Below are 57,184 nucleotides of genomic sequence, written 5' to 3' on the forward strand. Positions count from 1 at the left end.
CGGCGTTCTGCTGTGTCACCTGATCCATCTGGTTCACGGCGGTGTTGACTTCCGCAAGGCCGACAGACTGCTCACGTGCAGATGTGGCAATCGCATCAAGCTGCGTGTTGATGGTAATGACCTGCTGCTCGATGACCTTCAGAGCTTCACCGGTATCCTGCACCAACTTCACACCCGTGCTCACCTCATCCCCCGAGTTGCGGATCAAATCCTTGATCTCCTTGGCTGCCTGAGCGGAACGCTGGGCAAGTTCACGCACTTCCTGCGCCACGACTGCAAAGCCCTTTCCGGCTTCACCGGCACGCGCTGCCTCGACGCCCGCATTCAGCGCCAAGAGGTTGGTCTGGAAGGCGATTTCGTCAATCACCCCGATGATGCTGGAGATCTGGCTTGAGGACTGTTCGATACGCTGCATGGCGCTGACGGCGCTGGACACGACTTCCGCCGAGCGTCTTGCAGACTGGTTTGCCTGGATAGCAACGTGGCGAGCCTCTTCCGTGCGCTTGGCAGCATTGGAAACATTGGTGGTGATTTCGTCGAGAGCGGCTGCCGTCTCTTCCAGTGAAGCGGCCTGCTGCTCCGTCCGCTTGGACAAATCCTCTGCCCCCTGGCTGATTTCACGGGCACCATTGTCGATGGAGCCACTGGCATCCATCACGGAACGAAGAGTATCCGCCAGCTGGACGACTGCCGAGTTGAAGTCAGAACGAAGAGCTTCGAAATCTGCCGCGAAAGGCTGATCGAGACGGAAGGTCAGATCGCCGTGCGAGAGCTTCTTCAGGCCTTGCGCCAAACCGGATGTTGCCTGTTCCATTTCGGCAGCGCGAATACGATCCTGTTCCGCAGCGCGCGCACGTTCAGCTTCGGTGGCTGAGCGAGCACCTTCGGCCTCACGTTCCAGTTCACGGGCCTTCAAACCGTTATCCTTGAACACCTGTACGGCGCGCGCCATGCCGCCCAGTTCGTCACGACGTTCCGTACCATCCACCTGGGCCGACAGGTCACCATTGGCCAGAACATTCATGGTTGACGCCATCGACTGAACGGGGCGAACAATCCAGGAGCGAATGGCGACGAAAGAGCCGAAGATGACGAGGGCGAGACCAGCGAGGGAACCACCGAGGGTAAGCAACACAGTGTCTCCAGCAGCTGTGCTAAGCTCCTGGGAATTCTTGGTTGAAGTCTCGTTGATCTCCGTCACCGCTTTGGTCATGGCTGGCGTGATCTGGACGAAAAGCGGCTGGCAGTCTTTCAGGAAGAGAAGCTGCGATGCTATAACTTCAGTTTCGATGGTCGACTTGCGCGCAGCATCAATTGAGGGTGCGCAACTATCGATAATTTTAAGACCTTGCGACTTCAAGTCTGCGATCTTTGCATTTCCAGGCATTGCCAGAGCGGCTCTATCCATGAAGTCGACGAAAGACTTCTGGTTGTTTTCCAACTCCTTACTTGCGGCTGCGTTCTGTTCATCCGTCCGAGCCATCAGCAAATCGCCAATTGACGCGCGTGATGCCTGAAGCGCTCTGTTGGCGCGGGCCAAATAGGTTGTTGCTACCGCCTCACCATCCAGCAGTCGGCTATACTCACTATCGATAAACTTGATCTTGAAAGCGGCATAGGTTGCCGCACCCATTGAGAAAAGGCCAAAAACGGCCAGGATGGTCATGAACTTTCCGATAATCGAGACGTTCTTCAAGGTCTGCTCCACGGCGATCGATTCTGCGAATGGCCGAGCAAATCATTCACCGGACATAGCAACCTTTGGCTGGAATTAGGGAATAACCTCTCTACCGATCTCCAGCCACGAAGAGAGGCGTCTACGAGAAATTACAGATACCGACGGGGGCACGCTCGAACCAAGGCCAGCGTCTGAACGATCCACCGGCTAGGCGGCTCTATCGCTCGTGTCTCTTTGGCGATCGTCTGATGCGCCTGGTTCAGCCGTATTTCCGTCAGCTTCTGTCTAACTGCCGCCTCGATAATTAGGCCACTCTCATTGACAACAGGTTAATCATTAAGAATATTCTTATCGTCTTACTAAATGCGACAGGGTAACGGAGAAGCGTTCACAGCATACCTATCCTTCTGGGCAAGAAGGGATGCCACTTGGACCAGGCGAATTACGCAACAAAGCTCATCACCATCAGATGCTGTCAAAATGATAACACGCATAGGGTGATCTTTTGACCACTGACAGAACGCTCATAGTGAAGTTGCTCGGTGTGATTTTGGCGCTGACCAACCTCCCGGCAAACCACCTGTCGGCAGCGCAGCGAGCTATCGCGCAGGCAGAGGGCGAACAAGAGGAGTGTCTTTATAGCCAGGAAAGAGGTGTGCGCAGCCTTTGCATCCACAAGACCAGCTTCAACAGTGACCTGTGCGCCGCGATTGACCTCTATTCTCGGGAAAACGAGATACCGCCGGCCTTCTTTGCCAGACTGATCTGGCGTGAGAGCCTGTTCAGACCGGAAGCGGTCAGTCCGAAAGGCGCGGAGGGTATTGCACAGTTCATGCCTGGAACGGCCAGGCTGCATGGCTTGAAAAACAGCTTCCACGTTCTCGACGCCCTTGATGCCTCGGCGCGTTATCTCAAGGCCCTAGAGAGGGAATACGGCAATTTCGGTTTCGCTGCCGCCGCTTACAATGCGGGCGAAAACGGGCTCACACGCTATCTCTCTGCAGGCCGTCTGCCTCTCGAAACCCGGGACTATGTGTTTGCAATCACTGGCCATCCGATCGAAACCTGGCGCGACAACCCTCCCAAGGTTGCCGCACCGGAACTCGATGAGACGCAATCCTTCTTGAAGGCCTGCACCACATTGGCAGAGACCCGCCGGATGAACGAACCCGTTCTTGCCAATGGGGCGGACTGGGCGCCATGGGGAGTTCAATTGTCTGCCCATCATAGACCGGCCATCGTCAACCGGCTGTTCGCCCGCGCCATCAACAGCCTTCCGGCACCCTTGAATGAGGAGCGGGCCCTCATCGTTCGGCAAAGGGGCGGAAACTTTGGATACCGCCCGCGCTACGCGGCAAGAATAGGACGCGAGACGCGGGCACAAGCAAACGAGCTATGCAAGGCTATAGAGGCGGCCGGAGGTGCCTGCACCGTCTTTGCGAACTAGAGCCGTTCCGGGTGAAACGAAATCATCCGAAACGCTCTATCTCTTTGCATTTTCACGGTCCCACGCAAAACTGCTGGCGCAGCCCCGCACAGATAAAAGCAGATACTAACGCCCGTAAACCTTAAGGGAAGCGGCCTACCAGCAGCAGAAGCCGCCATCCACGAGAAGATCGACACCTGTTACAAAGCTTGCCGCATCCGAGAGCAGGAAAACGGCAGGGCCAACCATTTCATCAACGGTCGCCATGCGCTGCATGGGTGTCTGCTCTTCGAAGAGCTTGGTCTGATGCACCATCTCAGGGCGCGTGTTCATAGGCGTGGCCGTGTAACCCGGCGAAATGGTGTTGACGCGAATACCACGGCCGACCCATTCCATAGCCATGGATTTCGACATGTGAATCACGCCAGCCTTGGATGCATTGTAATGGCACTGCATCAGGCCCCGGTTGACGATGACGCCGGACATGGACGCAATATTGACAATTGCCCCCCGCCCATGTTTCAGCATGGCTTGCGCTTCCGCCTGACACGACAGAAAGACGCCTTTCAGATTGATGTCCATCATGGTCTGAAATTGTTCTTCCGACATCTCTTCCGCCGGATTGGCATTGGCAATTCCGGCAGCATTGACCGCAAGCGACAGCGCCCCCAGCTCAGCCTCCGTACGTTCCACTGCCTCTGCAAGCGAAGACTTGGAGGTGACATCGGCGGCGATTTCGATGCAGCGACGGCCCGTCCTGCCAATGAAGTCCGCTGTCTGCTTCAAACCGTCATCGGTGCGACGATCGAGAAGCGCAACATCGGCCCCGCACTGTGCCAACCCCATGGCAATGCGTTGGCCGATGCCGCTGCCAGCGCCGGTGACCAGCGCCACCTGGCCCGACAGATCGAAAAGTTGAGGTGCATTGAGCCGAATGTCGGACATTTGGCTTCCTTTCCTTACAGTGTTGCCAATTCCATGATTGAAACATCATTCGCTTTATCGTGATCGAGAATGCCGGTTTGTCTGCCTTGCGCCAGAACGAGGATGCGGTTGGAAACACCCAGCACTTCTTCAAGATCGGAACTTACCACGATGACGGCGACGCCCTGCCGCGCGAGACCGGAAATAATGTCGTAGATACCAGCGCGCGCGCCGACATCGATACCACGCGTGGGCTCATCCAGCACCACGACCTTCGGATTGCGGATCAGCCATTTTGCGATCACGACCTTCTGCTGATTTCCGCCGGAAAGATCGGAAGCCGATTGGTCGGCCTTGCCCTTCACCCCAAAGGCGGAAATAGCCTTGTCGACGAGCGCGGACTTTTTGGAACGGGTTATCCAGCCACCCTCGAAGCGATCGAGATTGGCATAGGCTACATTCTCACCGATCTGGTGTTGAACGACGAGACCTTGCAGCTTGCGATCCTCCGGCACCATCACGAGGCCCTTTTCGATTGCATCGGCGGGACTTGAAAGCTTCAGCACTTCGCCGTTCAGACAAACCTCACCGCCACGAACCGGATCAGCGCCGCAAATGCAGCGCACGAGCTCGGTGCGCCCCGCACCGATCAGCCCCGCGATACCGAGGATTTCACCTTCATGAACGTCGAAGCTCACATTCTCGAATGCGCCATCCGCACCAGTCAGGCTCTTGACCTCGAGTACCTTGCGGCTCTCCGGCTGGGGCAAAGGCGGGAACATGCGTTCCAGAGATCGGCCTACCATGCTTTCGACAATGGTGCGTACCGGGGTCTTGCTATCGGCAAATTCATTGACGCGATGACCATCGCGCAGAACCACGATGCGATCGGCAATCTTGGCGATCTCTTCCATACGGTGCGAGATATAGATGATCCCGACACCCTCCGCCCGTAACTTGCGGACCTGTTCGAAAAGCGCTTCGGTTTCGGCACCGCCCAGTGCGGCAGTGGGCTCGTCGAGGATCATAAGTCTGGCATTGAGCGCCAATGCCTTGGCAATTTCGATCAATTGCTGATTGGCAGTTGAGAGCCCTGCGACCTTGCGCGTTGCCGGAATGTGCAGGTTGAGACGTGCCAGTTGCTCCTGGGCCCGCCGCACCATATCGGCGCGATCCAGTACGCCGTTCTTCATCGGCCATCTGCCTATGAAGACATTTTCTGCAATGGAAAGCTCTGGCAGAAGCTGGAGTTCCTGGTGGATGAGGACAACGCCCTTGTCGATTGCCTCTCTGGGCGAGGCGGGGGCGTAGGGTTTGCCCAGCCAGGTCATGCTGCCTTCAGATGGCGTTCTCGATCCGGCAATAATGCCGGAAAGCGTTGATTTCCCGGCACCGTTCTCGCCAAGCAAAGCCACCACTTCGCCGGGATAGATGTCCAGATCCATCTTATGCAGAACCTGCACCGGGCCGTAGCTTTTGCTGACGCCCTTCAAGCTCAGAAGCGGTTCTTTCACAGCCATTCTCCTCAAGCGGCCATCGCCTTTGGTCAAGAAAACGGCCCCGCTCATGCAAGCGGGACCGTCCGGGAGGTTATCAGGGATGTTCAGCGATGAAGCCGGCAACATTGTCCTTGGTTGTCAGCGTCGCATCCTGAAGCTGGACAGCGGGAACCTTTTCACCAGCCACGAGCTTCGTCGCCATCTCGACAGCCATGCGACCCATCTTCTGCGTCTGCTGGGTTGCCGTCACATCAAAAACGCCGTTCTTGAGGGCTTCAAGCGCTGCGGTATCGCCATCGAAGCCGCCAACCACGATCTTCTGGGAAGGATTGGCCACCTTGATAGCCTGGGCAGCGCCAAGCGCCAGACCGTCAGCCTGGGCAAACACAATGTTCACATCCGGGTTGGCCTGCAGCATGTTCTGCATGATCTGGAAGCCTTCGTCCTGGCTCCACATGTTCGACCACTGCTCAGCCACGATCTTTACGCCGGAATTGGCCTTGACCGCTTCCATGCAACCCTTTGTGCGGTCCACTTCAGGCGTCGTGCCTTTCTGGCCGTGGATGATGACCATCTTGCCCTTACCGCCAGCCTGCTTGATGATGTAATCGCACACAGCCTTTGCGGAAGAAACGGAATCCGTGGCGATGAACGTATCGCCGGGAGCACCATCGGCGTTGCGGTCAACGTTCACAACCGGAACCCCTGCGGCCTTCGCTAGCTTCACCGGCACGGTGGCTGCAGCGGCACCGGCTGGAATGTAGATGAGGGCATCGATATTCTGCGTCAACAGGTCCTGGATCTGGTTGACCTGGGTTGGGCCGTCACCCTTTGCATCAACGGTGATAACTTCAAGCCCGCGCTTCTTGGCTTCCGCCTCTACCGACTGCTTGATCTGGTTGAAGAAGTTTGCCTGCAGGTTGGCGACGGCCAGGCCGATCTTCTTGGCTTCCTTGGCCTGAACAGAACCAAGCGAAACAGCCAGAACGGCGGCAGAGGCGAGCAGGATGCGTGCGAATTTCATGTTTTCCTCCTGGGGTTGATCGGCCTGAAGGTTAGAACCTCCCCCCTCATGGCCGTTGCGACGCCCTCCCCCATTCAGGGAGGGAATTGGGTCGGCGGCAAGCAGTTGCCGCCAGTGTTAAGGTCAGCGGCTGCGCTTGCGCAGGGTTTCTGCAGCGACGGCAATGACAATCACCACGCCGATAATAACCTGCTGCAAAAACGGTGAGACGTTGAGAAGGTTAAGCCCGTTGCGCAGGACACCGATGATCAGGACGCCGATCAGCGTTCCGCCAATCCCGCCTGCCCCGCCTGAAAGGGACGTTCCGCCAATCACCACCGCTGCAATCGTGTCCAGCTCATAGCCAAGACCGCTGGAAGGCTGCACCGAGTCGAGACGCGCGGCCAGAACGATACCGGCAAGGCCAGCCAGCATGGAGCACAGGACATAAACTGCGACAGTGACGCGCGGCACATTGATACCGGCCAAGCGAGCCACTTCGGGATTGCCACCCACAGCATAGAGCATGCGGCCTTCCGCACGGAATTGCAGGAAAATCCAGGCGGCCAAAGCCACGATCAACATGATGAAGACAGTTGCTGTGAGAATGCCGAAATGGCGGTCAATGGCCAGCATCATGAACCAATCGGGAAAGCCGACAATCTGCTGGCCATCGGTGATCATGTTGGCGACGCCACGTGCGACAGACATCATGGCAAGCGTTGCAATGAAGGCCGGCACACGGAAACGCGTAATCATCAATCCGATCACAAGACCGCTGAGGGCGGAAGCCAGAAGCGCAAATGGAATGGCCACCGCCATAGGCAGCCCGGCCACATTGGCCGTCCAGCCCATCACCATCATCGAAAGTGCCAGCACTGAACCGACAGAAAGATCGATGCCGCCGATCAGGATCACGAAGGTCATCCCGACGGCCATGATACCAAGCACGGTGATCTGATCGAGGATGTTCAATCCGTTGCGCAAGGACAGGAAACTGTCACTCATGACGCTCAGGAATAAGCAGAGCGCCACAAGCCCGAGCAGCGGCCCCGTTGCGCCAGATAGCCAGGCGAGGCCTTTTCGTGTTGATGTTGCTTGTTTTACATCCAGCGAAACCATCTGTCCTCCCGATCAGCAGCCATAGGCAACAGCCGATCTGCATAAATATTCGCGTTTGTTATTTAATTCGATAGCAATGCCTGCTGAGGCTGTCAACTCGGTTCAGGACGGCTTTTCAGTCTCAGCGCAAATTATATTTTTTGTCCGGCGGGTTGACTCGAATCCAGTTCGTGCAAAAATATCGCTAGTCGCATATTTATGCATTAAGAGGTTTTCATGCAGTCGCAAGAACTGGAGCGCGTGGCGCGCCAAATCCGCAGACGCGATCTTCAAGCCGTTTTTGAAGCGGGTGCGGGCCACATCGGTGGTGAAATGTCTGCCATCGACATTATGACCGCATTGTACTTCCGGGTGCTGCGGATCTATCCCGATCAACCAAGGCATCCAGAGCGCGATCGCTTTGTGCTGTCGAAGGGTCACACGGCCTGTGCACTTTATGTGACGCTGGCAAAGCGTGGCTTCTTCCCGGAGGAGGAATTGAGCACATTCCTTCAGCCCGGGTCACGCCTCAACGGCCATCCCAACTGCAACAAGGTTCCGGGCGTGGAAACAAACACCGGGCCGCTTGGTCACGGCCTTCCGGTTGCCGTGGGCATGGCCAAGGCCGCCAAGCTGAGCGGTGCGGGCTACCATACCTATGTCATGACCGGCGACGGAGAAATGCAGGAAGGCTCAAACTGGGAAGCCATTATGGCAGCCGCGCAGTTTGCCCTGAATAACCTGACGTTGATCATCGATCACAACCGTTTCCAGCAGGGCGCAGCTCTCGCCGATACAAATGACATCGCACCTCTTCGCCCCAAGCTTGAAGCTTTCGGTTGGGACGTGTCGGAAATCGACGGGAACAGGATGTCTGAGATCGTTCCCGCCCTGGAGAAGCGGAGCGAGAGACCGCATTGCATTGTCGCCCATACCAACAAGGGCCATGGCATTTCCTTCATGCAGGACCGGGTGGATTGGCATCACAAGGTTCCCAACCGGGAACAGTACGAAATTGCCCTTGCAGAACTGTCGGAGTCCAACTGATGAATGCTCTTGCCCCCACCGGAAAGCTGCATGATTGCCGCGATGCCTTTGCTGAAACACTCGAGCGGCTGGCAGCGACAAACGAGGCCATCGTTGCAGTGTGCAATGACTCCGTTGGCTCCTCAAAGCTTGGCGGCTTCAAGACCAAGTTCCCGGACCGCCTGGTCAATGTCGGCATTGCCGAGCAAAACATGGTCGGCGTCGGTGCAGGTCTTGCCAATGGCGGCCGCCTGCCCTTCGTCTGTGGTGCCTCCTGCTTCCTGACAGGGCGCGCGCTGGAACAGATCAAGGCCGACATTTCCTACTCCAACGCGAATGTGAAGTTGATCGGCATATCCTCCGGCATGGCCTATGGGGAACTCGGACCAACGCATCACTCCATCGAGGATTTTGCCTGGACTCGCGTTCTGCCCAATCTACCGGTGATCGCACCCTGCGACCGCATCGAAACGGCAGCGGCCGTGGAGTGGGCTGCGAATTACGATGGTCCGTGCTTCCTGCGCCTGTCCCGCGTTGGCGTGCCCGATCTTCTGCCGGAGGGGCATGTTTTCGTGCCCGGCAAGGCAAATCTCTTGCGGGAAGGCAGGGATCTGACGTTGATTGCAAACGGCACGCTGACCCACCGCATGATGACGGCGGCTTCACTCCTTGCACAGCATGGCATTGAAGCGCGCGTTCTCAACATGGCAACGGTTCGCCCTATTGATGAAGAGGCCATTGTGGCCGCCGCTCATGAGACCGGCGCCATTCTGACAGCGGAAGAGCATTCGATCTTCGGGGGCCTTGGATCTGCTGTTGCAGAGGTGGTCGTTGATCAAGCCCCGGTGCCCATGAAGCGTCTGGGAGTACCCGGTGTTTATGCTCATACCGGCTCTGCCGAATTTCTGCTGGATGAATTCGGCATGGCGGCGCCTTCAATCGTAGAAGCGGCACTTGCTCTTCTCAAGCGCAAGTAATTCAACATCTGGTACGAGGGCCGGTCTTGCAGCCGGCCTTTTTAACGAAGCGGAGATTTTGCGTGCGGGCCATTCTTGCCATTGATCAGGGCACAACCAATTCAAAGGCCATTCTGGTTTCGGAGCAAGGCGAGATCCTCTCGCGCGGCTCCTCTGCCGTCGGCATCTCCTATCCAAAGCCAGGCTGGGTCGAACAGAGCCCGGATCGCATTTGGGCCTCCGTTTGCGAAGCCATCGCGATCTGCCTGGACGGTCAGGCAAACATCGAGATTGAAGCCGTCGCAATCTCGAACCAGCGCGAATCCGTGACCATGTGGGACGCTCTGAGCGGGGAAGCTCTGGGGCCTGTGCTGAGCTGGCAGTGCCGCCGGACTGCCGACGACTGCGCACGGCTTTCATCAGTCGGACATTCTGACCGCGTGATGGCGCTGACTGGCTTGCCGCTCGATCCCATGTTCCCCGGTTCAAAAATGCGCTGGCTTCTGGAGCGAGCGCCTGCAGGAAAGACTGTCAGGCTTGGGACAATAGACTCCTGGCTGATCCACCGAATGACCGGAGGGGCTCATCATGCCTGCGATGCCGCCAATGCTGCCCGCAGCCAGCTTCTGGATCTGGAAAAACAGGTGTGGAGCGAGGAACTTTGCGAGCTTTTCGAGGTGGCCCCATCCTGCCTGCCCGACGTCCGCGATAGCGCCAGCCAATTCGGCGTGACGTCCGGGGTACCCGGTTTGAAGGACGGGATTCCGATTGCCGCAGCGATCGGCGATAGTCATGCTGCCCTCTTCAGTCACGGCGCATTCCATCCAGGCGATGGGAAGGTGACCTTTGGCACCGGCTCTTCGATCATGTCCACGTTGTCGTCCTATGTGGCACCGAGGGATGGCATCACGACAACCGTTGCATGGCGGCTCGACGGAAAGCCGACCTTTGCCTTTGAAGGCAATATTCTCGTTTCCGCAGCAAGCCTTCCCTGGATGACGGAAATTCTCGGGCTTCCCGATGTGGCAGCACTTTGCGAACTGGCTGCATCCGCGGCACCCGGTGGCCCCGGCTTCGTGCCAGCATTCGTTGGGCTCGGTGCCCCCTATTGGGATACGGCCTCTCGCGCGCTCTTCTCGCAAATCAACTTTTCTACCAGTCGTGCGCAAATGGCCCGCGCTGTAACAGATTCCATTGCCTTTCAGGTGCATGATGTGATCGCCTGCATGCAGGCTCAATCGCCGGAACCAATGGGCAGGCTTTTTGTAGACGGCGGTCCCAGTCAAAACGGCTTCCTGATGCAATGCGTGGCCACTATGTTGGATCGCAACATCATTCAGCGCAATGCACCGGAGGCATCGGCCCTCGGTGCAGCCTATCTTGCCGGCCTTTCCATTGGACTCTGGAAGAGCCTGGAGGAGATTGCCGCTCTGTCTGCTGGCGGTACCGTGATCGAACCCCAGCAGGAAGACCGGGAAACGCTGCTGACGACATGGCGCGATGCTGTTGCCCGCTCGACCTTCGCCCCCACAACCGCTAAACGTGAATAATCATTCACACCGGAGGGTAACGTGGGGCGCATCAATGAACTCAGGCTGATCACACGCGTGGCGCAGATGTATTACATCGAGCGAAAGCGACAGGCGGACATTGCCGAACATCTTCATCTGTCTCAGGCTACCGTCTCGCGCATGCTGAAAAAGGCAGAGGCGGAAGGCATCGTGCGCACCAGCGTCATCCCGCCTGCCGGCACTTTCAGCCATCTGGAGGATGGACTGCGCGAACGCTTCGCGATCCCGGAAGCCATTGTCGTGGACTGCTCAGAAGATCGCGACGGCGCCATCATGTCTCGTATCGGGGAAGCGGCAGCGCATTTGCTCGAAGCAACCCTTTCCGCCGGGGAAGTTATCGGCGTTTCAAGCTGGAGCCAGACCATCTTCAAGATGGTTGAAAACATTCATCCGCAGAAAGGCGCTGTTGCAAAATACGTGGTCCAGACCCTGGGGGGCATGGGGGATCCTTCCGTTCAGACCCATGCAACGCAATTGACCACCAGGCTTGCCAGATTGACTGGCGCGGAACCCAAGCTTCTGCCTGTGCAAGGCCTTGCCTCCTCGCGGGAAGCAAAGCTCCTGATGCTTTCCGACCCGTTCGTGCGGGAAACCACCGACCTATTCGGCAGCATATCGTTGGCTATTGTCGGCATCGGCGCGGTCGAGCCATCGGAGCTTCTGGCACGTTCGGGAAACATATTCTCATCTCGCGAATTGTCAGATTTGGCCGAGGCTGGAGCTGTCGGAGACATCTCGCTGCGCTTTTTCGATAAGGACGGCAAATCCGTCAAAACGCCCCTAGATGATCGGGTGATCGGACTACCTTTGGAAAACCTGAACAATGTCGAGCGTGTCATTGCTCTTGCCGGTGGACAGAAGAAGACCGAGGCCATTGCGGGTGCTTTGAGAACCGGGGTGATCGACGTTCTCGTCACAGACAAATTTACGGCAGAGCGGCTTGTCGCGATGCCAGGGTAAGCACTCAGAACAACGAGGAAGCATTTCGGATTATTCCGTCTTGCGGGAATGCTAAGGGAAGACGAAAGGGAGGATGATGAAGCGCTTCGAGGGACAGGTCGTTTTTGTAACGGGCGGCAACAAGGGTATCGGTTACGGGATTGCCCGTCGATTCGCGGAGGAAGGCGCCCGGCTTGCCATCGCCGCACTTGAAGAGAACACACCAGAGATTGCCCGCCAGTTGAGTGAGGAGACCGGCGTGAAAACTCTTGGTCTCACCCTTGACGTCCGCGATGCTGAGGCCGTCCGCTCCGCCTATGGAGAAGCGGAAGCAGCACTTGGGCCCCTTTCAATCTCGGTGCAGAACGCTGGCGTGATTACCATTTCCAAGGTTGAAGACCTCACGGCAGATGAGTGGGACCTCAACATGGAGGTGAACACCAAAGGTGCGTTTCTGTGTTGTCAGGAGGCCATTCGGCGGTTCAGGGCAAGTGGCACCAAAGGTCGCCTGATCAATACCGCATCCGGCCAGGCGCGGCAGGGATTCATCTACACACCCCATTATGCCGCATCAAAATTCGGTGTGGTCGGCCTCACCCAAAGTCTCGCCAAGGAAGTTGCGGCAGAGGGTATCACCGTCAACGCCATTTGCCCCGGCATTATTCACACCGACATGTGGGACTATAACGACCGCGTCTGGGGAAAGATGCTGGGCAATTACGGGCCGGGCGAACTCATGGCAGAATGGGTCAGGAACATTCCGATGCAAAGGGCAGGCACTGTTGCAGAGGTCGCTGGTCTCGTCAGTTTTCTCGCATCGCGTGATGCAGACTATATCACCGGCCAGACAATCAATGTCGACGGTGGGCTGATTATGTCCTGACAGAGACCGGGAAGCGGCAATCCAATCGCCGACGGGCTGTCACAGTATCCCCCAGGCTCTGAAACGTCCCCTCCCCGTGACTTCACGAAGATTGAGTTCTTCAATCAGACGAAGGGCTGCCCGTTGCGTAATCTGGGCAGCCTGCGCAACCATTTCCGTCGACACTACCGGCCGCGACAGCACAACTTTAACCACCTCCGGCAATCGCGACGAAGACCTGCGTCCCGTCAGACGCCGATCCAGTAATTGCTTGGCCAGAAGCAAGCGGTCATGCTCCTTCAATCCCTGTTCGGCGGAAATCTGTATCGCGCGTAGAAAGGCGCCAAGGCGCACCTCCGCCTTGCGGTGCGTTCGTTGTTCGCGGCCTATCGACTTCAAGCCGATATTCAGACCCGGCAGCAAAGACACAAACCCTGCCCTTTTGAGGCTTGAAGCCACGAGAAGCCGGCCTAACCACGCCTGTCTCTGAAAAACCTCCAGTTTGTTCCAGGCATCAAGGAGAAGAACGGCCTGCAGCATTGCCGGGCGTGATTGAACATGCGGCACTATATCCAGCCATTGCGCCAACCGTCCGTCTTCATTCCAGTCCATATCGTAAACAACCGGATCTCGTGTCGCCGCCTGGGGTGAAGCAAGACCCGTGTCTCGCAAGACCGCTTCCGTTCGTGCCAACAGGGCGTCCATCTCTGCGATCTCTCGCGACAGAGGATCAAAGCCGTCGTCCTCTGGTACTCGCGTATTCTCCACCGTGCGCAGGATTGCTTGCTGTATCGTGACTGTCTCACCCTGCTCCGACCGGCGAAGTGCGTTGATACCGCTTGCCGTCAGCGCCCATTCTCCCGTCTCTTGAGCAAGGCGGCGCCTCGCGCGAAGCACCTCTCTCGCAATCGTCAATTCATGGCTGGGCGCACGAACATCCTGTCCGGCATCATGGAGCACAAGTTCTTCTGCATGGACAAGTTCACCGTCAACCCAGAGAGAAGCGCATGCGTCAGCGAAGTGAGTGCGTTCCACAAAACCCTCTTGAATGGGAGACCGGGCTAACCGTTCATCGAGCCTGCATAGATCGGCTGATGCTCTCACGAGTGGGTCAAGCAGTTCATCAAGTACGAATTTGGGTTGAATGTAAGCCATTGAAATTATGGTAAACGAAACCCTAAACGGACGCTAGATGAGAGTTTGTGTCCGTCACCGGCTGACGCCCCATTTCTAGTGGATTTGGGTAGCATTCCTGAAGAATGGACGTGTCTCAATCGCAATGCATCGCCTCTACTCACCATAGCAACTTCCACTGATTCGAACCACAGGTCTTGGATGCGATGAGGTATTAGCCAGTGCGTCCGGGGTTTTACAGGCCATGCTTGTTTTGCTGAGCATGTGTTTGGCCCTTAGAAGCGACATGACCAAGGGCACTGGTGAGAAGCCCTGCCGCTCCGCCCTCTTCGACAGATCGCACAGATAGGCCGCAGGACTTTGAATGCTGTCCAGTTTTTCCAGCATGCCTGCAAGGACGATGGCAGCGTTCATCGGCCCCATCACTGTCACGCTACGATGATAGGTATGGGACGAAATACCGAGCATGGAGCGTGCGAGAGACGCAGCAGACGCTAGATCGTGCCATGTTCTGATGATGCCTTGCGGGCTGTAATTGATTATTTCCGGGCATGCACGCAGCACCATGTCCAGTGGAATAGAGGGAGAAACCGTCAAACGCTTCGCATTATCTTCATGAGCCTGTGGCATTCTCTCTGCGTTCAGTGCTTCGCCGTTTTCAGATTCAGGAAGAGATTCGGATTCTGACTCCTCTATGTGACGGACATTGTGACCGTCACTGACGGACAAAACATCCAATTTCTTTTCCTTTTTCAGGGTGTTGATCACCTCTTCCTTGAGAACTTGCAGTTGGCGGAGAACGGACTCGATCTGCGCCAGATTTGCAGTCCGTGGAAGTTGAGCAAGAATTGAGTCCAGCCGTGCCTCGGAGTTTTCATTGGATGCGAGGTTTCCGATAGCGATCAGTTTGCGGATGTCACGACGGCACAGAGAAAGCATATCCTTGCTGCGCTTCAGTTGCATGCGCTGTTCGGCAACCTGCTCTGCCATTTCAGCAAACTCATGCGCTCGCTTGAGAAGCGGTTCCAGGCTGAAGCCGAATGCGATCTCTATTGATCCGGTCTTGTTGCGATGGGCGTAGCGTTTGCCGTTGGGGCTATCGTGGCGCTCAATCACTCCAGCCTCCGTCAGGGCGGCAAGATTACGTCTGAGCGTGCGGCTGCAAATTCCGTGAGAGCGGGCAGAGAGCTGGGCGTTGGATGGAAACACCACCAACATGCCGTCAGGCTTCAACTCGCTGTCAGGGAAGAAGGAAAGCAGTGCATTGAGAACTGCCAGAGCCCTGTGCTGCAGACCGAGTTTCTCACGTGCTTCGCATATGTCCCGATAGACCTTCCATTTGTCGACAGAGAGGCTCGCCTTGGTTTCGGCACTCATCATCTGCCGTTTTACCAAGGCAAGCGTCATCGACCGCCGCCCAAAGGGCGTCGTTATCTTGTCGCTCTGCATTTTCCTTCACCTTCCACAAGGCAAAAGAAATCCGCTCACCAAAACGGTGCCAAAAACTCTTGACTGCGATTCGTGAAAATGCGATTCTCTGTCTTGCTTAAGGATATGAGAAGGGCTTCCACGACGGAAACGTTTGGGGGGCCTTTTTCTTTTGCTACTGAGCCTTTCCTGACTGTTTCAGATATTCCGAGTGCAGATGCGGCAGCTGCTCCGAGATGAACTCGGCAAAGCCTACCGGCACTGTTTTGTTGAAGCTGATCTTGGAGCCAGATCGCGAATGCGCGATGGTTCCAATTATCAAACCGCCCGCATGGATTTCACGCGTACCGGCTCGGCTCGGCGCACTTTCCTGCTCTGCTTTCAAAGCCGCGAGAGCCAATGAGAACCGGTCTGCTCCGTCCTTGGCACGTGTTAGAGATGCCTCGACGCGCTGCGCAGCGTTCTGCGTTTCCTGCCAGATCTCCACAAGCTCCATCCAACGCCGGCGGCCTTTATCAGGGCTGCGGCCGATCAGACGCAAGGCATCGCCCGGGATGACCGACGCAATTCGGATCATCTCAGATATGTGCGATTTTCCGGTGGAGAGCGATGCGCAGATGACATCACGACTGAAGCCGGCCTGTTCCTGCGCATAGGCGAAGCTGCATTTCTCGATGAAGGTGAGATCATCACGGTTTGTGTTTTCTTCACCCTGATAGATGATGGCCTGTTCATCGCTCAGTTCCTTGACGATGGCGCGGAACTTGATGCCCAGCTCACGCGCGGCAGCGAGCCTGCGACGCCCATAGACGATCTGAAAGGGCTTGGATCCATCCGAGAGCGGACGGACAAGACCGGGCACGATCTGTCCCTGTTGCCGCATCGACTCGAGGATTTCCGCCATGGCACCGTCGTCATAGGCACCATCGAAGCGATCCTGAATAGCCGATTCAGCAATCTGATCGACATCGATCTCGGCGATGCGATCACCTTCCTTCAACAGGCGATCCAGGATCTCACCCCTCTCCTGCATCTGGCGGATGCCATCTGCGACTTTCTTGAGATGAGGAGATTGCGAAGGCGGTGCGGCAGGCTGAGGCGCTGCTGGGGCAGGCGCTTGCATCTGCCCCAGCACATTCGCAAACATGCCCTTGGAATCTTTACGGCTCATACACGCCCCCATGCAGACCAGATGAGTTTTTCAATCTCTTCATTGGCTGCGTTCAGTGATTCAATGGCGCGGTCATAGGTCTTCGGTGAAGAGAACCGGCTGCGTTGAACTTCATACAGGCTCTGTTTCCAGGTCAGAGCGTCCGCCACGGCTGTCGATTTGATCATCATGTTGAGGAGAAGGTTTTCTCCAAACACCTGACGCATCAGAGCGGCCATATTGGCTTGCGGGTGATCGTTCGGTTCAAATTTGGTAATCAGGAAGCGGGCGAAGTCCCAGGATACGGAAGCGCCGATATCGTTGAGGATCTGCATATAGGATGATGCAAGCTCCAGGAATTTTCCGGTCGCGTCCACATCCAGCATATGTGCCGGCACCGGAATGATCACGCCTGTCGCAGCGGTCAGTGAGGAAAGGGTCAGGAAGTTGAGTGACGGGGCAGAATCCATGAGGATGATATCGTAATCATCCGAGACCTGCTCGAGTGCCTGGGAAACACGCAGAAGAAAGCTCGTGCCGCTTTTGCGCATTTCCAATGCGACTGCTGTTTCGAACTCTGTCAGTTCCAGCCCTGCGCAGATAACATCGAGGCCAACGATATGCGTTTTATGAATGAGTTCGCGTGTCGGGCGTGGGTTCTCAAAGCGAATTGCTGCGTAGAAGGTATCGTCGCTTCTGGGGTCGAATGTGGGCAGCGTGCCGTATAGGCTGGTCAAGGACGCCTGTGGGTCAAGGTCGAGTGTCAGGACGCGGTAACCCTTCAAGGCGAGATAATGTGCCAAGTGAATGGTCGTGGATGTCTTGCTGGACCCGCCCTTGAAATTGGTCACGGAGATGATCTGGCAAGCCTCGCCTTCGACGCGGCGTGGGTTCATCCACTTCTTGCGTCCGTTTTCGGCGAGCATCATCCGCAGTTCGAGGATCTGTTCCAGCGTGTACATGCGGCGACCATTGCCGCTGACTTCAGGGGTTGGTCCCTTCTCTTTCTGAACGATCTGGCGAATATAGGCCTCAGAGACATCCAGTAATTGAGCCACTTCCGCTGCCGGAAACAGGCGCATCTCCCGCAAGGAGTCAGGCGGATATTGCGCAAGCGAAAGGCTTTGCAGTGCGCTATCGAGCTTCGTCGAGAAGCTCTGCATAAAATCAAGGCTACTTAGGTGGCGGTTCACGATTCGGTTCCTCGGTTCATGCGATCAGATAAAGTCAGCCTTGGTTAACAGCTCGTCAACGCAGGCGATGTTTCGGAAAAAATCGAAACTTCGCCATTTCAGCGCAACTACAAACTTATATCGATTCGGATTGAGGAGGAATGGGCCAAAAGTTCCCCGCGGGGAACTGCTGTGAGAACGCGATAACCTGTTCCCCGCGGGGAACAGGTGGCGTTCTGGATATGTTGCTTCAGTATCTTCGTGTGGCGCCGTCGTTCAAAGCGAAGCCTGCCGCACGACGCGCCAATCGGGCTGCCCGAGGTTCAAGGGCCAAGGGTGCACTTCTCGATCATTGAAATAGACGACCTCTGTGAGCAGATCCATCTCCGCAGGGCGCAGTGTCGCATCGTTCATCCAGTTGGAAACATAAGCGTCGCTGCCCTCATACCCCAGTTCGGCAACCCAGACTTCCTTGCCGAAAGGCTGTACGAGATCATAGCCCGGCTTGAGTGCCTCCACGAATGCCCTCGCCCCGCCCAAGGAAAGCTCATCATATTGCTCCAGTCCAAAGACTGAAAGTCCGATAAGGTCCAGCTGATCACCCCCCGGGAAGTAGGCCGCAAGGTTGGGCAGGCCCTTGGGCGACCACATGATGCGGGCATTAGGGGCCTCCTGTCGCACAATCCCAATCATGCGCCTCCATGCCGTTTGGAAGTCTTCCGGCGGCCAGCCAGACCAGGAAAAGCGGCCGGTAGTGTCTTCCATCTCCTGCGCCCAGCGGATGACGACCGGGCGGCTCAAGCTTCCGGCCACTCTGGAGATTTCTCGCATGTTTCCATCATAGGTCCCGTTAAGGACGCGCCGCCTGAGTTCGTCGCTCGAGACCCGCCAGTTTTCATCCCATGACCAAGGTTCCACCGTAATCAGCAGGTTGCGATTGCGCTCGGCGGCGTAGCTATCGGCAGCGCGTAAGGAGGCAAGATCAACATCTTCCCATGGAAGAAAGAGTGCTTCAGTGCTCACGCCGGATTGACCGCCGAAATCACCCCACGGATCGTAGGCACCAAAGGCGAGCCCGTCCTGCCTCAGTATCGGGCGCTTGTCCCGGATTGTCTGTTGGCTTGGCAGATTGGCGACGGTACGGGTTAAGGCGCCGGATGCAGCCAAGCCGCCCATCGACAAGGCGGCAATGGAGAACTGTCTTCTGGAAAACCGTGACATGACACTCACCCTTTTGGCTTGAGCCTCAGCGATTGCTGGAAGCGCGATGCCGGTGCCGATACCGTATCGGCACCGGATAGTTTCCGAATTTCGTCTTTTGGCCGGATCTTGGCGTGGCGGAAGATGTACCAGTTGCCAGCGGGGTGGCGTCGCTGGAAGATCACTTTGTCTGCCCGCATATGGCCGAAGCAGGTGGCCGCTCGCGCGCTCCCTTCACGCGTTGTCCACCGCGCAAACATGCAGAGCTTGCCGTTGTCATCCACTGTCCAGCGACCGATGCCGATAGATGGCTTTCCCCCTTCGGCGGTATAGGCATTGAATTTCATTCCTTTCGTCGACAATCTGCCGCCGCCAGCTTTCCAGACCCAGGTTTTGTCGCCGTAAAGTTCAGTCAGTTCGCGGGCGGAGAGCGGCACGACAACGCGGTCTGTCGCCCCTGCGCCGGCCGGAGCGAGGAATGAAAAGGTCATCGCCAGTGTCGAAACCAAGAGCTTTGCAAGATGCTTCATGTTCTGCCCTCCCCGGCCCTTAAACTGGAGTTTCCTTCATTCCAGGGGCCGACCAAATGAACTCGGAACTTGTGGATCGTGGACTTGCCGCCAAGCCCGGCACCGGCGACCTTGAACTGCGTTTGCGTCAGGCGAACGAAATTCTGTCCCTCGGCCAGTGAGGCCACTGCCAGTGGTGCCTGTTCAGTAACAACGCCGAGAGGCGCCAGAGCGGTAATGAAGGCTGTGGCGGTCAGGGCAATGCTTTGTCGCGCTTTTGAAAATGCGGCCCGGCCATTTTCAAGGAGGTGCCGCGAAACAATCAGGCAGCACCCCACGGCATAGACCAGGATATTCAGATAGGCGAAAATGAAGAAGCCATGTGCGGCGCCGTCCTTCGAGGCGAACCAGATGACCGCCGAGCTCAGCATAGAAAGGCCGAGATAGGGCGCAAGAACCGTGGCAGTTAAGGGAGATGTCGCCCCCTGCCCTTTCGGTGTAATTCTGAAGTCCACAAAGCCGCCTCGCAGGTGATCGCCAAGGGCAAGGATGCAGCCGAGAAGTGCCCAGGGCCAGCGTAGACACACGAAGGCTATGCCCTCCCACCCGAAGAGCTTCGCATTGGCGGGGCGATAAACGCCACTTGCCCGCCAGAAGAAGGCGGCCAGGATCAAGAGTGCTGATATTGGCAGACAATGGACCATGAATTCCGGCCAGGTGACGGATGCAAGCGGATGACCGCTTGCCAGCGCAATCAGCGGAAGGCTGAACATCACTGCCATGAAGAGCGATGAAAGTGGATACCAGAGCTGTGCGAAGAGAAATTGGAAGCGCAGGCGAGCCGGAAGCATCGGCACATATTGAGGCGAGTAGCGCAGGAGGATCGTCATCAAGCTGCGCGCCCATTGCAGTTCCTGGACAATCAGATCGCTGAATGTCTCTGGCCCGTCGCCGTGGGCAATCGCATCAACTGCATGCAGACCGCGCCAGCCGAAGGCATTCATCATCAGTGTTGTCGAATGATCTTCGGCCAGTTCAGGGCCAAGACCACCGATCTCCTTGAGTGCAGCGGTTCTGACCGCATAATGGGAGCCGATACACAGAGGCGCCCAGCCATTGTTATATCCCAGCTGAAGCGCGCCATGCAGGCTGGCTTCTGCATACAGGCGCCCTCTGGCAGCCCAACTGCGTGCGGCATTTGCATCACATAGGCTGGGGGCAGATACATAACCGATGCCTGGATCGTTGAAGGCCTTGAGAATGTTTGCAAGATAGCCGGGGGTTGGCGCGTGATCCGCGTCGAACTGTGCGACGAAATCATAGCGCTCATATCCTACGGTATCGTAGAAGTAGGCGAGGTTGCCTTCCTTGCAGCGCGTGCGTCTGGGCCATTCACGCCGATGATAGGCTGTAACCCCTTTGCGGCTGCAGATCTGTACCTCGTTTTCCGAGCACCAGTTTTTGACCTCATCAGAGGGGGCTTCATCAGCGAGCCACACATCCGGTCGTATAGGGCAGTCTTGGTGCTTCATCGCAATAAGCGTGCGTTTGACGACAGTGAACGGCTCAGACGGGGCCTTTGTCACGACCATTGCTATCCGGCCATGCGCCAAAGGCGCGCCGGGATCGATCCGTTTGGCAAAGAAGAAGAGGAGAATGAAATAGGCTGGAACAAGTGTGATCCAAGCCATGACAAGTGTGAGAAGCAAGAAGGTCGGCAAGCGATCGATGTGTGTAGGGTCGAGCCACCAGAGCCAGAAATTCAGGAGTGCGGCCAGCCACAGAAAAATGAACAGGACATAGACCCAACGGGAGCGGCCCCGGAACACGGGAACGAGATGGACCTCGGCGAGGAGAGGCACCTGACTCATGGCCGCATCCTCAAACCAAAGCCCGGTGCCGCAGTGGAGACGATTGTTCGCAAGTCGGATCGCTCAGGCGAAAATCTCAGCATCCGCTGTGCTTGACGGGGGTCGGCCACCAGCGCTGCCGGATCGCCTGCTCTTTGCGGTCCCACAGAGAAAGGCACAGATCTTCCCGTCAGCGTCTCTATGGTGCGGAGGACATCGAAAACAGAATGGCCCATGCCGGTACCAAGGTTGAGACGCAGGGCCCCGCCACCACCTTCCAGATGGCGCACCGCTGCAACATGCGCATCCGCCAGATCGGAAACATGCACATAATCCCGTACACAGGTTCCATCCGGTGTCGCGTAATCGGTACCGAAGATGTCGAGAGCGTCGATCTGTCCACTCGCCGCCATCAGCGCACGCGGAATAAGATGCGTTTCCGGATCGTGTCTCTCAAAAAGTTCGGAATCGGGGTCTGCCCCGGCAGCGTTGAAGTACCGCAGCGCAACATAACGCAGACCATAGGCCATTGCGTAATCTTCCAGTGCGAGTTCCAATATCAGCTTGGTGCGGCCATAGGGATTGATTGGCGTTTGTGGTGTTGTTTCGTCGATCAAAGGCTGCTCACACGCTCCATAAGTGGCGCAACTGCTTGAAAAGACTACATTTAGTGTTCTTGTCTGTAGACATGCAGAAAGAAGTGCGAGCCCCTGCAAGACGTTGTTTTCGTAATATTGTTGAGGGTTGCTCACCGATTCGCCGACATAGGCACTTGCTGCGCAGTGCACGACAGCCACCGGGCGATAAGTTTCGAGTGCCCTTGCGACCTTCTCAAGATCTCCAACATTCGTCTCGACAAGTAACCCCCAGCGAACTGCATCCGCATGGCCCGTCGAAAGATTATCGAGTGCGACAGGGGTAAACCCGGATAGGTGCAGGGCTTTGCAGATGTGACTGCCAATGAAGCCAGCGCCCCCGGTCACGAGGACGTACCGTCTCATGTCACGCCACCTCTGCGGCTTCTGGTGCGGTATTGGCTTTGGCCAGCACCCGATCGAAATAGCGCACCGTCTTTCGCAGTCCCTCTTCCAGGTGCACGGTTGGATGCCAAGCCAGCTCGGCCTGCGCCTTTGAAATATCCGGTCTGCGCTGGCGAGGATCGTCAATCGCGGCTGCAAGATGAACGATACGCGACCGCGAGCCGGTCAGGTCTCGTATCATTCGCGCCAGGTGAAGAACGGGATATTCAACCGGGTTTCCGAGATTTGTCGGACCAGTGATGCCATCGGGCGATCTGCTCATGCGCATGAACCCCTCGACAAGATCATCGACATAGCAAAGCGATCGCGTTTGCAAACCATCGCCATAGATCGTCATGTCTTCATTCTTCAGGGCTTGAACGATGAAGTTCGACACGACACGGCCGTCATCCAGCCGCATGCGCGGGCCATAGGTGTTGAAAATTCGGATAACCTTGATCTTGAGGTGATGCATACGGCGGTAATCGAAAAAGAGGGTTTCCGCGCTTCGCTTGCCTTCGTCGTAGCAGGCGCGGGGTCCAATCGGATTCACATTGCCCCAATAATCTTCCTGTTGCGGATGCTGAACCGGATCGCCATAAACCTCTGATGTCGAAGCCTGGACAATGACGGCATCGTTTCGTCGCGCCAGGTTGAGGCAGTTGATCGCTCCGATGACATTCGTGGTCAGCGTCCCAACCGGATCGCGTTGGTAATCAATAGGCGATGCAGGGGAGGCGAGGTTAAAGATCAGCGGCGCTTCCGCTCGAAAGGGCAGGCGAACATCGTGATGAATTGCCTGGAAATTGGTTCGGCCTACCAGATGGCTGACATTGGTCCTTCGTCCGGTGGAAAAATTATCAATGCAGGCCGTGTTGAGGCCTTCGCTGAGTAATCGCTCACAGAGATGAGATCCGAGGAAGCCAGCCCCACCCAGAACCAGAGCATCAGTCCTTATTCTCATGCCAGCTTCCCTTTGAAAGCCGTCGCGGACGGAAAGTATTCGACTCATGGTACCTACTCCAACACGGTTACTGCACGCAAAGGAGGCTCAGCGTGGCGTAAAGCGCCCCGTTAAAACCGGCGATACTGCGGAAATCAGAAGGTTATTCAGCCACGTCGCCGGACGTTAATCAATAATCAATAATGTTATAACTAATTTAGGTAGCTTGCTGCGCGGCCTAATACTTTCAGCCGCTCATGGCGGCCGAGGAGAAACAGCCTCAGGCCCAGGCGGGACAACGAGGAGAACGCGTTGGCGGTACATCCAGATCTATTGGCTTTGATGGCGACATTGACGATTGTCGCCTCCTGTTCGGCGATACCTGTTCCTCCAATCCGGCAGGTCGAGGTCGCCGCATTGCCATCCGCAACGGCGCGCGGCCCACAAAAGCCTATTGTGAAGGCTGAAAGCCGTAACCAGATTGACCCTATGCAGACCGCAGCGCTGACGCCGGCAGCGCCACGCATCTTTTCGGCCTCGCCCTATGTTTGTACACCGAGCGGGTTTGGCCAAAAGGCACGCTGCGTACTTCGGTAGTGCATTCGCCGGGCTCCAGGGAGGCCCTTGCTCCTGTCCGCTTGCAATATGTGCTCGGACAGGGCCCGCAAACTGATTGAGGCTAGATCTTCAGAGTGTCACCGGAGGAGATCCGGCAACTGATAGCTCAACCGCCTATTCGTCTTGTTTGTCAATTGTTGCCGCCTTTTCGGTCCATATCGAAGAAGCGTGAAGCAGCCTCGGTGCGATTGCGCACATGCATCTTCTTGTAGATGTTTCGAATGTGCACCTTGACCGTATTTTCGGAGACGCGAAGACGATCCGCGATGATCTTGTTTTGCGCTCCCATGCACAGAAGATCCAGAATCTGAACCTCGCGAGTGGTCAGGGCCATTGCCCCGGTGGGAAGCTTTGCAAAGTTCGGCGTCTGTGGGGGGCGTTGACCATTGGCAAGCTCGCGCATGGTTCCAGGCTCGTTGGACTTGCGTAGACGCTGTAGCAGCGCGGAGGGAAAATGCTCTCCGCCTTTCACCAGAAGCTGGATGGTTGCCAGAAAGACATCCAACCGCATGTCCAGTGGAACTATACCATCTATGACATCATTTTCTGGCAGAGAGCGGAGCAGTGCTTCCGCGACATCCAGACTTTCCACCACGATACCAACCGAGGCGCTTGTCTCACGGTCTTCAAACCTGTCGATGATATGAAGAACGTCCGTGGCATCCGGCCTGTACAGCAAAACAAGTTGCGTCTCATCCAGCTCGGATTGGTCGAGGTCATGGACCGTTTTCATCCGCAGGATGTTACGCTCGGGAAAATTTCTGGATAGTACTTCGACAATACATTCCGCGAGCAAATTATCATCTGCAACCATGATGATGATTCCACTCTCAATTCTGCGAGCGAAACCCCTGGATTTTCTAGGGTCATGAGACTCTGTCATAAACATTCCTGCCCCCCGATGAAACAGACCGACTTGATACTTCAATACTGGTGTCACGCCTTATTAGTTATTTATTATCAATATTAGATGAAATTATTGGGGGTACCAATCACCATTTTGGGTTAGTTTCGCCTGTACGCTATTGCTTTCGGCGAAATACACGATCTAGCGCGCTGATTTTTCGAGCTGATTCGTTGTTAACCAAGAAGATGTCAACACAGGTTGATCTTCGGCTCAAGATTGTATCGGGTTGCATACCCCAAATCGCTTAGGCGGCCCTTGCCCTGACTGAAAGTAACACTCCTCCCGGCTCGCATCTGAAGCACCTAGCCGATAGTTGTTCTTTCGCAAAGAAGCCCGAGCGCGACCGCAATTTTTGGCTTCGGATCATTCAATCAAATCGAAGTGGATTTCGCCCACCCGGATGAAGTTCAGGCAAAAGTTGAGCTGGAAGGGCTAATCACAATTCGTGGCTATCAAGGCAAAGGGAATTGCAGTTCAGTTGCGGCGTCGAAAGGCACCATCACGGTTTTGAGTAAAACGATGGTTGTCCCCGATATAAATGGCCCAGATGCAACAATGACTGTGTCGAACACTCGTATAGCGTGCCGGCATGATCAGATTTTTGCGCTCAGGGACATAAAGTAGCCGCAGGTTTTATTCGTTCAGCGTTGGCCTGCATTCTGAAATCGGAGCGTTAAGACCTGAGAATCCCAGTAAAGATGAACGGGATTAGTGTCCGCGCTCCATTTTTCTCCGAAGGAGGAGTGGCATGCCGTTTCCTATGGGTTCAAACGAAACCAACAATATTGCAGTTGGTGCGCTCGCAGAGGGCTTTGCAAACAGTGCGATCAATTCGACCGAAGTCGATGAAGGATCCACGGGCTATGTCGGTGGCGTGGCAAATGGTGACAACCGCGACAATACCGACAACAGCGTTGACCTCGACCTGAAGGCCAACCTGGAAATGAACAACGGTTCGAACCGGGACAACAGCTATGACTGGGATTACGATAGCAAGTCGTATTCCGACAACGACAATATCTCGGATAATGATACCCAGGTGATCACCAACACCGAAACGAAAGTCAGCTCGGATTATGACTGGAGCTATGACAGCAAGTCAGTCACCAGCACCAATACCGAGACTGACATTAAGACCGACATCGATACCGACACCAAGACAATCACAACCTCTGATGATGATACGGCCAACGGCAGCTACAACAAGGCCGATACCGACTTCGCGGTGCTTGAAGATGTCAAGGATTTCGGCAATCTCGGCATTGCGGGCGGCGACCTGACCTTCAACCTTGGCGATGACTTCTCGTTCACGCTCGACGTCGACAATATCCTGAACGATTCCCTGAACGGAGACGGTAATGACTCCGGCTTCAGCGCGGTTCAGGCCAACCATCTTGCTGACCAGGACGCTGCCTGGGAAGTTCGCATGGAAAATGCCGGTGCGGAAAACCATCTCTCGGCCAATGCTGGCGAGGCGCATGGCGCTATTGGCATGGACATGGACGGCAAGGGTTGGGACCTCGAGGCAGGCGACGACGCAGCTGGCACGAGCACGGCAGATGCATCGGCTATCCTCGCCAATTCCGGCTTCCACTTCGAGTTCGTGCAGGGTGCAAACATGCTGAGCAACGCCATCGACAGCAGTGTCATCGGCGGTGACTCGCACACCAGCACTGTCGGTGAAGACACCGGCGCCTGAGGCACTCTCACAGGCACGAAAGACTGCACCGGCACAGCGCTGCCGGTGCAGCATGAACGCTCGCAACACGCACATGTATGATCGTGACCCCCGCAATAAGAACCTGCGGATAGCTCGGATGATGCATGGGAGGCGGGAACATGTACGCAGATAAGATCACAGACATGATCGCGCATTTCATCGGCCATTTCGAAATGGTGACCGAGGAAATGAGGCTGCGCGTGACCCCGAATGGTGGAAGCACCATCAATACCCCCGCAAGATCGCCTGATGTCGATGGACCTTCTGCACCGGATTTTGCTTCTGATCTCATCCTGGATGATTATAATCCGCAGGTGAAGTATGCAGGGCCGCATCTCACCTTGATGCCTGCCAAGTGGATTCCGCAACGCCTCGATCAACAAGAGAAACAATCCGATAGCCCCAATTCTCCGGGTGACCTGGATCCAGCGGCCGCAAAAGCGATGACACCGCCGCCGCTTGACGTCCCAGACGTTCTTAAGGTTTACGTCGGGCCGGGTTCCGCTCTCTCTCACATGGCGCAGGTGAACCTGCTGCAGGATGACGACTACCTCAATCTGGTCGACAGCCTGCGTGACACGGTGGATCTGCAGTTCGTCAATCAGCGCTTACACGATTATACCGTCCTCGCTTCCGCAAAGACGCCATTCAGTGAACTTCATCGGACAGATGGTTACGAAGGGCTGCAGGCGATCTGGGGCAAAAGCCATGCGTTTGCCGAGATTATCACGGGCGATAAGCCGGGTCAGCTTGCTGGATCTCCGGAGGATGCGCTGGAGCAGGGCAATCATTCTCTTGCGACGGCAGGCCCGGTCCTGAGCGGGGTCTTCGTAAACGGACAGCTGGTATCGGCTCTGCCTGTCCTGGATGATCTGATGCCGGAAAGGGGCATTGCAGCACCATCCGGAAAACCGGAAAAAAGCGATGTCTCGCTCGAGGAAAACTCCTCTGCCCATAACACGCTTGTGGTTGCTGCAGGCGCCAATGTCTCTGCCAACATCGTCAACCTGACGAACGTTGGCATCGTGACTCCAACGCTGACTGTGATGGGTGACTATCACCAGCTGAATGTCATCAGTCAGTCCTACGTCTACAGTGACCACGACAGCATTTCTCATCCCGCGGGTGGAGATAGCCGTCAGGATGTACTGTCCGACCCCTATCAATCGCTCGGCACAACATCCCTCAATGTCGCCAGTTTTTCCCAGTCGCAATGGGGTAGCTCGGGGTCGCAGAGCGAAAGTTCTCGTGAAGACGAGCCCGTTTTTCCTCAGAGCTGGAGGGTCAGCGTCGTCGACGGGGATGTGAGCTTCGTTCAGTGGATCGAACAATATAACTTCGTCACAGATAACGATCAGATGAAGCTGACCTTCACCGGCACGGATACATCGGTCATCATCGGCGGAAATGCTGTCGTCAATCTCTCATCCTATCTGGGTCTCAGCCTGCAATATGACCTGGTCATTGTCGGCGGCAATGTGCTGGACATGAATATCATCAGCCAGATATCCGTTCTCTACGATAATGATTGGATATCCGCAGCGAGCTACGGCGAAGGCTTTACCGCGCAGACTGGCAATAATCTCATCTGGAACGGCGCTTCGATCCATGAAGTCGGCATGCCCGACCGTTTCGAGTCCGTGCAACAGGACATGCGGGATGCGGTGGATGCGATTGAAAATCGTGATGCGTCCATGCCCGCTTCGCTTGCCCAGAACGAAAATTTCGAGGGACTGAGCCATCTCGACGTTCTCTATATCACCGGCAATCTCTACGAGGTTTCCGTCGTCAAACAGGTGAACGTGCTGGGCGATGCGGATCATGTTCGGCAACTGGCCAATGATGCTGCCTCCCATTCACCTGGGGCAACGATCAGCGTCGACACGGGCAGCAATGCTGTCGTCAACATCGCATCGATCATGGATTACGACAGCTTTGGCGGATCGACCTATGTTGGCGGTCAGCTCTATTCGGATTCAGTCCTGATCCAGAGTGGCATTATCGAAGATGACGAGACTGTTCCCCAAGCCACTTTACCCCGTCTTGCGAACGAAGTGATCGCATTTCTGGGCGATGAGGCAGGGGAGGGGACATCCAATCAGGACGGCATCATCAATGGCGGGCACGATCTGTCCTGGTCGCTCGCCCATCCCGTGGATGTAATGCAGACCGCAATCGCCTGATCAAAAGAAGATTTGACCAGCAGCTAAGCCTATTCGCTGAAATTTGGGGGATTTGATCGTGAACTCGCAATTACCTCGGTGGATCACCGGAAAGCCCGTTCCGAACGATTCAGCCGCGGGCTCTTCCGATAAACCGTCTGCTACCGATGACCAGCTGACTGAACTTTGCATTTCGGCAATCGACAAGGCTGTCGATGATATTCGCCAACTCTCCAGCGCTGGAAGGCAGGAAACGGCCAAGGCCCCGGATGTGGATGCGCGCATCTCGCCAACCATGCCTCTTGGTAAAACGATAGAGGGCGATAAAGGTCCTGTTCAGTTCAGGGATTTGCGGCCCGGCTCCGGCAATGGCGACAATGGAAAAGCGCCTGATGGCGGTGGAGGCGGCGGCGGCGGTGGTGGCCATAGCGGATTTCACAAACGAAGCGGTCCCACCAATTTTGCCGTCAGCCTCGCAAAGGCCATCGGCACCGTCCGCCGCAACATAGCAATCGTGATGGTGTTCACGCTTGCCATCAACGTGCTGGTGCTCGCAATTCCTCTCTATCTCTTTCAGATTTCCGATCGGGTTCTGACCAGCCGCTCCATCGATACCCTCATCATGCTGACCAGCATCATTCTCGGTGCCGTGGTTCTTCAGGCATTTCTGGATTCCATTCGCCGCTTCATTCTCATGCGAACGGCAGTCGAGATGGAGGTGCAATTGGGTGCGCCAATCCTGAGCGCGGCTGCGCGTGCGTCCTTGCATGGCTCTGGCAAGGATTATCAAACCCTCCAGGACCTTCAGCAAATTCGCACCTTCCTGACATCAGGAACACTGGTTGCCTTTCTCGATGCGCCCTTGATGCCCCTCTTCGTTATTGTTGTGTACCTCGTCCATCCGCATCTCGGCATGATTATTCTGGCATGTTGTGCCGTGCTTTTTCTCATCGCCTGGCTGAACCAGAAATTCACGGCAAAGCAATTTGCTGAAGCAAACGGATACCTGACGAGGGCAAATTTTCATCTGGAATCCATGGCGCGCAATTCGCAGATCATCAACGCCATGGCGATGATACCGGAAGCTGTGCGCATGTGGGGGCATGATACTGCCGGTTCCCTGAAAGCGCATGTTGCGGCGCAGGATCGAAACATTGTCTTCACCGGCTTCTCCAAGGCGGCGCGAATGATCACGCAGGTTGCCCTGCTCGGCTGGGGCGCGCATCTCTCGCTCTCTGGCGAATTGACCGGTGGCATGGTTATCGCCGCATCGATTGTTTCCGGTCGGGCGCTCGCACCCGTTGAAGGTGCCATAGAGGGCTGGCACCAGTTCAATCGGTCAGCTTCAGCTTACGGACGCATCAAGGCGCTTCTGTTGAATTCTCCTCTCAATTTCCCGCGTCTGCGGCTGCCTAATCCGGAAGGCCGTTTGGAAGTCGAACGCATTCTGTTTGTTCCGCCGCCGCAGAAGAAGGTTATTCTGAATGGCATCTCCTTCTCGCTGAAGAAGGGGGAATCCCTTGCCATCATTGGAAATTCCGGGTCCGGCAAGACGACGCTCGGCAAGATGCTGGTTGGGTCGATATTGCCCACTTCTGGCAATGTGCGCCTTGATCTGATGGATCTGCGCAACTGGGATCAGCGGCAGTTCGGCGAAAGTATCGGTTATCTGCCGCAAGATGTTCAACTCTTCCCCGGTACGATCAAAGCCAATATCAGCCGCATGCGCGATGATGTGGATGATCGTGAGATCTATGAGGCGGCGGTTCTTGCCGATGTGCACGAACTGATTGCCAGCTTTCCCCAAGGCTATGAAACCGTCGTCGCATCCGACGGTGCGCCGCTATCCGGCGGGCAAAAGCAGCGCATTGCGCTCGCCCGTGCTTTCTTCGGCAGCCCGAAGCTTGTTGTCCTAGATGAGCCCAATTCCAATCTGGATACGCAAGGCGAACACGCTCTGGCGAATGCGCTTCTCCACGCCAAGAAGCATGGCATTACCACCGTCACGATCACGCAGCGCCCTGCGCTTCTGCAGGCCGTGGACAAGATCCTTGTGTTGAAGGATGGCTCGGTTGCGATGTTTGGCGAGCGGATCGAGGTTTTGAAGGCACTCTCCGGGAAATCCGGGGCGGGTGAACGCCCTCAGTCGCGGCTCGAGGATCGGTGATAATCATGTCAGCAAGTCTTTCCATCAAGAATGCTGCGGCACCGGAATGGTATGCAGAAGTTCCCCGATCCATCCGCTTTCATTGTTTGCTGGGCCTCGGCGTTCTTGCCGCAACCTTTGGTGGGTTCGGTGTTTGGGCTGGCACGGCACCGCTTGCTTCAGCCATTATTGCGCAAGGCAGCTTTGTTGCTACTGGCAATAACAAGATCGTTCAGCATCTTGAGGGCGGCATCATCCAGGATATGAAAGTGGCGGAGGGAGACCGCGTGCAGGAGGGCGATGTGCTGCTCACGCTGGATCGTACCGCAGCCCTTTCCAATGAACGCGCGCTGAAACTGCGCCGCTTGCGGCTGGAGGCCGTTGTCGTCCGGTTGAGAGCGGAGGCTCAGGGCCTAAAGCAACTGACCTTGCCGGATATTGTCACAAGGGAGGCTGGTGATCCCGATGTTGCTGCCATTATCCAAAGCCAGCAGGTGATTTTCAACAGCAAGCGGATCAAGCTGGAAGAGCAGCTGAATCTCATCGAAAAAAACATCCGCTCGCTTGAATTCCGGCGTGCCGGTTATCAAGGCCAGAAGGCAAGCTTCGAGCGGCAGTTGGCACTGCTTTCCGAAGAGCGCGACGCCAAAGCCAAACTGGTCGAGATCGGTCACACCCGCAAGATGGACCTGATGGCCGTTGAGCGGGCAGTTGCAGACGCTATGGGTGAAATCTCCCGTCTTCAGGGGGAGATCAACGAGACCGAGGCGCAGATCGACAAGTTCCACCAGGAAGCTGTGATCGATGTGAACGCGACCAAGCAGGCGGCACTCGACGCATTGGAAACGGCGGATGCCGATCTGGACAGTGTGCGCGAGCAGATGGTGGAGGCTGCAGGTGTGCTGGAGCGCACCGTAATCCGTTCGCCGGTGACGGGAACGGTCGTGCGGGCCTATTATCACACTGCTGGCGGCGTTATCACCACCGGCAAACCCATCATGGAAATTCTGCCAGCCGGTGTGCCTCTCATTGTGGAGGCGCAGATTTTGCGCACGTCGATTGACCAGATTCACAAGGGCCAGCCAGCGGCGATCCGCCTGTCATCGTTGAACCGGCGCACGACACCTGTTCTGAACGGCCGGGTCTTCTATGTCTCGGCAGACTCGGTGGAGGACGTGTCGGTCGGTGTGCCGAAGGATGTCTATATCGTGCGTGTCGAGGTGCCGGAAAGCGAGCTTGCCCGCATTCACGAGTTCCATCCGGTGCCGGGAATGCCAGCCGATGTTCTGATCCAGACCTCCGAGCGCACCTTCTTCGATTATCTCGTCAAGCCGGTGACCGACAGTATGGCCCGTGCGTTTCTGGAACGGTAGGTAAGCCATGGGGAACGTACCGGATATTCTCCTCAAGGTTGGCCGTCTGAACTATGTCTGGACCAATACGGAAAGTCTGCTGATCTACGTGATCACGCATCTGATGGCGGTGGACAAGGAAACGGCTGTTATCGTTTTCCTGACACTGAACACGACGCGCGCCCGTATCGATCTCGTGGAGCGGCTGGCCAAGCGACGTTCGACCCCAGAGGCGGAACGGAAGGAAATTCTGGTGGCTATGGCGCGCATCAAGCGCGCTTCCAAGGTGCGCAACAAATACAATCACAGCATCTATTCCTTCAACGAGCAGGGTGAAATGACGGCCACGCAGCTGATGCGGCTGGTCGAGACGGAGGATTCCGTCCGGTACGGCAAGGTGGAGGAGCTGGATGAACGCGAGCTGGAGCAATTGGAGCGTTCGATTGCCGAAATTGCCGATATCGCGCAGACCCTTTGGCGCTTCATCCATGCAAGCCCTCATTTGAAGGGGGAGATCTGAGGCGACCTCGTCATACATTTTTGTTCAGCAGCGTCAGGGGCAGGGGGCAGGCAGTGTATATAGATGTCATTGAAACCGTACAGGATTTTGCGCAGGCGCGACGGGATTGGGAGGCGGTCTGGCAGGCAGATCCGCACGCCCAGTATTTCCTCTCATGGGATTTCCTCTTCCGCTTTCTCAAATCAAAGCAGAGGTGGCTGATTCTGGCTGCGCGCAGCGCGCAGAAGAGGGGCGCGCCCTATGTGGCATTCTTTCCTTTGAGACTGCAAACCCGGCAGAATGAAAAGGGAATGTTCGTCGATGAATTCTACATGGCCGGAAATTACTCTTGTGATTACACGGGCCTGATATCTCTGCCGGAATTCGAGCCGGAAGCCATTGAGGCATTTGCAACCTGGTTTGCGCGGCAGAGTTGGTATCAGGTAAAGTTCGATTATTTTGTCGGACCGCCCGAGAGGCGTGAAGCTTTGGTTAAGGCGCTACAGGGGCCATTGATCATGTTTCGCGATAGCGCACCGCCCATTCGCGACGGTATCGACAATACCATTTGCCCGGTGGTCACGCTGCCAGACGATCTTGACGTGTATCTGACTGGCACGCTTGGCAGCCGGACCCGTAAGGAGGTGCGCCGCTATCTGCGCTGGATGGATAGCGAGAGCGAATACCGTATCACGCACAGCACGCCAACGACGGTGGAGCATGATCTCGATATTCTGTTTCATTTCTGGCGCATAAGATGGTCGGCGGAAAAGGGTGAAAAGACCGAAAGCATGATCGCAAGCACGCGTCAGATGCTGATGGTCTGCGAGGAAGCCGGCGATCTGGATGTTGTCGTGCTCTGGAAGGGCGAAAGGCCCCTGGGCGTCAACGTCAATATTCTGGATCGACACAAGCGCCGTCTTCTCTTCTATATTACCGGCCGCGACCTGACCTGGGCGTCCGATCCGGCTCCCGGCCAAATGTTGCACGCCCATTGTATTCGTCGCGCCATTGATGAGGGCTTCCGCTATTATGATTTCCTGCGCGGCAATGAGCCTTACAAATTTGCCTATGGCTCAACCGAACATCGTCTTACCTCCACTTTGTTCCGTTCACGCAGCGGGATGAACACTCATGGGCGCTTGAACAGCCGCAGCATTCGCTTTGTGTATGAGCAGGCCCTCAGGCTGTACACTGAGGGGAAGAAGAACGAGGCGGAAATCGCTTTCGGGCAGGTTCTGCAATCGGCGCCCGGCCACCGTGGCGCGGAGTTCGGCCTTGCCAATCTCCTGTTTGATCGCGGAACACTCTCGAAGGCGGAAGCCGCATGGCTTGCTCTTCTCCCGCGTGTGGATGATCCCGTTCCCGTTCTTCTCAAGCTCGGCGATGTGCGGCTCGCCCGGAAAAGCTACAGGCTTGCTGAGGAGACTTTCGGGTCCATCTGCAGGGTTTGCCCTTCGCATCTGGAGGCGCTCTACAAACGAGCCGTTGCCCTGGTTGCCATGCAGCGAACAGAGGAGGCTTTTCTCATTCTTTCCGAGGTTGCGAATGCCAAGACCGCCAGCGCCAGCGATAGATTCCATGTCGAAAAGGCTCGCAAGGCTCTGGTGAAGATTGCGCTGTCGCAAGCGCAGAAATACACGGCCTCCCTGACGCCGCTGCAGCTGCCGGAGATGGCACCGCCGGAGGCCCGTATTTTACATTAGAGAAATCTTACAAGTCATGACTTGATTTCAGTCAACGCAAGGACATCATCTGTGATTAATGTTGCCGATGGGAGGGACGGCATCGTGATGACAGGATGATTGAAATGCTGGAAGACCGTATCAGACGCCCCTCTCTATTGGACAAGATCGTGACGCCGAGGGAGGCGGCAGGCCTGATACGCGATGGGATGACCATCGGCATGAGCGGGTTCACGCGCGCGGGAGATGCAAAGGCGGTGCCGGTTGCACTGGCCGAGCGTGCCAAGACCGATCCCTTCAAGATCACACTTCTGACCGGGGCATCCCTGGGGCATGACATTGACCGCATGTTGACGGAAGCGCATGTGCTTGCCCGGCGAATGCCTTTCCAGACGGATCCGACCCTGCGTGCCGCCATCAATCGCGGTGAGGTGATGTTTGTCGATCAGCATCTGTCCGAAACGGTCGAGCATCTGCGGGCGCATCAGCTGGGGCCGATCGATTATGCAATCATTGAAGCTGCAGCCATTCGTGAAGATGGCGGGATCATTCCATCCACCTCCATCGGAAACTCGGCCAGTTTTGCCATTCTCGCCAAGAAGGTCATCGTGGAAATCAACCTGCTTCAGACGCTCGATCTGGAAGGCTTGCACGATATCTACATTCCGACGCGTCGTCCTATGCGCGAGGCAATACCCGTCACCGCCTGTGACAGCCGCGCCGGCTTGCCCTTCATCCCTATCGACCCGGATAAAATCGCCGCGATTGTGATAACCGAGCAGAAGGACAGCTTTTCCACGGTCGAACCGGCGGATGACGACACGCAGGCAATTGCCAATCACCTCATTGGTTTCTTCGAGAAGGAAGTTCAATGCGGCAGGCTGGATCTGACACTGAACCCTTTGCAGGCAGGTATTGGCACAATTGCGAATTCCGTGCTGGCGGGGCTCGCTGCGGGCCCGTTCCATCATTTGCGGCTTTACAGCGAAGTGCTGCAGGACAGCACCTTCGATCTGTTCGATGCAGGCAAGCTGAGCTTTGCTTCCGGCTCCTCCATCACACTTTCATCGGCCTGCGCGGCACGCGTCTATGCGGATTTCCGCCGATACAAGGATCGGCTCGTGTTGCGGCCGCAGGAAATCAGCAATCATCCGGAGGTTATTCGGCGGCTTGGTGTGATTGGCATCAATACGGCGCTGGAGGCGGATATCTACGGCAATATCAATTCCACCCATGTGAACGGAACACACATGATGAACGGGATTGGCGGTTCGGGTGATTTTGCCCGCAACGCCTATCTTTCAATCTTTGTCACGAAATCTCTGGCGAAGGGCGGACGTATCTCCTCAATCGTGCCTATGGTTCCCCATGTGGACCACACAGAGCATGACGTGGATATCATTGTCACGGAGCAGGGACTGGCCGACATTCGTGAACTGGCACCGCGAGAAAGAGCGGTTGAAATCATCCGGAATTGCGCTCATCCGAGTTATCGCGAGGAATTGCTCGACTACTTCACGCGGGCTGTGAAGAGGGGAGGGCATACACCCCACATTCTGGAAGAGGCTCTTTCGTGGCACGCACGCAGCCGGGAAACCGGATCCATGCGGGATGCCGCGCGAAGTGAGGCGGCAGAATAGAGGTCGGACAGGCCGCAAGCGTCGCTGCGGCCTGTCTGCGGAATGGTTCAGCCGGCGGGCTGTTTTGTCTTGCGCAGATAGGGCAAGACGGTATCGAAGGAGCCGAAGCGCGCAATCGCATCTTCATTCGAAACTGCTGCCGTGATGATGACATCGTCACCCTGCTGCCAATTGGCAGGCGTGGCGACCTGGTGCTTGGCTGTCAACTGGATGGAATCGATGGCGCGCAGGATCTCATTGAAATTGCGGCCGGTCGTCATGGGATAGGTCAGGATCAGCTTGATCTTCTTGTCCGGCCCGATGACGTAAACGGAACGCACGGTCGCATTGTCTGCAGGTGTGCGGCCTTCCGAACTGTCTCCTGCGCTGGCTGGCAGCATATCATAGAGCTTGGCGACCTTCAGGTCCTTGTCGCCGATCAGCGGATAGTTGACGTCGAAACCTGTGGCGGTGCGAATATCGTCCTTCCACTTGCCATGGCTTTCAACCGGGTCAACGGAAATGCCGATGATCTTCACGCCACGCTTGGCGAACTCCCCTTCAAGCCCGGCCATTGTGCCCAGTTCGGTCGTGCAGACCGGGGTGAAGTTCTTGGGGTGGGAAAACAGAACCGCCCAGCCATTGCCGATCCACTCATGAAAGTTGATCTGTCCGGCAGTGGTTTCCGCCGTGAAGTCCGGGGCGAGATCATTAATACGCAGCGACACGGGCATGCTCCATAAGTTACAGTTTTTACTGGGGACAAGATAAGCCATGTGCCAGAGGTTTCGAGGGCGGCAATTGCGTTAAGAGCGGATTTGCGAAAATTTTCATCCATCTCTCCTGCCGCTTGCAGGACACCGGCTCGATAGGCCATAGAGGCGCAGGATGTTCGAAGCGGAGTTCGCCTTCTCATGACCGATCTTCAGGCGCTTGTTGAAGAAATTCATCATACGTTGAAGCCGCGTACCGGCGAGGGCAGAGTTGCAGATTACATTCCTTCTCTTGCGCGGGTGGATCAGGACAAGTTCGGCATTGCTGTCATCGATCTGGACGGCAATGTGTTCAAATCGGGAGATTGTGACGAGGCCTTTTCCATACAGAGCGTGTCGAAGGTCTTTATGCTGACACTAGCGCTGGGAAAACATGGCGAAGCGACCTGGAACAGGGTGGGGCGTGAGCCTTCGGGGTCGGCCTTCAATTCCATTGTCCAGCTGGAACATGAAGGCGGCAAGCCACGAAATCCTTTCATCAATGCCGGGGCGATTGTCATCAGCGATCTGGTGCTGGCAGGACACACGCCGCGCGAAGCCATTGGCGAGATTGTGCGCTTTGTTCAATATCTGGCAGACGATCCCAGCATCGCCATCGATCCGGAAGTGGCGAAATCGGAGGCCGCGACCGGCTATCGCAACCTGGCCCTCGCCAATTTCATGAAATCCTTCGGCAAGCTGCAGCATCCTGTCGATCATGTGCTGGGCGTGTATTTCCATCAATGTGCGCTGGCGATGAGCTGCACGCAGCTCGCCCGCGCGGGCCTTTTCCTCGCTGCCAACGGCAAGAATCCGCTGACGGGCCATACGGTCGTATCCAGTCAGCGTGCCCGGCGCATCAATGCTTTGATGCTGACTTGCGGGCACTACGATGGTTCCGGAGACTTTGCCTATCATGTTGGCTTGCCCGGCAAGAGTGGCGTGGGTGGCGGTATCATGGCAGTTGCTCCAGGCAAGGCAGCAATGGCCGTGTGGTCTCCCGGTCTCAATCACAACGGCAATTCTCTGGTGGGCTCTCTGGCGCTTGAAATGCTTGCAGCACGAACTGGCTGGTCTGTGTTCGGGGCCTGATCATCCTGAGCGGCAATTTTGCAACGAAAATTATTTCGTCAACGCAAGACATTGCCTTCACGCCAGATAGGCCCATCTTGGCGCGATCCATCCCAAGATTAAGATCTTCCCTACCGGGAGATGCGGCAGAGAGAGGAGCGCGGATTGTGCGCTCCTCTCTCATTCAGTTTGCGCGCTATTCGGAACCTCGCCTCCTTCCGGCAGTTGGGTCATTCAATCCAAGGAAAGAAGCGAGGCTTGTGATGAACAGTAGACTTCCACCGATCCCAGAGGAAAACCGAAGCGATAAGGGCAATGGCGAAGCTCCCGTGACTGACAAGGGCATGGAAGCAAAGACCGATCCGGGATCGAAGAATTTCGATCGCCAGGGACGACAGGGAAACATCAAGGTCAATACGACCAATCAGGGCTATCAGCAGGATCGATAGGAGTGCGATACCATGAGTACATCGAGCAAAAGCCCCTCCACCATCCGCCAGGGTGGACCCGGCTCATCCCATGAAAACGCCAAGGCACCTCTGGATGTGAAGAAACCGGGATCGGATCAGGACGGCCGTGCGCGGAGCCAGGTTTCGGGCGGTGGCGGTGAAAAGGACAAGCATCACACGCATGATCCAAGTCGCAAGGGTGGTGGGAGCCACCCCGCCTGATTTGTGACGCATCGGGCCGGAACTCTGCAACTTCAAGGCCGTTCAGCCTCTTCGCAATCATAGAAGAGGTTTGATCATGGCTTTGAACTCAAAGATCGCTCTTGTTACCGGTGCCGGATCCGGCATCGGCCGCGCAGCGGCAGTGGCTCTGGCAAAGGCGGGGGCCAGCGTTGGCCTTGTCAGCCGGACGCCTAGCGAACTGGATGAGGTTGTTCAGGAAATTCGCAAAGCCGGCGGAGAGGCAGAAGCCTTTGAAGCGGATGTTGCGGATGAAGGGCAGGTCGCCTTGGCGGTGGAAGCGCTTGTTCGTCGTTTCGGGGCTCTGGACATCGTCGTGGCCAATGCGGGCGTAAACGGCGTCTGGGCACCGATCGATGATCTGAAGCCGGAGGAATGGGACAAGACCATTTCCGTCAACTTGCGGGGGACCTATCTGACGCTCCACCATTCGGTGCCTCACCTCAAGCGGCAATCGGGCGGGGCTATCGTCATCGTGTCGTCGATCAACGGTAATCGCACCTTTACCTCTCCTGGTGCCACGGCCTATTCCGCGACCAAGGCAGCGCAGGTTGCCATGGTAAAGCAGCTCGCGCTGGAACTCGGCAAGCATCACATCCGCATCAATGCCGTCTGCCCCGGCAAGATCGATACTGAGATCGAAGACAATACCCAAAGACGTGGCTTGGAGGAGACGCAAATTCCCGTGGAATGGCCGCATGGAGACATTCCTGTCACAGATGGCGAGGCGGGCAAGGCGCGCGATGTGGCTGAGGTCATCGCTTTCCTGGTCTCCGACGGGGCGCGGCACGTCACCGGCACGGATGTCTATGTTGACGGGGGGCAGGGTCTCCTTCGTTAGGAGCCAGAGCACTCCAGTTGCAGCGGAGCCGTTTGAAATGCGCTATTCACGGGGCCATTCTGTAGCAAGGACGCCAAACCGCAGGCAATTATGGCCCTAGCGATCAAAGAACTCGCGCCACTGGCTTTCACCGATCAGACAGTCTGACTTCGGCTCCGACGCAACCTTCTGGACCGTCGGAGGCGGGGTCAGGCCGCTGATTTCCATGATGAGCTTTCGCCGAACGGCCACTTCAAAATCCTCGATCTTGCGAACCGCCAACACGAATGAACCTGGCCCGCCGCTCACGCAATCCCTGTAGTATTTATCCAGGCCACCTGTCGTGCCAGAGGGACGAATGGTGAGGGCAAGCCCGTTGATCACAATCCCGGATGCGACGGCCATGTCTCGCGCAGGTTCAACAGGCGACCCCAGATTGTTCGGCCCATCCCCCGATACATCGATGACCTTGCGAAGTCCCTGGAAGCCGTTTTGCAAGATGCTGTCCGTGCCGAACAGGATCGCGGCCGAAATGGAGGTTCTGCGCTGGGTAACGATAGGGCGGGTCTCGAGTCTTGCTGCAAATGCCTTGGCGTCCTGCTCATTTTCCACGATCTGCCAGTCGAGAACGGAAGAGGGGTCAACTTCGCCTGCCCATTCGTAATAGCTCAGGGCAATGCGTCCCAGTAGCCCCGAGCGAACAGCATTGATGAAATCGGGATGCTGCAGGGCGGCAACGTAACCCTGCCGCTGGATGCGCATTTCCTCATAATCCATGGAACGAGAGGTATCGACCGCCAGCACAAGTTCAACATCCACTTCGTCACCCGATTTGGCGACCGGAAGCGCTTGAAGCGATGATAAGCCCAGTAGAACTGCAAGTGTGGCAAGCATGGCAATCCTCACAAGCATTCAGTTTTTCAACTGTAACACAGGTGAGGGAGGGCGCGACCTGCCTCTTCTGCGCGCATTTCACATTTCTGTGAAATTCGTCAAAGCCGCGTCAGATCGGTGGGCCGATTTTGCAAAATGGCTTCCATGGAGAAGAAGCCGGTCACTGTCGAGAAATCGAAATCGGTGATGAGTTTCTGGTAGAAGGCGTCATAGCCACGCATGCCGCGGGTTACCACCTTCAGCAGATAATCCCAGTCGCCGCCAATGCGATAGAAGTCCACCACCTCTGGCAGTTTCTCGACATGCTTGCGGAATTCCTCCGACCATTCCTTGGAATGATGGCGGGTCCGGATCATCACAAACACAGTCAGATCCAGCCCGACTGCTGGAAGATCCACTGCCGCCTGCGAACCGGTGATGATTCCGCTGTCCTGGAGCCGTTGCAGCCTTCTCCAGCAGGCGTTCTGCGAAAGTCCAACCTGCTCTGCCAGCTCTCTCTGTGAAAGGCTGCCATTGATTTGCAAGCAGGTGAGAATGCGTCGATCAATCGCGTCAATTTGCGGAGCTTGTTGGGTCATTTGACACACTAAAAGGAGGTTATGCGATTATTTAGGTGAAGAAATCTCATGCTGACAACCTCTATCTTCCGTTCAAGCAAAAGAAACCGCGAGGGAACGGCATGAACGCGCATACCAGGTCAAGCAGCACGAGCCTTCTATCGGCATTCGAGGAGAGGCTGGGATCGGGAGACGTGATGAGCGAACTGGCGCGCGGCCTCGTGGGCCGTCATGCGGAAATCGAGGGTCCGTTTGGCAGGAAGCCGCTCGTCTATGCGGATTATGTCGCGTCAGGCAGGGCCCTGATGCAGGTCGAGCAATTCATCCTGGAAGACGTTCTGCCATTCTATGCCAATAGCCATACGGAAGCTTCCTACTGCGGCGGCATGATGACCCGCCTCCGGCGCGAGGCCCGCGCAAAGATCGCTGAACTATGCGGTGCGGATGCCCGTCATGCGGTCATATTCGCCGGGTCGGGGGCGACTGCGGGTATCAATCGGCTTGTGCGCCTGTTTGGTGCCGACCGCGAACGAACCCTGGTCCTGCTTGGTCCCTACGAGCACCACTCCAATATCTTGCCCTGGCGGGAATCCGGTGCCGAGATTGTTGAGCTGCCGGAAGGGCCAGACGGTGGGCCGCACCCTGATGCTCTTGCCAGACAATTGGCGGCATCCAGCGGTTATGATCGTGTAATCTGTAGTTTTTCTGCCGCGTCGAACGTGACTGGTATCATTGCCGATGTCGCCGGGCTGACGCGGATTGTGAAGAATGCCGGGGCGCGGATGATCTGGGATTATGCCGGTGGTGGACCCTACCTGCCGATCTCGATGGTGCCGGAAGAGGGTGCGGAGATTGATGCCATCATCGCGTCTCCGCACAAATTCATCGGCGGACCGGGCGCTTCCGGGATCCTTATTGTTCGCCGCGATGCGGTAGATTGCGATTTGCCCACCTGGCCGGGTGGCGGCACCGTCCGTTTCGTATCGTCGCAGGGCCACGACTATGCACAAGGCCTCGAGGCCCGAGAGGAGGCCGGAACGCCCAATGTGGTGGGTGACATTCGGGCCGCGCTGGCATTCATTGTAAAGCATGTGATCGGCTCTGAGCGTCTGGCGACACGCAATGCCGAGCTGGTGCGGCGTGCTTTCGGCGCCTGGGCCGAGAACCAAAATATTGAATTGCTCGGCGACCTCGCCATGCGGCGCTTGCCTATCTTCTCCTTCCGTTTGCGAGATGGGAATGGCGGCTATGTGCACCAGCAGCTTGCCACGCGGATGCTGAGCGATCGGTTTGGCATACAGGCTCGCGGCGGATGTGCCTGCGCCGGCCCTTACGTGCATCGCCTGCTCAACATCAGCGATGATGAATCGGCACGTCTTCGCGCGGCTATTCTGGCTGGCGAAGAGATGGAAAAACCCGGTTTCGTGCGCCTCAATCTGTCTGTGCTGCTGGAGGACGAGAAAGTGGACTTCATCCTGCGCAGCGTCTCCCAACTCGCGGGCGACGCTGCGGACTATGCGCCTCTTTATGGTTTCGATCCCAGCCGTGCGATCTTCTTCCCGAAGGCCGCCTGATCGACGATCAGGCCCGGTAGGCTTCCAGCTTCTCGACGATTTCACGCACGACATCGTCGAGTGACTGGTCAATGTCGGCGGTTACGGCATGCTCATCTTCACCTGGCACTTCCAGGGTGGCAAACTGGCTGTCCAGCAGTGAGGTTGGCATGAAATGGCCGGTGCGCGCGCCCATGCGGCTTTCGATCACCTTACGGCTTCCCGACAGATGGATGAAAACCACTGTTGCTCCAGCCTTTTCGCGAATGTGATCGCGATAAATGCGCTTGAGGGCGGAGCAGCCGATGATCAGCGTGTCCCCGGCTTCGCCCAGACGCTCTCCCACCTTGGTCAGCCAAGGCCAGCGATCTTCATCCGTCAGAGGCTCGCCGCGGCTCATTTTCTCGATATTTGCCTGAGGATGCAGGTCGTCGCCATCGTAGTAGGTTGCGCCAAGCCGCTTGGCCAGCGCTTCACCCACGGTGGATTTTCCAGAACCGGCAACGCCCATGAGAACCATGCGCAGCGGCATCTTAGAGTGAAGCTGTGATTCCGCCATCGACATAAAGCACGTGTCCATTCACAAATGATGATGCGTTTGAAGCCAGAAAGATGCAGGCTCCGACAAGTTCCTCGACCTTGCCCCATCGGCCAGCCGGTGTGCGCTTTTCCAGCCAGGCGGAAAATTGAGGATCGCCCATCAGAGCCGCATTCAGCGGCGTTTCGAAATAGCCGGGAGCAATGGCATTGCATTGCAGGCCATATCTGGCCCAGTCGGTCGCCATGCCTTTTGTCAGATTGGCAACCGCGCCCTTGGTTGCGGTGTAGGGCGCTATGCCAGGACGGGCAAGTGCCGTTTGAACGCTGGCAATATTGACGATCTTTCCGCGTCCGCGTTTGATCATGTGTCTGGCAACGGCCTGGCCGACATTGAAGACCGATGAGACATTGGTTCGCATCAGTCGCTCAAACGCATCCGCGGGGAAGTCTTCCAGCGGCGTGCGATGCTGCATGCCGGCATTGTTGACCAGAATATCGAAGCAACCCGTCTGCGCCTCGAATGCATCGATTGCGTCGCGTACGGCCTGATGATCCGTGACATCGAACGGAAGGATCGCGACGCCGCCCAGTTCAGCGGCGGCAGCTTTCAATTTGACCTCGTCGCGGCCATTCAGGACGACTTCGGCCCCGGCCTCCTGAAGTCCCTTGGCGAGCGCAAAGCCAATACCCTGCGATGAGCCTGTGATGAGGGCGCGCTTTCCGCGCAGATCGAAAAGTTGGATGCTCACACTGTTTCCCGTCGATTGATCTGGTTCAAACTAGTGAGCATCCACAAATATTCCAGCCCGTCTATTGTGGAAAAGGCACGGTCTGAAAGTCCGTGCGCTACAGTGGCGCGTGTTCGATGTTGGGTAGCACATATCTGGAAAAGAGATCGGCTTCGCTTGCATGCGGATAACCGGACAGTATGAAGGCTTCAATGCCTTCCCTCTGGTAGGCCTTCAGCTTCGCCAGAACCTGGTCGGGATCGCCGACAATGGCTGCACCGCAGCCTGAGCGAGCGCGGCCGATGCCTGTCCAGAGGTTATCTTCTGCATAGCCGTCATTGCTGGATTGCTCCCGCAGTTCCGCCTGACGCCGCACGCCAGCGGACTGGCTATCAAGCGATTTGGCCCGGATTGCGGCGCCTGTTGCGTCGTCCAGTTTGGAGAGCAAACGGTCTGCCGCCGCGCGCGCCTCTTCCTCGGTTTCACGCACCACGACATGTACGCGATAGCCAAAGCGGAGGCTGCGGCCCAGCTTGGCTGCGCGGCTGCGCAGATCTCTGATGATGTTGCGAACTGCATCCATCCTGTCGGGCCACATCAGGTATACATCGGCTCCATGTGCGGCAGCGTTGCGCGCATCCTCCGAAAGGCCGCCGAAATAAAACTGAGGGCATTGACCGCTCAATGTCGTTATGCGCGGTGGATCGATTTTCAGCTTCCAGAAGTCTCCATCATGATCGACCGGTTGGCCGTTTAACAGTGTCCTGAGAATGGACATGGCTTCGATCGTCCGCTGGTAGCGCGGGCCACTCGCCAAGGTCTCTCCCGGCAGATCGCTGGAGATGATGTTGACCGCCAGCCGCCCCCCTGCCATGCGATCAATAGTGGCGATCTGCCGCGCCAGTTGCGCGGGCCAGGCTTCTCCCATGCGCAAGGCCATCAAGAGCTTGATGCGGCGCGTTAAAACAGCCATCGCTGAGGCGAAGGCAGTGGTGTCTATGCCCAAGGCGTAGCCTGAAGGCAGGAGGATGTTGTCGAAGCCCCCGGTTTCGGCCTGCAACACGAGATCCCGACAGTGTTCGAAGCTCGATTGCAGCCGGCGATCAGCCACGCCCAGATACTCGTAGTCGTCGTCGCACAGCGCGGAAAACCACGCGATTTCACAGCCGGATGTCATGCTTGCCCAATCCTCCTTGGCATTTATCGGCATGAATAACAGCCAACATGCGCACCCGATAAGAAACGCTGATCCCCATTGCAGTCGCGCGGGAGATTATTCTTCGAAAAGACGATGCTTGAAGGATATGAGGCGCCCACGCCTTAAAGGCGCACAACGCCCTTCTTGAGGATGACATTGCCATAGAGGCGGGTTTCGCCCGTCTGGACAATGGCAAAGCACTCCCTGGCGCGCGCATAGAAGGCAAAGCGCTCCAGTGTGCTGCACTGTGCCCGGTCTCCGACGATGGCACGAAGCTCCGCTACGGCGGGGGGCACGTCTTCGGCCTTGCCGACAACCTCCATTGTGTGAACCGGCACATCCACGAATTCATCGAGCGGCAGAACGGAAAGGATGGCCTTCGTTGCCTCTGTCACACTGATTCCATCGAGGCGAATAAGCCGTTGCGCATTCGTCGTTCCCGGAAAATTGGCATCGACCACCGCGATTTCATCTCCATGCCCCATCGCGCGAAGAGTATGAAGTAAGTCCGGGGATAGAAGCGGGTCGATATTGATAAGCATGAGCAAGTCTCCTCCATTGCAGCTCGAAAGCGCGGTGGAAGTTATCGGTTTGGTACTGGCAAGGTCAAGCAGCCGGCCCGGCTCTGCGACTGGCTTTGGGGGTGCCAGCAAATCTCTCTGTGCGTGCTACATGGGCTGAATGCGCAACAGGTCAGACACTGCTGAGAAGCAGGCTGGTTTCGCTATTGGTAACGCCGTCGATCATGCGCACTTCCCGTAAGACGCGATCGAATTCCGCCAGATTGGCGGCGCGGATTTGGGCGATCAGGTCCCAGTTGCCGTTCGTGCTGTGCAAGCTGTGGATCTCGCTTATTCCTCGCAGCTTTCGAATCACGTGGCTGGTTGTCTTGCCGGTCACTTCGATCATCATGATCGCATGTATGGATTGTGAATCGAATTCTTCCCGCACCCGGATTGTGAAGCCGAGCAGGATACCCGTTTCCTGAAGGCGCTCCAGCCTGTTCTGCACGGTGCCCCGTGCAACTCCCAGCACATCTGCCAGTTTGGACAGTGACGCCCGTCCATCGATGCGCAGTTGAGCGATCAGTTGCCTGTCCAGTTCATCAGGCACATAATGCTGACGAGGGCCACCATTCATGGTCATTCTGTCGAATCCTGCTTTTCAAACTGCCTAGAAAGCTAGCGTTTTTCACACAGCTTTGCCCTGTTTTGTGACCTGAGGCTAGATCTATCCTTCCAAGGGAAGAGGTAATCAAGGAGGAACTCATGCACATAGCGCCGTCCAAGCTCGCTCTGGTGCCATTTGTCAGCGTCGAGAACATGATGCGCCTCGTGCACCATATCGGCGTCGAAACGGTTCTGCGCGAATTGGCGAACGAAATTGAGGCGGATTTCCTGCGCTGGGCAGCCTTCGACAAGACGCCGCGCGTTGGTTCGCACTCCGAAGACGGTGTCATTGAACTGATGCCGACTTCCGATGGCCAGATCTACAGTTTCAAATATGTGAACGGGCACCCTCAAAACATGAAGCGTGGGCTGCAAACCGTGACAGCCTTCGGTCTGCTTGCCGATGTGCCAACCGGATACCCACTTCTCCTGACGGAGATGACCTTGCTGACCGCGCTTAGAACGGCCGCCACTTCCGCCATGGCAGCGCGGCACCTGGCGCCCGCCGGATCGAAAACCATGGCGATTATTGGCAATGGCGCTCAATGCGAATTTCAGGCACTTGCTATGCGCGCTGTCCTCGGCATCGATCATGTCAAGCTCTACGATCTCGATCCCAAGGCCACACGAAAGGCCGAGGCGAACTTGCGCGCAACGGGCCTGAAGATCAGTGCCTGCGCAAGTTCCCAGGAGGCGATCGAAGGCGCGCAGATCATTACGACCTGCACCGCGGATAAAGCCTATGCGACAATTCTGACGGATAACATGATCGGTACCGGGGTTCACATCAATGCCATCGGCGGCGATTGCCCGGGCAAGACGGAACTGCATCCTGACATTTTGATGCGTGCCGATACCTTTGTCGAATATCCGCCGCAGACATGGATCGAGGGTGAGATTCAGCAGATGCCGAAGGATTATCCCATAACCGAGTTATGGCGTGTGATTGCAGGGGAGGCGAAGGGTCGGAAAGATCCCGACCAGATCACGCTTTTCGATAGCGTTGGCTTCGCGATCGAAGACTTCTCCGCCATCCGCTATATCCGCGAGAAAATTCGCGGCACCGATTTCTATCAGGAACTGGATATGATTGCCGATCCTGACGATCCGCGTGATCTTTTCGGCATGCTGGTGCGAGCGGGAGAGGCCTCTTAACCCCCTCAATCAGCCGCGTCCGGACGACCAGCGATGCCAATCGGCCTCGCTGCCGTAGAAAACGTTCAGGTCAATCTTGCCGTTGACGCCTTGGGATAGACCGGAACCGGAATACTGCCAGAAGAGCCAGCGGCGGCCTGGATAAACCTGCGAAGGGTGCTGGGCGACTGCACGCAGCCAGAATGGGTGGTTCGGAAAGGCGCCGCGCAGATTGTCCGCATAAAAGTCCGGTGCCGTGTAGATGATCGGGCGCTTGCCGTAGTGCCGCTCGAGCATATCCATGAAGACCTGCATTTTTTCGCGGATCTTCTCGGCGGAGAGACGCCGCTTGCAATCGGAAAGATGATTGTATTCCACGTCAATCACGGGCGGAAGTGCATCCGGGTCCTTCGGAACGTTGCGGATGAACCATTCGGCCTGCTCGCCAGCCGTGCGGCACCAATAGAAGAAATGATAGGCTCCGCGCTTGATCCCCGCTTCTTTCGCGCCGCGCCAATTGGTGCGGAACATCGGGTCGAGATGATCTCCGCCGTCCGTGGCCTTGATGAAGGCGAAGTTGGCACCCTGCGTGCGCAGCGTCGCCCAATCGATATTGCCCTGCCAGCGAGAGACATCAACACCATGTACGGGGTGATGTCGCGGTGTAACCTTTCCGAAATTGATCGGCTTGGCATCCCTGAAGCGCTGATTGTAGATGCGCGAACGCTTCACAGACGGTGAGAGCGTCGGCTCCTGCGGCATCATCATGGCCACGGGGCGTGCGGATGGAAGCGGCATTCCAACCTGCAGCGGCTGAGCCTGCAGCGCTTGGGGGTGCGGCACGTTTCCGGCCCAGGCCAGTTCATGGGGAGCGGGAGACTGTGTCGAATTTGGCGGGAGTTCGTTAGCGGGTTGCGCATGGGCGACCTGCTCATTGGGGACCCGATGGGCTGGCAGAGGCTGTCCCACAGCCGCCGGTGGCGTAATGCTCGACACAGCGCTCGTCGTCTCCTGCGACGGAGCCAGCGTCAGCACCTCTTCGGTTCCGCTGGAACGGCAGCCGGTTATGAACACACAACCGAGAAGGATGGCAGGCAGAACCTTTGAACGCATGAACTCAACACTCTGTACGCACGGCCTCTGTGACAAATGCATCACAGGAAGCCTTAACCGACGGGGAATGGCTAACAGAGCATTACCAGCAAAATCTAAATGCAAACTTTACCGCCCATGCACCAGGGCTACCTGAGAGCGGGCCACACGCCTGAAACCTGCAGGATGTGATAACTTCTATTTGATCAGTCAGGCTTATCGCTTCCCAGCGACGTGATCTGCCCCAAGAGTTTTTGCGCCAGAAGAAGGGAGGCACCACATGCCATCAGCATGTTCGGCAACAGCAACCATTCCAGTGTCCAGGCCGCGCCGGATCTCTCCTGTTCATGCACCAGTGATTGATGAATGCCAGAGATTTGCACGGCGTTGAAGCGCGCCAGCGCAACCAGCGCTTCGGCAGCAACCGGATTCTGCTTGTGTGCCATGGCCGAGGAACCACCGCCGCCAGCCATGGCGATGTCCTTGCCCATTTGCGCCATGAGGGCGCAATCCTGGCCGATCTTGCCGAGACTGCCGGTGATGACAGATAGAAGATTGGCAATCTCGGCAATCAAATCACGCTGGCTATGCCATTGTGGCTCATCCCCAAGACCAAGCTCTTGCGCGAGACACCGGCGAACCTCTGCTGCCTTGTCTCCCAGTTGATCCAGATTTCCCGCAGCGCCGCCGAACTGAAGCGGCAGTTCGCTCTCCAGCGGCGTCAGGCGACGGACACTGTGCTTGAGGGGTGTTTGCCAGGCGGCAATTCGGTTTTGGACCTTGATCGGGATCGCCGCCTGCATGCGGGTAAATCCCATGAGTGGGCGCTCGCCAAAGCGAGCGTCGAGATCATCCAGTTGGCTGATGATTGTGGTCAAGCGAGATCGGAAGATTGGCAGGATCGAGCGCAGACGGAGCATCAGGCTCGTGTCGATCACATCCTGGCTGGTTGCACCCATATGCACAAATGGCGCAGCCTCACCGCCAACTGCGGCTTTGAGTTGTTTGACCAGTGTCGCGACAACGATACCGTCTTTCGCCACGCCCTCCCGGAGCGCCTGCATGGGAGGCTCGAACGACAGACTGATCGCTGCGATCTTCCGCGCAATTTCTTCCGGGACAAGGCCGGCTTTCATTTCCGCCATCACCAGTGCCGCCTCGAAGCGCAGCATGGCAGCAATGTCCGCCTCCACACCAAGATGCTGGGCTGTCTCCGCATCTCCCAAAAGGCCGGATAGAAAGGGATGTGTGAAGGCGGAAATGCTCATATCGTCTCAGATGTCGAAGAAAACGGTTTCGTTCTCACCCTGCAGGTGAATGTCGAAAGTCACTGTGTCGCCTTCGCGCTGGCCGATCAAGGTCGGCACGCGAACGCGGTGTTCTATCCGCGCCAGAACGGGATCTTCAGCATTCGCCTGTTCTTCATCCGAGAAGTACATGCGGGTGTGCAGGCCGATGTTGATGCCACGCGCAACGATCCACAGAGTGACATGCGGTGCCATCAACCTGCCATCGCGAAACGGCACGCGACCTGGCTTGATGGTTTCAAAACGAAATTCGCCGCTTGTCATATCGGCAGGGCATCGCCCCCAACCAAGGAAATTGGGATCGGCGGTTCCCCGCGTCTCGCTGGGGCTGTTGTAAAGTCCGTCTGCATCCGCCTGCCAGATTTCAACCAGCGCATCCTTTAGCGGCGTTCCTGAACCGTCGATCACGCGACCGCGAATTGTGATGCGTTCGCCTTTCGTCTTCTCATTGACCAAGGGGCCAGCGCCCAGATCGGTCTCATAAACACCGTGAATGCCCGTGAAATTCGGCGTACAGCCGATATGGACATAGGGTCCAGCGGTCTGCGACGGGGATTCTTTCAGATAGTTCAGAGCCTGTACCATGATCAGTTCCCTTCCTTCCGGTTTTCAAAGAAGGTCGAGCGACGCCCGCGCAGCACGATATCGAACTTGTAGGCCCTCATATCCATGGGAATGGTGTTGTTCATGTCGAGCGGCGCAATCAGGCGCTTGATTGCTTCGTCGTCGGGGATCGTCTTGACGATCGGGCAGATCCAGATCAGCGGATCGCCCTCGAAATACATCTGGGTGATCAGTCGTTGTGCAAAACCATGTCCGAAAACGGAGAAATGGATATGCGCGGGACGCCAGTCATTGACCCCGTTTGGCCACGGATAGGGGCCAGGCTTGATGGTGCGGAACCAGTAATAGCCATTTTCATCCGTGATACAGCGACCGAAACCACCGAAGTTCGGATCGAGCGGCGCTAGATAGGTTTCCTTCTTGTGGCGGTATCTTCCGCCTGCATTGGCCTGCCAGAATTCCACCAGGGCTCCGGCCACGCCGACACCGCGCTCGTCCAGAATGCGGCCATGCACCAGAATGCGCTGGCCAATGGCCATTTCACCAGGTTGCGCATAGTTCACGATCAAATCGTTATCGAACTCGTTGATCATGTTGTGACCGAAGACCGGTCCGGTGATTTCGCTTTTCGTGCCTTCCAGTGAAATCAGCGCGCGCTGGGGCGAACGCAGCACCGATGTCTTATAGGTCGGCGTAAAGGCGGGCGGATGGATGCTGCGGTCCCGGGCAAAGAAAGGACCTGTCTCGGGCAGAGAGTTTTTCATGTCGTGATCTCCTCGGCACCTTTCGATGCCCCCAGTTCGGCGTAAACGGATTTCGCGATCTTGAAGGCGTGGTTTGCTGCCGGAACGCCAGCATAGATCGCAACGTGAAGAAGAGCTTCACAAATGTCTTCTTGTGTCGCTCCTGTATTCGCCGTGGCACGAATATGCATCGCCACTTCCTCGTCCTGTCCGAGGGCGGCAAGAAGCGCGATGGTCACGATAGACCTTTCACGCTTGGAAAAATGAGGGCGAGACCACACGGTTCCCCAGGCGCCTTCGGTAATCATCTCCTGAAAAGCACTGTCAAAGGGCGTCTCATTCTGCATTGCGCGATTGACATGCGCATCGCCAAGCACCTGCCTGCGGGTGGTCATGCCCTGACGATAACGGTCGGACTTCAGGGTTTGGTCAACCATTCAACACTCCTGGAAGGGTGGACAGGAAACGGCGCAGCAGCCGCAGGAAAACCGAAGGAGCCTCGATACAAGGCAGGTGCGCCGCGCCCGGTATGATCTCGAATTGCGAACCCCGTATGAGGTTTGCGAGGGAGCGCACAAGCTCCGGCGGCGTCGAGCCGTCCTCTTCGCCAACGACGCACAGGGTCGCAACATTGATCCGCCGTGCTGTCTCGGTGAAATCGGCATCTCGAATAGCAGCGCAGGTGCCGGCATAGCCTTCGGCGCTTTGCCTTTCCAGCATCGTGCAATAGCCGCGATAATCGGCATTCTCCGGGCGTCTGTAGGGAGCCGTGAACCACCGGGACATGATGGGGTCCAGAATGGAGCCAATGCCATTGTCCAGCACGGCGCGGATCCGGGTTTCCCAGAAGTCTGGAGTGCCGATCTTGTGAGCCGTATCCGCAAAGAAGATGCCGCGCACAAGATCAGGCCGCTTGTCGAAAATGCTGAGGGAAATCAGGCCCCCAATGGAGAGGCCGCACAGCACGACCTGCGAAATTCCGTAATGTTCGAGAAGTCCGATGGCGTCATCTGCAAAATCTTCAATGCGATAGGGTGGCTGGCCCAGATCGCTCAGGCCGTGCCCGCGCTTGTCGAACAGGATAAGCGTGAAATCGGAGGACAGATCCGCCACCACCTTGTCCCAGATGCGAAGGTCGGTGCCGAGCGAATTGATGAACAGGATCGCGGGCTTCTTCGAGTCCAGGCCATGGACGCGATGACTGATCACTGTATCGCCGATACGAACGAACTGCATGCCTTGATCCTCCATAATGTTTTATGGCACTTCCAAAAAGGTTAGGTAAAATGAGTTTTATTGGCTCATCGCTTAACTGGGAGGTTATGGCTTGATCGGATCGAGGGTAAAATATCGCCATCTGCAAACCTTTGTGGAGGTTGCGCGGCAGGGAAGCGTCGTGAAGGCGGCGGATCATCTGAACGTCAGCCAGCCCGCCGTTACCAAGACAATTCGCGAACTTGAGGAGGCACTTGGCGTCGTTCTGTTTGAGCGGGATGGGAGGGGCATCCGCATATCGAAGCCAGGAGAGGTGTTCCTGCGGCATGCCACCGCTTCCCTGACGGCCTTGCGCCAAGGGATCGATTCCGTCGCGCACGATCACCTCGACAATGTGCCGCCGGTGCGTATCGGAGCACTTCCCACCGTCTCCACGCGCATTATGCCGCGTGCCATGTCGCTGTTTCTCAACGAGGAAACGCGCAGTCGCATCAAAATTGTCACGGGTGAAAACGCGGTCCTGCTCGAACAGCTGCGCGTGGGTGAACTCGATCTTGTCGTTGGCAGACTGGCTGCACCGGAGCAGATGACCGGCTTCTCCTTCGAGCATCTCTATTCTGAACAGGTTCTCTTCGTCACGCGCGCTGGACACCCGCTTCTGTCCAGCGGCCCCGTGTTTGACGGGCTGGAGAACTATCCGGTGCTGATGCCGACCCGCGGGTCGATCATCCGTCCCTTTGTCGAGCGCTTCCTCATTGCCAACGGGGTTGGCCCTTTGCCCATGCAGCTGGAAACCGTCTCGGACTCCTTCGGCCGCGCCTTCGTGCGATCCAGCGACGCAGTCTGGATCATCTCAAGCGGGGTGGTGGCGGGCGATATTGCGGATAGCGTCTTCGCGGCACTGCCGATCGATACAAGTGAGACGAAGGGGCCGGTTGGCTTGACGCTGCGGGCCGATGCCGTTCCGTCGCTACCCATGTCCATCCTCATGCAGGCTGTGCGGATGGCGGCGAAGGAAATCAACGGTCCCCCTTGAGGCTCAGCATGGTGAGGCCATCCGGATGACACGCGGTTGCGGATGGTCAGGTGTTGGCGACGAGCGGACCCGCCGCCAACAGTTATTACCGAGATCAACGCCCTTCAGGAGAGGCCACTGGTGGCCAGAGGCATTAACAGGCAATGTTCCATCCTCACATCAGGCCTTCGGCAGTGTCGCCATGTCGATTACGAAGCGATAGCGCACATCACTCTTGATGACGCGTTCATAGGCTTCGTTTACATCCTTGATATCGATGACCTCTATCTCTGCCGTGATATTGTGCTTGCCGCAGAAGTCCAGCATTTCCTGGGTTTCCTTGATCGAGCCGATCATGGAACCGGCAATGCTGCGGCGCCCCGGAATAAGAGAGAAGGCATGCACTGGCACCGGATGTTCCGGTGCACCAACAAGCACCATGGTGCCGTCGACTTTCAGCAGGTTCAGGTAGGCATTCCAGTCGATACCGGCGCTGACCGTGCAGATAATGAGATCGAACGTGCCTGCCAGCTTGGTGAAGGTTTCGGCGTCCGACGTCGCGTAATATTCCTTCGCACCGAATTTGAGGCCGTCATCCTTCTTGGAGAGCGTTTGGCTGAGAACGGTAACATCCGCGCCCATGGCGGCACCGATCTGCACGCCCATATGACCAAGGCCACCCATACCGAGAATGGCGACCTTTTTGCCGGGGCCGGCCTTCCAATGGCTCAGAGGGGAATAGAGGGTGATGCCTGCGCAAAGAAGAGGGGCAGCCTTGTCGAGCGGCAGGTTGTCCGGGATGGAGAGCACATAACCTTCCTTGACAACGATATGGTCTGAGTAACCGCCATAAGTCGGGGTCGTACCGTCTGCTTCCACATCATTGTAGGTCTGAACGAGACCCGGCATATACTGCTCGTTATCGACATCGCGCGTCTGGCAATGAACGCAGGAATCGACAAAGCAACCAACGCCGACATGGTCACCAACCTTGAACTTTGTGACCTTTGGGCCAACGGCCGTTACGATGCCTGCTATCTCATGCCCCGGTACCATCGGGAAACGGGAGTTTCCCCATTCATTGCGGGCCTGATGGATATCCGAATGGCAGATGCCGGAGTATTTGATGTCGATGACAACATCGTCCTCGCGCGGCTCACGGCGCTCGAAGGTGAAAAATTCAAGCGGCTTGGACGCGTCCGTCGCCGCATAGCCTCGTGCAATAGCCATGTTTGAACCTTTTGAGATTGGGTTGAAGAAACAGAACCACCCTGTTTTTCGGGTAGCCAATGTAGATAACGCGCATGGTCGCAGAATGGTTTGTTTGATCAGCCGGATTTCTTGCACAATTCTCCGAAGTGGTGTGGTCGTCTTTGTAGCGTCTTGTCGATGTAGGGCGCTCCGGTGGCCGGTGATGCTGGTAAAAATCTTGACGATTGTGAATTACTGTCTGGCCGACAGCCTCCACCATAGACGGTTATTCCAATGGATGAAGATCAATTTCGAACAGCCATGCTCGCCTGCGCCAATGCCATTCTGCCGATGCATATCGGTCAGGTGATGATTAACAAAGTGTTTGGCAGGGCAATGCAATCCCATGCGGCGGGTCTTGTCGTCATCATGCATTGCGAGGCTGAATTGAACCTTGGACCTGCGGCGACCTTAGCCGCCCTAAAGAGCGAATTCGAGCAGTCGAGAACCTTGTCTGCCTTCATCGGATTGTTGAAATGCACTGGCTTCATCAGGAATGGTGAACATCCGAACGATCAGAGAGTAAGGACGCTGGTACCCAGCGCCATGCTTATTGGCGGATTGAAATCCTGGCTGATGCAGCACGTTAAATGCGGTGCGATGGCAGGAATAGAATTTCCCGTGCCGGACCTTGCCGGGCGCCTGGACGCCGACCCTTATTTTGCAACGCATTACATTGCGGCGACGCGCAATGTGCTCTATCGGACGCGTGCATCGCTTGAACAGAGACATGCCTGGGCCATGTTCGACCGGTTTGATTGCGGTGATCGGGTTTGCCTTATGCTGCTGAAGGCGCATTACGAATGTGAGCAAACCGGAAATGCCGAACCTTGGTTCCCACTTGAAGTCTCCAGGATCGCTTCGCAGATCGGCATTTCGCAATCGCATGTTCGCAACATCGTCAATGCGGCAGAGACTGCGGGTTATCTGAAGTTGAACAAACGCTCTGGCGAAATCTGTCTGACGCCTCACCTTCTGGAGGAGGTGAGGGAGTGGCATCTTATGTTCTGGTCATGGTTGAAGGATGCTGCAGACATCGCCGTTGAGCGTTCGTCGGTCACGTCGAGCCTCTCCGCTTGAGCGCTTCAGAAGCTGGCGTAAAGCTTGAGATTGAAACGATTGTTGCGCGTATTGTCGCTATCGCTGCCACGGGCATATTCCAGCGAAAGCGTGACTGCGCTGGCCGAACCGGTCTGGGAGAGCGCCGTTTGCAGGCCCAAGCCGTAGCTTGCGGCGCGTGTGACGCGTGATTCCAGCGCTGTCGCTTCCTCCAACTTCACCACACCGCCTGCGGCAAAAACATAAGGCGCAATGATCAGGTTCCTTGTCTCGCCGGCAATGGGCAGCGTCGTAACCATTGGACGATGCACTTCTGCACGCAGAAGAGCACCAGAATCGCCATCGAGCCTGCCGGAGGCATAGGATGAAAGCCCCTCGAAGCCGCCAAGTGAAATTTGCTCAGATGCGACAAGGGCTTGCCCGAAGGATGTCTGTGCTCGTCCCTTCAGCGTAACCTGCCAGCCACTGGGAAATGCCTGTCCATAACGCCAGTTAAGGTCCAGTTTCTGAAAATCCGGGTCTGCCCCGTCACGGGATAAGGGAAGCGTGTCTGTCCCCGTGCGCGCTCCCAATGCGTCAAGGCCGAAAGAGCCGGTCAGGCTGGCATTCCATGACCCGCCGCTCGCGTTTTGCCAAAGAAGCGACTGGGTCAGGCGAAGGACACGCAGCCTGTCTTCGGTGAAGGGGAGCTTGTTGTCTGGAAGAAGGATGGTCTGTCGTTCTCTCGTCGCATCGAAAGCCAGGTTGGTCGAAAGATCAAGGTCTCTGCTGCGCCACCAGTCGTAGTTCAACCGGGCCGAAAAACGTTGGAAATGATCGGACATGCCAAAGCCGAGATCGGATTCCGGCAGGGTGCGCGCGTCTGTGCCTTCCAGGTTCAGCGATAGACCTTCGATGTGAAGCGGAATGATGACACCGCCAGCAAGCTGTCTATTCCGAGGGTCTCCGGACAAAAAGCCATTGTCTCCCCCGTTTGGATAACCTGCGACGCGGGCATAGAATTGCTCTCCGAGCCCAATCACATTGTTGAGTTGAAGGCCTGCGGCTGTCATCGCGCCGCCCAGCTCTTTCGAGACGCTGTTATCGACCGAAACAGTGGCTGTGACGCTATCGAACCGTCCATTCAGAACCAGGGTCGCTGAGCCGGGTGCATTGCCGGCACGCAAGGTTGAACGAAGCGCCAGGCCGGGCAGGTCGCCAGCCAGCAGGAGGCGACGTTCGATTTCCTGTCTTTTCAGACGCCGCTGACCCACCAGCGGATCCAAGAGCTTTCTCACATAACCCTGGACCGGGGCGTCGAATGCAGACGCATCGATCTCCTCAATATAGCCATCGGTTACGATAAATGTGATGCGTGTCCCGTCCGTGATTGTCTGAGGCGGTACGCTGACACGTGCGAGAATGTAACCCGCCTTGGCGTAGGCGACTTCCAGGTCTCGTGCGGCAGCGAAAATCTCAGCGCCCGAGATTTCTCCGGTTCCCAGGCGTTTTTCTATCGCGGCATTGACCTCTTCCATTTCGGCAAATGCGCCATTGATATCCACGCCCGAAGGCTTGACGAAAAGCTTCTCCGCACCCTCGGGAGCATTCAGACCTTGTGTTTCAGGTAGCTGAACCCTTCCCCGGCTCGGAGCGTTCTGCTCAGGCGCGAATGTGGGTGGCGTGATCTGGCTTGCCGTTTGAGCATGAGCCCTCTCGCCCGGCGCACTGATGCAAACGAGCGTAGAGAGGAGCG

52 protein-coding genes (2 of these 52 only partly in view) are annotated in these 57,184 nt (G+C 56.7%); 21 read left to right on the forward strand and 31 right to left on the reverse strand.

Annotated features, from left to right (window positions below):
* A protein-coding gene (locus ACFSE1_RS08205) for a methyl-accepting chemotaxis protein (RefSeq protein WP_377399098.1) crosses the window boundary here: on the reverse strand, positions 1-1,666 show its 5' portion. 236 nt of this gene lie to the left of the window's left edge; only the first 1,666 of its 1,902 coding nucleotides appear in the window; the start codon lies at positions 1,664-1,666; its stop codon lies off the left edge, out of view.
* Between the two features lie 538 nt (positions 1,667-2,204).
* Between ACFSE1_RS08205 and ACFSE1_RS08210 the strand changes: the two genes are divergently transcribed.
* Positions 2,205-3,125 (forward strand): transglycosylase SLT domain-containing protein, encoded by a 921-nt coding sequence (locus ACFSE1_RS08210; RefSeq protein ID WP_377399787.1) that lies wholly within the window; start codon positions 2,205-2,207, stop codon positions 3,123-3,125.
* A 135-nt stretch (positions 3,126-3,260) separates the two neighbouring features.
* Here ACFSE1_RS08210 and ACFSE1_RS08215 read toward each other — a convergent pair whose 3' ends face one another.
* The 4 genes from ACFSE1_RS08215 to ACFSE1_RS08230 all read right to left on the reverse strand — a co-directional run bounded on the left by ACFSE1_RS08215 (position 3,261) and on the right by ACFSE1_RS08230 (position 7,652).
* The gene (locus ACFSE1_RS08215) at positions 3,261-4,049 is read right to left on the reverse strand and encodes an SDR family oxidoreductase (RefSeq protein ID WP_377399101.1); all 789 of its coding nucleotides are present in this window, start codon (positions 4,047-4,049) and stop codon (positions 3,261-3,263) included.
* Between the two features lie 14 nt (positions 4,050-4,063).
* The gene (locus ACFSE1_RS08220) at positions 4,064-5,542 is read right to left on the reverse strand and encodes a sugar ABC transporter ATP-binding protein (RefSeq protein ID WP_377399104.1); all 1,479 of its coding nucleotides are present in this window, start codon (positions 5,540-5,542) and stop codon (positions 4,064-4,066) included.
* Between the two features lie 79 nt (positions 5,543-5,621).
* A complete protein-coding gene (locus ACFSE1_RS08225; RefSeq protein ID WP_377399107.1) occupies positions 5,622-6,551 on the reverse strand; it encodes a sugar ABC transporter substrate-binding protein in 930 nt (309 codons plus the stop codon).
* Positions 6,552-6,674: 123 nt separating this feature from the next.
* A complete protein-coding gene (locus tag ACFSE1_RS08230; protein WP_377399110.1) occupies positions 6,675-7,652 on the reverse strand; it encodes an ABC transporter permease in 978 nt (325 codons plus the stop codon).
* 216 nt (positions 7,653-7,868) lie between these two features.
* Here ACFSE1_RS08230 and ACFSE1_RS08235 point away from each other — a divergent pair, with 216 nt between their 5' ends.
* From ACFSE1_RS08235 to ACFSE1_RS08255, 5 genes are all read left to right on the forward strand, one after another.
* On the forward strand, positions 7,869-8,678 hold the full coding sequence (locus ACFSE1_RS08235; protein WP_377399113.1) for a transketolase: 810 nt from the start codon (positions 7,869-7,871) through the stop codon (positions 8,676-8,678).
* Positions 8,678-9,634, forward strand: coding sequence for a transketolase family protein (locus tag ACFSE1_RS08240; RefSeq protein ID WP_377399116.1), 957 nt, complete (start codon positions 8,678-8,680; stop codon positions 9,632-9,634). The genes ACFSE1_RS08235 and ACFSE1_RS08240 overlap by 1 nt, the downstream gene beginning before the upstream one ends.
* A 62-nt stretch (positions 9,635-9,696) precedes the next feature.
* Positions 9,697-11,163 (forward strand): FGGY family carbohydrate kinase, encoded by a 1,467-nt coding sequence (locus ACFSE1_RS08245; protein ID WP_377399119.1) that lies wholly within the window; start codon positions 9,697-9,699, stop codon positions 11,161-11,163.
* A 21-nt stretch (positions 11,164-11,184) separates the two neighbouring features.
* A complete protein-coding gene (locus ACFSE1_RS08250; RefSeq protein WP_377399122.1) occupies positions 11,185-12,144 on the forward strand; it encodes a sugar-binding transcriptional regulator in 960 nt (319 codons plus the stop codon).
* A gap of 76 nt (positions 12,145-12,220) precedes the next feature.
* Positions 12,221-13,006, forward strand: coding sequence for an SDR family oxidoreductase (locus tag ACFSE1_RS08255; protein WP_377399790.1), 786 nt, complete (start codon positions 12,221-12,223; stop codon positions 13,004-13,006).
* Positions 13,007-13,045: 39 nt separating this feature from the next.
* Here the strand turns inward: ACFSE1_RS08255 and ACFSE1_RS08260 are convergent, their stop codons facing one another.
* The 10 genes from ACFSE1_RS08260 to ACFSE1_RS08305 form a co-directional block, all read right to left on the reverse strand.
* Entirely contained in the window at positions 13,046-14,140 is a 1,095-nt protein-coding gene (locus ACFSE1_RS08260) for an RHE_PE00001 family protein (RefSeq protein WP_377399125.1), read from the reverse strand.
* A gap of 135 nt (positions 14,141-14,275) precedes the next feature.
* Positions 14,276-15,568 carry a plasmid replication protein RepC gene (gene repC, locus ACFSE1_RS08265; protein ID WP_377399128.1) on the reverse strand — a complete coding sequence of 431 codons (1,293 nt, stop codon included), beginning with the start codon at positions 15,566-15,568 and terminating at the stop codon, positions 14,276-14,278.
* Positions 15,569-15,722: 154 nt separating this feature from the next.
* Positions 15,723-16,718, reverse strand: a complete 996-nt coding sequence (gene repB, locus ACFSE1_RS08270; protein WP_377399131.1) for a plasmid partitioning protein RepB — start codon at positions 16,716-16,718, stop codon at positions 15,723-15,725.
* Entirely contained in the window at positions 16,715-17,890 is a 1,176-nt protein-coding gene (gene repA, locus ACFSE1_RS08275) for a plasmid partitioning protein RepA (RefSeq protein ID WP_377399134.1), read from the reverse strand. The genes repB and repA overlap by 4 nt, the downstream gene beginning before the upstream one ends.
* A gap of 255 nt (positions 17,891-18,145) precedes the next feature.
* Positions 18,146-19,090: a glycosyl hydrolase family 5 gene (locus ACFSE1_RS08280; protein ID WP_377399137.1), complete on the reverse strand. Its 945-nt coding sequence runs from the start codon at positions 19,088-19,090 to the stop codon at positions 18,146-18,148.
* A gap of 5 nt (positions 19,091-19,095) precedes the next feature.
* Positions 19,096-19,599 (reverse strand): DUF995 domain-containing protein, encoded by a 504-nt coding sequence (locus ACFSE1_RS08285; protein WP_377399140.1) that lies wholly within the window; start codon positions 19,597-19,599, stop codon positions 19,096-19,098.
* Entirely contained in the window at positions 19,596-21,449 is a 1,854-nt protein-coding gene (locus tag ACFSE1_RS08290) for a glycosyltransferase family 2 protein (RefSeq protein WP_377399143.1), read from the reverse strand. Before ACFSE1_RS08290 ends, ACFSE1_RS08285 begins: the two co-directional genes overlap by 4 nt.
* Positions 21,446-22,429 carry a UDP-glucose 4-epimerase GalE gene (galE, locus tag ACFSE1_RS08295; RefSeq protein WP_377399145.1) on the reverse strand — a complete coding sequence of 328 codons (984 nt, stop codon included), beginning with the start codon at positions 22,427-22,429 and terminating at the stop codon, positions 21,446-21,448. The genes ACFSE1_RS08290 and galE overlap by 4 nt, the downstream gene beginning before the upstream one ends.
* Position 22,430: 1 nt before the next feature.
* Positions 22,431-23,411: a UDP-glucuronic acid decarboxylase family protein gene (locus ACFSE1_RS08300; RefSeq protein ID WP_377399148.1), complete on the reverse strand. Its 981-nt coding sequence runs from the start codon at positions 23,409-23,411 to the stop codon at positions 22,431-22,433.
* Positions 23,412-24,138: 727 nt separating this feature from the next.
* The gene (locus tag ACFSE1_RS08305) at positions 24,139-24,822 is read right to left on the reverse strand and encodes a helix-turn-helix transcriptional regulator (protein ID WP_377399151.1); all 684 of its coding nucleotides are present in this window, start codon (positions 24,820-24,822) and stop codon (positions 24,139-24,141) included.
* Positions 24,823-25,663: 841 nt separating this feature from the next.
* Between ACFSE1_RS08305 and ACFSE1_RS08310 the strand changes: the two genes are divergently transcribed.
* From ACFSE1_RS08310 to ACFSE1_RS08340, 7 genes are all read left to right on the forward strand, one after another.
* Positions 25,664-26,614 carry a fibrinogen-binding protein gene (locus ACFSE1_RS08310; protein WP_377399154.1) on the forward strand — a complete coding sequence of 317 codons (951 nt, stop codon included), beginning with the start codon at positions 25,664-25,666 and terminating at the stop codon, positions 26,612-26,614.
* 140 nt (positions 26,615-26,754) lie between these two features.
* Positions 26,755-28,818, forward strand: a complete 2,064-nt coding sequence (locus ACFSE1_RS08315; protein WP_377399157.1) for a hypothetical protein — start codon at positions 26,755-26,757, stop codon at positions 28,816-28,818.
* 82 nt (positions 28,819-28,900) lie between these two features.
* On the forward strand, positions 28,901-30,964 hold the full coding sequence (locus tag ACFSE1_RS08320) for a type I secretion system permease/ATPase (protein WP_377399793.1): 2,064 nt from the start codon (positions 28,901-28,903) through the stop codon (positions 30,962-30,964).
* 5 nt (positions 30,965-30,969) lie between these two features.
* The gene (locus tag ACFSE1_RS08325) at positions 30,970-32,316 is read left to right on the forward strand and encodes an HlyD family type I secretion periplasmic adaptor subunit (protein ID WP_377399160.1); all 1,347 of its coding nucleotides are present in this window, start codon (positions 30,970-30,972) and stop codon (positions 32,314-32,316) included.
* Positions 32,317-32,323: 7 nt separating this feature from the next.
* The gene (locus tag ACFSE1_RS08330; protein ID WP_377399163.1) at positions 32,324-32,815 is read left to right on the forward strand and encodes a hypothetical protein; all 492 of its coding nucleotides are present in this window, start codon (positions 32,324-32,326) and stop codon (positions 32,813-32,815) included.
* A 53-nt stretch (positions 32,816-32,868) separates the two neighbouring features.
* Positions 32,869-34,500: a GNAT family N-acetyltransferase gene (locus ACFSE1_RS08335; protein ID WP_377399166.1), complete on the forward strand. Its 1,632-nt coding sequence runs from the start codon at positions 32,869-32,871 to the stop codon at positions 34,498-34,500.
* Positions 34,501-34,604: 104 nt separating this feature from the next.
* Positions 34,605-36,119, forward strand: coding sequence for an acetyl-CoA hydrolase/transferase family protein (locus ACFSE1_RS08340; RefSeq protein WP_377399168.1), 1,515 nt, complete (start codon positions 34,605-34,607; stop codon positions 36,117-36,119).
* 47 nt (positions 36,120-36,166) lie between these two features.
* On the opposite strand, the gene ACFSE1_RS08345 is transcribed toward ACFSE1_RS08340, so the two are convergent.
* On the reverse strand, positions 36,167-36,826 hold the full coding sequence (locus tag ACFSE1_RS08345) for a peroxiredoxin (protein WP_377399170.1): 660 nt from the start codon (positions 36,824-36,826) through the stop codon (positions 36,167-36,169).
* 186 nt (positions 36,827-37,012) lie between these two features.
* On the opposite strand from ACFSE1_RS08345, the gene ACFSE1_RS08350 reads away from it, so the two are divergent.
* The 4 genes from ACFSE1_RS08350 to ACFSE1_RS08365 all read left to right on the forward strand — a co-directional run bounded on the left by ACFSE1_RS08350 (position 37,013) and on the right by ACFSE1_RS08365 (position 39,451).
* Positions 37,013-37,942: a glutaminase gene (locus tag ACFSE1_RS08350; RefSeq protein WP_377399172.1), complete on the forward strand. Its 930-nt coding sequence runs from the start codon at positions 37,013-37,015 to the stop codon at positions 37,940-37,942.
* Between the two features lie 242 nt (positions 37,943-38,184).
* Complete coding sequence (locus tag ACFSE1_RS08355) at positions 38,185-38,370, forward strand: hypothetical protein (RefSeq protein WP_377399175.1); 186 nt, start codon at positions 38,185-38,187, stop codon at positions 38,368-38,370.
* A 12-nt stretch (positions 38,371-38,382) separates the two neighbouring features.
* Positions 38,383-38,592: a hypothetical protein gene (locus ACFSE1_RS08360; protein ID WP_377399178.1), complete on the forward strand. Its 210-nt coding sequence runs from the start codon at positions 38,383-38,385 to the stop codon at positions 38,590-38,592.
* Positions 38,593-38,668: 76 nt separating this feature from the next.
* Entirely contained in the window at positions 38,669-39,451 is a 783-nt protein-coding gene (locus ACFSE1_RS08365; RefSeq protein ID WP_377399181.1) for an SDR family oxidoreductase, read from the forward strand.
* Positions 39,452-39,547: 96 nt separating this feature from the next.
* Here the strand turns inward: ACFSE1_RS08365 and ACFSE1_RS08370 are convergent, their stop codons facing one another.
* Both ACFSE1_RS08370 and ACFSE1_RS08375 read right to left on the reverse strand, forming a co-directional pair.
* Positions 39,548-40,324, reverse strand: a complete 777-nt coding sequence (locus ACFSE1_RS08370; protein WP_377399184.1) for a DUF1194 domain-containing protein — start codon at positions 40,322-40,324, stop codon at positions 39,548-39,550.
* Positions 40,325-40,422: 98 nt separating this feature from the next.
* Positions 40,423-40,902, reverse strand: a complete 480-nt coding sequence (locus tag ACFSE1_RS08375) for an Lrp/AsnC family transcriptional regulator (protein WP_377399187.1) — start codon at positions 40,900-40,902, stop codon at positions 40,423-40,425.
* Positions 40,903-41,003: 101 nt separating this feature from the next.
* Between ACFSE1_RS08375 and ACFSE1_RS08380 the strand changes: the two genes are divergently transcribed.
* On the forward strand, positions 41,004-42,455 hold the full coding sequence (locus ACFSE1_RS08380; protein WP_377399190.1) for an aminotransferase class V-fold PLP-dependent enzyme: 1,452 nt from the start codon (positions 41,004-41,006) through the stop codon (positions 42,453-42,455).
* A gap of 7 nt (positions 42,456-42,462) precedes the next feature.
* On the opposite strand, the gene ACFSE1_RS08385 is transcribed toward ACFSE1_RS08380, so the two are convergent.
* From ACFSE1_RS08385 to ACFSE1_RS08405, 5 genes are all read right to left on the reverse strand, one after another.
* Positions 42,463-42,999 carry a gluconokinase gene (locus ACFSE1_RS08385; RefSeq protein WP_377399193.1) on the reverse strand — a complete coding sequence of 179 codons (537 nt, stop codon included), beginning with the start codon at positions 42,997-42,999 and terminating at the stop codon, positions 42,463-42,465.
* Complete coding sequence (locus ACFSE1_RS08390) at positions 42,968-43,723, reverse strand: SDR family oxidoreductase (protein ID WP_377399196.1); 756 nt, start codon at positions 43,721-43,723, stop codon at positions 42,968-42,970. The genes ACFSE1_RS08385 and ACFSE1_RS08390 overlap by 32 nt, the downstream gene beginning before the upstream one ends.
* 97 nt (positions 43,724-43,820) lie before the next feature.
* On the reverse strand, positions 43,821-44,879 hold the full coding sequence (locus ACFSE1_RS08395; protein ID WP_377399199.1) for an LLM class flavin-dependent oxidoreductase: 1,059 nt from the start codon (positions 44,877-44,879) through the stop codon (positions 43,821-43,823).
* 143 nt (positions 44,880-45,022) lie between these two features.
* Complete coding sequence (locus tag ACFSE1_RS08400) at positions 45,023-45,442, reverse strand: RbsD/FucU family protein (protein ID WP_377399202.1); 420 nt, start codon at positions 45,440-45,442, stop codon at positions 45,023-45,025.
* Positions 45,443-45,593: 151 nt separating this feature from the next.
* Positions 45,594-46,046: an Lrp/AsnC family transcriptional regulator gene (locus ACFSE1_RS08405; protein ID WP_377399205.1), complete on the reverse strand. Its 453-nt coding sequence runs from the start codon at positions 46,044-46,046 to the stop codon at positions 45,594-45,596.
* A 122-nt stretch (positions 46,047-46,168) separates the two neighbouring features.
* Between ACFSE1_RS08405 and ACFSE1_RS08410 the strand changes: the two genes are divergently transcribed.
* Complete coding sequence (locus ACFSE1_RS08410) at positions 46,169-47,224, forward strand: ornithine cyclodeaminase (RefSeq protein WP_377399208.1); 1,056 nt, start codon at positions 46,169-46,171, stop codon at positions 47,222-47,224.
* A gap of 9 nt (positions 47,225-47,233) precedes the next feature.
* Here the strand turns inward: ACFSE1_RS08410 and ACFSE1_RS08415 are convergent, their stop codons facing one another.
* From ACFSE1_RS08415 to pcaD, 6 genes are all read right to left on the reverse strand, one after another.
* On the reverse strand, positions 47,234-48,316 hold the full coding sequence (locus tag ACFSE1_RS08415; protein ID WP_377399211.1) for a GH25 family lysozyme: 1,083 nt from the start codon (positions 48,314-48,316) through the stop codon (positions 47,234-47,236).
* A 185-nt stretch (positions 48,317-48,501) separates the two neighbouring features.
* Entirely contained in the window at positions 48,502-49,563 is a 1,062-nt protein-coding gene (locus ACFSE1_RS08420; RefSeq protein WP_377399215.1) for a 3-carboxy-cis,cis-muconate cycloisomerase, read from the reverse strand.
* A gap of 6 nt (positions 49,564-49,569) precedes the next feature.
* The gene (gene pcaG, locus ACFSE1_RS08425; protein WP_377399218.1) at positions 49,570-50,187 is read right to left on the reverse strand and encodes a protocatechuate 3,4-dioxygenase subunit alpha; all 618 of its coding nucleotides are present in this window, start codon (positions 50,185-50,187) and stop codon (positions 49,570-49,572) included.
* Between the two features lie 2 nt (positions 50,188-50,189).
* A complete protein-coding gene (pcaH, locus tag ACFSE1_RS08430) occupies positions 50,190-50,930 on the reverse strand; it encodes a protocatechuate 3,4-dioxygenase subunit beta (RefSeq protein WP_377399221.1) in 741 nt (246 codons plus the stop codon).
* Positions 50,927-51,346: a 4-carboxymuconolactone decarboxylase gene (pcaC, locus tag ACFSE1_RS08435; protein WP_377399224.1), complete on the reverse strand. Its 420-nt coding sequence runs from the start codon at positions 51,344-51,346 to the stop codon at positions 50,927-50,929. The genes pcaH and pcaC overlap by 4 nt, the downstream gene beginning before the upstream one ends.
* Complete coding sequence (gene pcaD, locus ACFSE1_RS08440) at positions 51,339-52,145, reverse strand: 3-oxoadipate enol-lactonase (protein WP_377399227.1); 807 nt, start codon at positions 52,143-52,145, stop codon at positions 51,339-51,341. The genes pcaC and pcaD overlap by 8 nt, the downstream gene beginning before the upstream one ends.
* A 91-nt stretch (positions 52,146-52,236) precedes the next feature.
* Here pcaD and pcaQ point away from each other — a divergent pair, with 91 nt between their 5' ends.
* Positions 52,237-53,160, forward strand: coding sequence for a pca operon transcription factor PcaQ (pcaQ, locus tag ACFSE1_RS08445; protein ID WP_377399230.1), 924 nt, complete (start codon positions 52,237-52,239; stop codon positions 53,158-53,160).
* Between the two features lie 159 nt (positions 53,161-53,319).
* On the opposite strand, the gene ACFSE1_RS08450 is transcribed toward pcaQ, so the two are convergent.
* On the reverse strand, positions 53,320-54,369 hold the full coding sequence (locus tag ACFSE1_RS08450; RefSeq protein ID WP_377399233.1) for an NAD(P)-dependent alcohol dehydrogenase: 1,050 nt from the start codon (positions 54,367-54,369) through the stop codon (positions 53,320-53,322).
* Positions 54,370-54,624: 255 nt separating this feature from the next.
* On the opposite strand from ACFSE1_RS08450, the gene ACFSE1_RS08455 reads away from it, so the two are divergent.
* The gene (locus ACFSE1_RS08455; RefSeq protein WP_377399236.1) at positions 54,625-55,470 is read left to right on the forward strand and encodes a hypothetical protein; all 846 of its coding nucleotides are present in this window, start codon (positions 54,625-54,627) and stop codon (positions 55,468-55,470) included.
* A gap of 5 nt (positions 55,471-55,475) precedes the next feature.
* On the opposite strand, the gene ACFSE1_RS08460 is transcribed toward ACFSE1_RS08455, so the two are convergent.
* On the reverse strand, positions 55,476-57,184 hold the 3' portion of the coding sequence (locus ACFSE1_RS08460; protein ID WP_377399239.1) for a ShlB/FhaC/HecB family hemolysin secretion/activation protein. Its footprint extends 34 nt past the window's final position; the window shows 1,709 of its 1,743 coding nt (coding positions 35-1,743); its start codon lies off the right edge, out of view; the stop codon is at positions 55,476-55,478.

Source organism: Affinirhizobium helianthi (assembly GCF_042680945.1).
Classification (GTDB): domain Bacteria; phylum Pseudomonadota; class Alphaproteobacteria; order Rhizobiales; family Rhizobiaceae; genus Neorhizobium; species Neorhizobium helianthi.

Excerpts from the sequence above, each read along its gene's own strand:
- ACFSE1_RS08215 (WP_377399101.1), bottom strand. The coding sequence starts at position 4,049 with ATGTCCGACATTCGGCTCAATGCACCTCAACTTTTCGATCTGTCGGGC.
- ACFSE1_RS08225 (WP_377399107.1), bottom strand. The coding sequence starts at position 6,551 with ATGAAATTCGCACGCATCCTGCTCGCCTCTGCCGCCGTTCTGGCTGTT.
- ACFSE1_RS08230 (WP_377399110.1), bottom strand. The coding sequence starts at position 7,652 with ATGGTTTCGCTGGATGTAAAACAAGCAACATCAACACGAAAAGGCCTC.
- ACFSE1_RS08235 (WP_377399113.1), top strand. The coding sequence starts at position 7,869 with ATGCAGTCGCAAGAACTGGAGCGCGTGGCGCGCCAAATCCGCAGACGC.
- ACFSE1_RS08240 (WP_377399116.1), top strand. The coding sequence starts at position 8,678 with ATGAATGCTCTTGCCCCCACCGGAAAGCTGCATGATTGCCGCGATGCC.
- ACFSE1_RS08255 (WP_377399790.1), top strand. The coding sequence starts at position 12,221 with ATGAAGCGCTTCGAGGGACAGGTCGTTTTTGTAACGGGCGGCAACAAG.
- ACFSE1_RS08260 (WP_377399125.1), bottom strand. The coding sequence starts at position 14,140 with ATGGCTTACATTCAACCCAAATTCGTACTTGATGAACTGCTTGACCCA.
- repC (WP_377399128.1), bottom strand. The coding sequence starts at position 15,568 with ATGCAGAGCGACAAGATAACGACGCCCTTTGGGCGGCGGTCGATGACG.
- repB (WP_377399131.1), bottom strand. The coding sequence starts at position 16,718 with ATGAGCCGTAAAGATTCCAAGGGCATGTTTGCGAATGTGCTGGGGCAG.
- ACFSE1_RS08280 (WP_377399137.1), bottom strand. The coding sequence starts at position 19,090 with ATGTCACGGTTTTCCAGAAGACAGTTCTCCATTGCCGCCTTGTCGATG.
- ACFSE1_RS08285 (WP_377399140.1), bottom strand. The coding sequence starts at position 19,599 with ATGAAGCATCTTGCAAAGCTCTTGGTTTCGACACTGGCGATGACCTTT.
- ACFSE1_RS08290 (WP_377399143.1), bottom strand. The coding sequence starts at position 21,449 with ATGAGTCAGGTGCCTCTCCTCGCCGAGGTCCATCTCGTTCCCGTGTTC.
- galE (WP_377399145.1), bottom strand. The coding sequence starts at position 22,429 with ATGAGACGGTACGTCCTCGTGACCGGGGGCGCTGGCTTCATTGGCAGT.
- ACFSE1_RS08300 (WP_377399148.1), bottom strand. The coding sequence starts at position 23,411 with ATGAGAATAAGGACTGATGCTCTGGTTCTGGGTGGGGCTGGCTTCCTC.
- ACFSE1_RS08305 (WP_377399151.1), bottom strand. The coding sequence starts at position 24,822 with ATGGTTGCAGATGATAATTTGCTCGCGGAATGTATTGTCGAAGTACTA.
- ACFSE1_RS08310 (WP_377399154.1), top strand. The coding sequence starts at position 25,664 with ATGCCGTTTCCTATGGGTTCAAACGAAACCAACAATATTGCAGTTGGT.
- ACFSE1_RS08315 (WP_377399157.1), top strand. The coding sequence starts at position 26,755 with ATGTACGCAGATAAGATCACAGACATGATCGCGCATTTCATCGGCCAT.
- ACFSE1_RS08325 (WP_377399160.1), top strand. The coding sequence starts at position 30,970 with ATGTCAGCAAGTCTTTCCATCAAGAATGCTGCGGCACCGGAATGGTAT.
- ACFSE1_RS08330 (WP_377399163.1), top strand. The coding sequence starts at position 32,324 with ATGGGGAACGTACCGGATATTCTCCTCAAGGTTGGCCGTCTGAACTAT.
- ACFSE1_RS08340 (WP_377399168.1), top strand. The coding sequence starts at position 34,605 with ATGCTGGAAGACCGTATCAGACGCCCCTCTCTATTGGACAAGATCGTG.
- ACFSE1_RS08350 (WP_377399172.1), top strand. The coding sequence starts at position 37,013 with ATGACCGATCTTCAGGCGCTTGTTGAAGAAATTCATCATACGTTGAAG.
- ACFSE1_RS08355 (WP_377399175.1), top strand. The coding sequence starts at position 38,185 with ATGAACAGTAGACTTCCACCGATCCCAGAGGAAAACCGAAGCGATAAG.
- ACFSE1_RS08360 (WP_377399178.1), top strand. The coding sequence starts at position 38,383 with ATGAGTACATCGAGCAAAAGCCCCTCCACCATCCGCCAGGGTGGACCC.
- ACFSE1_RS08365 (WP_377399181.1), top strand. The coding sequence starts at position 38,669 with ATGGCTTTGAACTCAAAGATCGCTCTTGTTACCGGTGCCGGATCCGGC.
- ACFSE1_RS08370 (WP_377399184.1), bottom strand. The coding sequence starts at position 40,324 with ATGCTTGCCACACTTGCAGTTCTACTGGGCTTATCATCGCTTCAAGCG.
- ACFSE1_RS08375 (WP_377399187.1), bottom strand. The coding sequence starts at position 40,902 with ATGACCCAACAAGCTCCGCAAATTGACGCGATTGATCGACGCATTCTC.
- ACFSE1_RS08380 (WP_377399190.1), top strand. The coding sequence starts at position 41,004 with ATGAACGCGCATACCAGGTCAAGCAGCACGAGCCTTCTATCGGCATTC.
- ACFSE1_RS08385 (WP_377399193.1), bottom strand. The coding sequence starts at position 42,999 with ATGTCGATGGCGGAATCACAGCTTCACTCTAAGATGCCGCTGCGCATG.
- ACFSE1_RS08395 (WP_377399199.1), bottom strand. The coding sequence starts at position 44,879 with ATGACATCCGGCTGTGAAATCGCGTGGTTTTCCGCGCTGTGCGACGAC.
- ACFSE1_RS08400 (WP_377399202.1), bottom strand. The coding sequence starts at position 45,442 with ATGCTTATCAATATCGACCCGCTTCTATCCCCGGACTTACTTCATACT.
- ACFSE1_RS08405 (WP_377399205.1), bottom strand. The coding sequence starts at position 46,046 with ATGACCATGAATGGTGGCCCTCGTCAGCATTATGTGCCTGATGAACTG.
- ACFSE1_RS08410 (WP_377399208.1), top strand. The coding sequence starts at position 46,169 with ATGCACATAGCGCCGTCCAAGCTCGCTCTGGTGCCATTTGTCAGCGTC.
- ACFSE1_RS08415 (WP_377399211.1), bottom strand. The coding sequence starts at position 48,316 with ATGCGTTCAAAGGTTCTGCCTGCCATCCTTCTCGGTTGTGTGTTCATA.
- ACFSE1_RS08420 (WP_377399215.1), bottom strand. The coding sequence starts at position 49,563 with ATGAGCATTTCCGCCTTCACACATCCCTTTCTATCCGGCCTTTTGGGA.
- pcaG (WP_377399218.1), bottom strand. The coding sequence starts at position 50,187 with ATGGTACAGGCTCTGAACTATCTGAAAGAATCCCCGTCGCAGACCGCT.
- pcaH (WP_377399221.1), bottom strand. The coding sequence starts at position 50,930 with ATGAAAAACTCTCTGCCCGAGACAGGTCCTTTCTTTGCCCGGGACCGC.
- pcaC (WP_377399224.1), bottom strand. The coding sequence starts at position 51,346 with ATGGTTGACCAAACCCTGAAGTCCGACCGTTATCGTCAGGGCATGACC.
- pcaD (WP_377399227.1), bottom strand. The coding sequence starts at position 52,145 with ATGCAGTTCGTTCGTATCGGCGATACAGTGATCAGTCATCGCGTCCAT.
- ACFSE1_RS08450 (WP_377399233.1), bottom strand. The coding sequence starts at position 54,369 with ATGGCTATTGCACGAGGCTATGCGGCGACGGACGCGTCCAAGCCGCTT.
- ACFSE1_RS08455 (WP_377399236.1), top strand. The coding sequence starts at position 54,625 with ATGGATGAAGATCAATTTCGAACAGCCATGCTCGCCTGCGCCAATGCC.